At 42.5% G+C, this 57,671-nt stretch carries 57 protein-coding genes, 2 tRNA genes and 1 other RNA gene (2 of these 60 cut by a window edge); 26 read left to right on the forward strand and 34 right to left on the reverse strand.

Going from position 1 to position 57,671, the window contains the following annotated elements; genetic code table 11:
* Positions 1 to 1,223, reverse strand: partial view of an excinuclease ABC subunit UvrC gene (gene uvrC, locus NZ875_02300; protein MCS7174570.1) — the 5' portion only. It extends 454 nt beyond the left edge of the window; only the first 1,223 of its 1,677 coding nucleotides appear in the window; the start codon lies at positions 1,221 to 1,223; its stop codon lies off the left edge, out of view.
* Between the two features lie 108 nt (positions 1,224 to 1,331).
* On the opposite strand from uvrC, the gene NZ875_02305 reads away from it, so the two are divergent.
* From NZ875_02305 to NZ875_02315, 3 genes are read left to right on the forward strand one after another with little or no spacing between them, the layout of a single operon-like run.
* Positions 1,332 to 1,769, forward strand: coding sequence for a ferrous iron transport protein A (locus NZ875_02305; protein MCS7174571.1), 438 nt, complete (start codon positions 1,332 to 1,334; stop codon positions 1,767 to 1,769).
* The gene (gene feoB / locus NZ875_02310; protein MCS7174572.1) at positions 1,766 to 3,697 is read left to right on the forward strand and encodes a ferrous iron transport protein B; all 1,932 of its coding nucleotides are present in this window, start codon (positions 1,766 to 1,768) and stop codon (positions 3,695 to 3,697) included. Before NZ875_02305 ends, feoB begins: the two co-directional genes overlap by 4 nt.
* Positions 3,694 to 4,017, forward strand: a complete 324-nt coding sequence (locus tag NZ875_02315; GenBank protein MCS7174573.1) for a hypothetical protein — start codon at positions 3,694 to 3,696, stop codon at positions 4,015 to 4,017. The genes feoB and NZ875_02315 overlap by 4 nt, the downstream gene beginning before the upstream one ends.
* Here the strand turns inward: NZ875_02315 and NZ875_02320 are convergent.
* From NZ875_02320 to NZ875_02330, 3 genes are read right to left on the reverse strand one after another with little or no spacing between them, the layout of a single operon-like run.
* Positions 4,010 to 5,212, reverse strand: coding sequence for an inorganic phosphate transporter (locus tag NZ875_02320; GenBank protein MCS7174574.1), 1,203 nt, complete (start codon positions 5,210 to 5,212; stop codon positions 4,010 to 4,012). The genes NZ875_02315 and NZ875_02320 overlap by 8 nt on opposite strands.
* Before the next feature lie 13 nt (positions 5,213 to 5,225).
* Positions 5,226 to 5,903: a DUF47 family protein gene (locus tag NZ875_02325; protein MCS7174575.1), complete on the reverse strand. Its 678-nt coding sequence runs from the start codon at positions 5,901 to 5,903 to the stop codon at positions 5,226 to 5,228.
* A 16-nt stretch (positions 5,904 to 5,919) separates the two neighbouring features.
* Complete coding sequence (locus tag NZ875_02330) at positions 5,920 to 7,083, reverse strand: DUF401 family protein (protein MCS7174576.1); 1,164 nt, start codon at positions 7,081 to 7,083, stop codon at positions 5,920 to 5,922.
* 45 nt (positions 7,084 to 7,128) lie between these two features.
* Here NZ875_02330 and NZ875_02335 point away from each other — a divergent pair, with 45 nt between their 5' ends.
* The 5 genes from NZ875_02335 to NZ875_02355 all read left to right on the forward strand — a co-directional run bounded on the left by NZ875_02335 (position 7,129) and on the right by NZ875_02355 (position 12,311).
* Positions 7,129 to 8,238 (forward strand): alanyl-tRNA editing protein, encoded by a 1,110-nt coding sequence (locus tag NZ875_02335; protein MCS7174577.1) that lies wholly within the window; start codon positions 7,129 to 7,131, stop codon positions 8,236 to 8,238.
* Positions 8,238 to 9,263, forward strand: coding sequence for a D-cysteine desulfhydrase family protein (locus NZ875_02340; protein ID MCS7174578.1), 1,026 nt, complete (start codon positions 8,238 to 8,240; stop codon positions 9,261 to 9,263). Before NZ875_02335 ends, NZ875_02340 begins: the two co-directional genes overlap by 1 nt.
* Positions 9,260 to 10,570 carry a clostripain-related cysteine peptidase gene (locus NZ875_02345; GenBank protein MCS7174579.1) on the forward strand — a complete coding sequence of 437 codons (1,311 nt, stop codon included), beginning with the start codon at positions 9,260 to 9,262 and terminating at the stop codon, positions 10,568 to 10,570. The genes NZ875_02340 and NZ875_02345 overlap by 4 nt, the downstream gene beginning before the upstream one ends.
* Positions 10,571 to 10,629: 59 nt before the next feature.
* Entirely contained in the window at positions 10,630 to 11,049 is a 420-nt protein-coding gene (locus NZ875_02350) for a hypothetical protein (protein MCS7174580.1), read from the forward strand.
* Positions 11,050 to 11,135: 86 nt separating this feature from the next.
* Positions 11,136 to 12,311 carry a C13 family peptidase gene (locus NZ875_02355; GenBank protein MCS7174581.1) on the forward strand — a complete coding sequence of 392 codons (1,176 nt, stop codon included), beginning with the start codon at positions 11,136 to 11,138 and terminating at the stop codon, positions 12,309 to 12,311.
* A gap of 33 nt (positions 12,312 to 12,344) precedes the next feature.
* On the opposite strand, the gene NZ875_02360 is transcribed toward NZ875_02355, so the two are convergent.
* From NZ875_02360 to NZ875_02370, 3 genes are all read right to left on the reverse strand, one after another.
* Positions 12,345 to 12,809: a hypothetical protein gene (locus NZ875_02360; protein MCS7174582.1), complete on the reverse strand. Its 465-nt coding sequence runs from the start codon at positions 12,807 to 12,809 to the stop codon at positions 12,345 to 12,347.
* Positions 12,810 to 12,887: 78 nt separating this feature from the next.
* Positions 12,888 to 13,211, reverse strand: coding sequence for a prepilin-type N-terminal cleavage/methylation domain-containing protein (locus NZ875_02365; GenBank protein ID MCS7174583.1), 324 nt, complete (start codon positions 13,209 to 13,211; stop codon positions 12,888 to 12,890).
* Entirely contained in the window at positions 13,208 to 14,473 is a 1,266-nt protein-coding gene (locus tag NZ875_02370) for a hypothetical protein (GenBank protein ID MCS7174584.1), read from the reverse strand. The genes NZ875_02365 and NZ875_02370 overlap by 4 nt, the downstream gene beginning before the upstream one ends.
* A 220-nt stretch (positions 14,474 to 14,693) precedes the next feature.
* Between NZ875_02370 and NZ875_02375 the strand changes: the two genes are divergently transcribed.
* Positions 14,694 to 15,788, forward strand: a complete 1,095-nt coding sequence (locus NZ875_02375) for an iron-containing alcohol dehydrogenase (GenBank protein MCS7174585.1) — start codon at positions 14,694 to 14,696, stop codon at positions 15,786 to 15,788.
* Positions 15,789 to 15,999: 211 nt separating this feature from the next.
* Positions 16,000 to 16,920: a DUF1177 domain-containing protein gene (locus tag NZ875_02380; protein MCS7174586.1), complete on the forward strand. Its 921-nt coding sequence runs from the start codon at positions 16,000 to 16,002 to the stop codon at positions 16,918 to 16,920.
* 127 nt (positions 16,921 to 17,047) lie between these two features.
* Here the strand turns inward: NZ875_02380 and NZ875_02385 are convergent, their stop codons facing one another.
* Positions 17,048 to 18,070, reverse strand: coding sequence for a glycoside hydrolase family 130 protein (locus tag NZ875_02385; protein ID MCS7174587.1), 1,023 nt, complete (start codon positions 18,068 to 18,070; stop codon positions 17,048 to 17,050).
* 271 nt (positions 18,071 to 18,341) lie between these two features.
* Here NZ875_02385 and NZ875_02390 point away from each other — a divergent pair, with 271 nt between their 5' ends.
* From NZ875_02390 to NZ875_02415, 6 genes are read left to right on the forward strand one after another with little or no spacing between them, the layout of a single operon-like run.
* Positions 18,342 to 19,466 (forward strand): ROK family transcriptional regulator, encoded by a 1,125-nt coding sequence (locus NZ875_02390; GenBank protein ID MCS7174588.1) that lies wholly within the window; start codon positions 18,342 to 18,344, stop codon positions 19,464 to 19,466.
* A 33-nt stretch (positions 19,467 to 19,499) separates the two neighbouring features.
* Positions 19,500 to 20,735 carry a sugar ABC transporter substrate-binding protein gene (locus tag NZ875_02395; protein MCS7174589.1) on the forward strand — a complete coding sequence of 412 codons (1,236 nt, stop codon included), beginning with the start codon at positions 19,500 to 19,502 and terminating at the stop codon, positions 20,733 to 20,735.
* A gap of 52 nt (positions 20,736 to 20,787) precedes the next feature.
* Positions 20,788 to 21,651 (forward strand): sugar ABC transporter permease, encoded by an 864-nt coding sequence (locus tag NZ875_02400; GenBank protein ID MCS7174590.1) that lies wholly within the window; start codon positions 20,788 to 20,790, stop codon positions 21,649 to 21,651.
* The gene (locus NZ875_02405) at positions 21,648 to 22,466 is read left to right on the forward strand and encodes a carbohydrate ABC transporter permease (GenBank protein MCS7174591.1); all 819 of its coding nucleotides are present in this window, start codon (positions 21,648 to 21,650) and stop codon (positions 22,464 to 22,466) included. Before NZ875_02400 ends, NZ875_02405 begins: the two co-directional genes overlap by 4 nt.
* Before the next feature lie 12 nt (positions 22,467 to 22,478).
* Complete coding sequence (locus tag NZ875_02410; protein MCS7174592.1) at positions 22,479 to 24,269, forward strand: hypothetical protein; 1,791 nt, start codon at positions 22,479 to 22,481, stop codon at positions 24,267 to 24,269.
* Positions 24,270 to 24,290: 21 nt separating this feature from the next.
* The gene (locus tag NZ875_02415; protein MCS7174593.1) at positions 24,291 to 26,111 is read left to right on the forward strand and encodes a hypothetical protein; all 1,821 of its coding nucleotides are present in this window, start codon (positions 24,291 to 24,293) and stop codon (positions 26,109 to 26,111) included.
* Positions 26,112 to 26,194: 83 nt separating this feature from the next.
* On the opposite strand, the gene NZ875_02420 is transcribed toward NZ875_02415, so the two are convergent.
* From NZ875_02420 to NZ875_02435, 4 genes are all read right to left on the reverse strand, one after another.
* Positions 26,195 to 26,809, reverse strand: coding sequence for a hypothetical protein (locus NZ875_02420; GenBank protein ID MCS7174594.1), 615 nt, complete (start codon positions 26,807 to 26,809; stop codon positions 26,195 to 26,197).
* Between the two features lie 217 nt (positions 26,810 to 27,026).
* Positions 27,027 to 27,560, reverse strand: a complete 534-nt coding sequence (locus NZ875_02425; GenBank protein MCS7174595.1) for a hypothetical protein — start codon at positions 27,558 to 27,560, stop codon at positions 27,027 to 27,029.
* 54 nt (positions 27,561 to 27,614) lie between these two features.
* A tRNA-Asp gene (locus NZ875_02430) sits at positions 27,615 to 27,693 on the reverse strand.
* A gap of 66 nt (positions 27,694 to 27,759) precedes the next feature.
* Positions 27,760 to 27,957, reverse strand: a complete 198-nt coding sequence (locus NZ875_02435) for a DUF6485 family protein (protein MCS7174596.1) — start codon at positions 27,955 to 27,957, stop codon at positions 27,760 to 27,762.
* 215 nt (positions 27,958 to 28,172) lie between these two features.
* Between NZ875_02435 and NZ875_02440 the strand changes: the two genes are divergently transcribed.
* On the forward strand, positions 28,173 to 28,634 hold the full coding sequence (locus NZ875_02440) for a flavin reductase family protein (protein MCS7174597.1): 462 nt from the start codon (positions 28,173 to 28,175) through the stop codon (positions 28,632 to 28,634).
* A gap of 14 nt (positions 28,635 to 28,648) precedes the next feature.
* The gene (locus NZ875_02445) at positions 28,649 to 28,906 is read left to right on the forward strand and encodes a DUF370 domain-containing protein (GenBank protein MCS7174598.1); all 258 of its coding nucleotides are present in this window, start codon (positions 28,649 to 28,651) and stop codon (positions 28,904 to 28,906) included.
* Here the strand turns inward: NZ875_02445 and tsaD are convergent.
* From tsaD to NZ875_02500, 11 genes are all read right to left on the reverse strand, one after another.
* Positions 28,872 to 29,861: a tRNA (adenosine(37)-N6)-threonylcarbamoyltransferase complex transferase subunit TsaD gene (gene tsaD, locus NZ875_02450; protein MCS7174599.1), complete on the reverse strand. Its 990-nt coding sequence runs from the start codon at positions 29,859 to 29,861 to the stop codon at positions 28,872 to 28,874. The two genes, NZ875_02445 and tsaD, sit on opposite strands and share 35 nt — an antisense overlap.
* The gene (clpX, locus tag NZ875_02455) at positions 29,861 to 31,075 is read right to left on the reverse strand and encodes an ATP-dependent Clp protease ATP-binding subunit ClpX (protein ID MCS7174600.1); all 1,215 of its coding nucleotides are present in this window, start codon (positions 31,073 to 31,075) and stop codon (positions 29,861 to 29,863) included. The genes tsaD and clpX overlap by 1 nt, the downstream gene beginning before the upstream one ends.
* 88 nt (positions 31,076 to 31,163) lie before the next feature.
* On the reverse strand, positions 31,164 to 32,336 hold the full coding sequence (locus NZ875_02460) for a TIGR04013 family B12-binding domain/radical SAM domain-containing protein (protein ID MCS7174601.1): 1,173 nt from the start codon (positions 32,334 to 32,336) through the stop codon (positions 31,164 to 31,166).
* Positions 32,333 to 33,280 carry a hypothetical protein gene (locus NZ875_02465; protein MCS7174602.1) on the reverse strand — a complete coding sequence of 316 codons (948 nt, stop codon included), beginning with the start codon at positions 33,278 to 33,280 and terminating at the stop codon, positions 32,333 to 32,335. The genes NZ875_02460 and NZ875_02465 overlap by 4 nt, the downstream gene beginning before the upstream one ends.
* The gene (locus NZ875_02470; protein MCS7174603.1) at positions 33,255 to 37,418 is read right to left on the reverse strand and encodes an acyl-CoA dehydratase activase; all 4,164 of its coding nucleotides are present in this window, start codon (positions 37,416 to 37,418) and stop codon (positions 33,255 to 33,257) included. The genes NZ875_02465 and NZ875_02470 overlap by 26 nt, the downstream gene beginning before the upstream one ends.
* Positions 37,419 to 37,427: 9 nt before the next feature.
* Positions 37,428 to 38,720 (reverse strand): phosphoglucosamine mutase, encoded by a 1,293-nt coding sequence (glmM, locus tag NZ875_02475; GenBank protein MCS7174604.1) that lies wholly within the window; start codon positions 38,718 to 38,720, stop codon positions 37,428 to 37,430.
* A complete protein-coding gene (locus tag NZ875_02480) occupies positions 38,720 to 39,247 on the reverse strand; it encodes a hypothetical protein (protein ID MCS7174605.1) in 528 nt (175 codons plus the stop codon). Before NZ875_02480 ends, glmM begins: the two co-directional genes overlap by 1 nt.
* A 36-nt stretch (positions 39,248 to 39,283) precedes the next feature.
* Positions 39,284 to 40,126, reverse strand: a complete 843-nt coding sequence (murB, locus tag NZ875_02485; GenBank protein MCS7174606.1) for a UDP-N-acetylmuramate dehydrogenase — start codon at positions 40,124 to 40,126, stop codon at positions 39,284 to 39,286.
* Between the two features lie 20 nt (positions 40,127 to 40,146).
* The gene (locus tag NZ875_02490; protein ID MCS7174607.1) at positions 40,147 to 40,851 is read right to left on the reverse strand and encodes a glycerophosphodiester phosphodiesterase; all 705 of its coding nucleotides are present in this window, start codon (positions 40,849 to 40,851) and stop codon (positions 40,147 to 40,149) included.
* Positions 40,848 to 41,327, reverse strand: coding sequence for a DUF3242 domain-containing protein (locus tag NZ875_02495; protein MCS7174608.1), 480 nt, complete (start codon positions 41,325 to 41,327; stop codon positions 40,848 to 40,850). Before NZ875_02495 ends, NZ875_02490 begins: the two co-directional genes overlap by 4 nt.
* Positions 41,324 to 41,944: an MBL fold metallo-hydrolase gene (locus NZ875_02500; GenBank protein MCS7174609.1), complete on the reverse strand. Its 621-nt coding sequence runs from the start codon at positions 41,942 to 41,944 to the stop codon at positions 41,324 to 41,326. Before NZ875_02500 ends, NZ875_02495 begins: the two co-directional genes overlap by 4 nt.
* Positions 41,945 to 42,006: 62 nt before the next feature.
* On the opposite strand from NZ875_02500, the gene NZ875_02505 reads away from it, so the two are divergent.
* From NZ875_02505 to NZ875_02515, 3 genes are all read left to right on the forward strand, one after another.
* Entirely contained in the window at positions 42,007 to 42,849 is an 843-nt protein-coding gene (locus tag NZ875_02505) for a phospholipase D-like domain-containing protein (GenBank protein ID MCS7174610.1), read from the forward strand.
* Entirely contained in the window at positions 42,846 to 43,649 is an 804-nt protein-coding gene (locus NZ875_02510) for an HAD family hydrolase (GenBank protein MCS7174611.1), read from the forward strand. Before NZ875_02505 ends, NZ875_02510 begins: the two co-directional genes overlap by 4 nt.
* A gap of 106 nt (positions 43,650 to 43,755) precedes the next feature.
* On the forward strand, positions 43,756 to 44,352 hold the full coding sequence (locus tag NZ875_02515; protein ID MCS7174612.1) for a hypothetical protein: 597 nt from the start codon (positions 43,756 to 43,758) through the stop codon (positions 44,350 to 44,352).
* Here NZ875_02515 and ispF read toward each other — a convergent pair.
* The 3 genes from ispF to NZ875_02530 form a co-directional block, all read right to left on the reverse strand.
* Entirely contained in the window at positions 44,332 to 44,814 is a 483-nt protein-coding gene (gene ispF, locus NZ875_02520; protein MCS7174613.1) for a 2-C-methyl-D-erythritol 2,4-cyclodiphosphate synthase, read from the reverse strand. The two genes, NZ875_02515 and ispF, sit on opposite strands and share 21 nt — an antisense overlap.
* The gene (dnaB, locus tag NZ875_02525; GenBank protein ID MCS7174614.1) at positions 44,811 to 46,163 is read right to left on the reverse strand and encodes a replicative DNA helicase; all 1,353 of its coding nucleotides are present in this window, start codon (positions 46,161 to 46,163) and stop codon (positions 44,811 to 44,813) included. Before dnaB ends, ispF begins: the two co-directional genes overlap by 4 nt.
* A 53-nt stretch (positions 46,164 to 46,216) precedes the next feature.
* Positions 46,217 to 46,292: transfer RNA gene (locus tag NZ875_02530), tRNA-Ala, on the reverse strand.
* Between the two features lie 115 nt (positions 46,293 to 46,407).
* Between NZ875_02530 and NZ875_02535 the strand changes: the two genes are divergently transcribed.
* From NZ875_02535 to ssrA, 5 genes are all read left to right on the forward strand, one after another.
* A complete protein-coding gene (locus NZ875_02535; GenBank protein MCS7174615.1) occupies positions 46,408 to 46,893 on the forward strand; it encodes an adenosine-specific kinase in 486 nt (161 codons plus the stop codon).
* A 142-nt stretch (positions 46,894 to 47,035) separates the two neighbouring features.
* On the forward strand, positions 47,036 to 47,257 hold the full coding sequence (locus NZ875_02540) for a hypothetical protein (GenBank protein MCS7174616.1): 222 nt from the start codon (positions 47,036 to 47,038) through the stop codon (positions 47,255 to 47,257).
* Between the two features lie 52 nt (positions 47,258 to 47,309).
* Complete coding sequence (locus NZ875_02545; GenBank protein ID MCS7174617.1) at positions 47,310 to 48,434, forward strand: MFS transporter; 1,125 nt, start codon at positions 47,310 to 47,312, stop codon at positions 48,432 to 48,434.
* 2 nt (positions 48,435 to 48,436) lie between these two features.
* Complete coding sequence (locus NZ875_02550) at positions 48,437 to 49,192, forward strand: PIG-L family deacetylase (GenBank protein MCS7174618.1); 756 nt, start codon at positions 48,437 to 48,439, stop codon at positions 49,190 to 49,192.
* Between the two features lie 57 nt (positions 49,193 to 49,249).
* Positions 49,250 to 49,607: a transfer-messenger RNA gene (gene ssrA / locus NZ875_02555) on the forward strand.
* A gap of 3 nt (positions 49,608 to 49,610) precedes the next feature.
* Here the strand turns inward: ssrA and NZ875_02560 are convergent.
* The 8 genes from NZ875_02560 to NZ875_02595 all read right to left on the reverse strand — a co-directional run.
* Entirely contained in the window at positions 49,611 to 50,264 is a 654-nt protein-coding gene (locus tag NZ875_02560; GenBank protein MCS7174619.1) for a class I SAM-dependent methyltransferase, read from the reverse strand.
* Positions 50,261 to 51,460, reverse strand: coding sequence for an ABC transporter permease (locus tag NZ875_02565; GenBank protein ID MCS7174620.1), 1,200 nt, complete (start codon positions 51,458 to 51,460; stop codon positions 50,261 to 50,263). Before NZ875_02565 ends, NZ875_02560 begins: the two co-directional genes overlap by 4 nt.
* Before the next feature lies 1 nt (position 51,461).
* The gene (locus NZ875_02570) at positions 51,462 to 52,145 is read right to left on the reverse strand and encodes an ABC transporter ATP-binding protein (GenBank protein MCS7174621.1); all 684 of its coding nucleotides are present in this window, start codon (positions 52,143 to 52,145) and stop codon (positions 51,462 to 51,464) included.
* A gap of 14 nt (positions 52,146 to 52,159) precedes the next feature.
* The gene (locus NZ875_02575; protein MCS7174622.1) at positions 52,160 to 53,341 is read right to left on the reverse strand and encodes an efflux RND transporter periplasmic adaptor subunit; all 1,182 of its coding nucleotides are present in this window, start codon (positions 53,339 to 53,341) and stop codon (positions 52,160 to 52,162) included.
* Positions 53,342 to 53,343: 2 nt separating this feature from the next.
* Positions 53,344 to 54,654 (reverse strand): TolC family protein, encoded by a 1,311-nt coding sequence (locus tag NZ875_02580; GenBank protein MCS7174623.1) that lies wholly within the window; start codon positions 54,652 to 54,654, stop codon positions 53,344 to 53,346.
* A 6-nt stretch (positions 54,655 to 54,660) separates the two neighbouring features.
* Positions 54,661 to 55,671: a TolC family protein gene (locus NZ875_02585; GenBank protein ID MCS7174624.1), complete on the reverse strand. Its 1,011-nt coding sequence runs from the start codon at positions 55,669 to 55,671 to the stop codon at positions 54,661 to 54,663.
* Between the two features lie 92 nt (positions 55,672 to 55,763).
* Entirely contained in the window at positions 55,764 to 57,461 is a 1,698-nt protein-coding gene (locus tag NZ875_02590; protein MCS7174625.1) for a DUF2207 domain-containing protein, read from the reverse strand.
* Between the two features lie 52 nt (positions 57,462 to 57,513).
* Positions 57,514 to 57,671, reverse strand: the final stretch of a protein-coding gene (locus NZ875_02595) for a DUF4097 domain-containing protein (GenBank protein MCS7174626.1). Its footprint extends 646 nt past the window's final position; 158 of the gene's 804 nt are visible here — the last part of the coding sequence; its start codon lies off the right edge, out of view; the stop codon is at positions 57,514 to 57,516.

Here is a 57,671-nt window from a genome sequence, read left to right on the forward strand (position 1 = left end):
GCAAAATCGTTGTTTGCAATGTCAGTCAGTCTGTAATGTCTGTATGCCGATTTGAGTGGAAAGCCATCTTTAAAAACAACAACCGATGCCACCGTGAGTTGACCATGAAGGTGCGCAACATCGAATCCTTCGATGATACTTGGTGATTTTTCAAGCCCAACTAAATCCTTAAGTTGATTCATGGCGTCAAGGTTGAGTTCGAATCTTTGTGAATTGATATTTGCATTCTCAATAGCTTTTCGAAGCAGCTCAGTTTCTACATCATCCATGGGAGGGCGAACCTGTGTACCCAAATCTAGTTTTATGCTCCTTTTCACCAACACTAGTTCTGGAAGTTCGTTCTGATTCACAATATAATAGTGAAACAGGAAATCTTCAAGTTTAGAAGAATCGAGCGTATAGTTCAGTTTTGCAACGATGTTTCCTCTCCTAACACGAAGTACGACGTAACACTTTCCACTGTTTCCAATGACATCCAAATTTCGCCAAGGTTCCAGTACCACTCCTTGACTTTCTAAAAATTGTTGCAAATTCAAAAGAAGGTCTCTGTATTTTGCGGCGTTTTCGAAGTCAAGAACAGCTGCATGCTTTTTCATCTTCTCCTTGAGTAAATTGAACGTTTCTTCCATCTCACCTTTCAAAAATCTTCTCAAAGGTTCAATAGCCAATTGAACATATGTGTTGGCATCAATTTGATTTGAACAAGGAGCTAAGCATCTATGTAAATGATGCTCAACACATGGCTTTTTCACCCTCTTGAGATCTCGTGCGCAAGTTCGAAATTGGTAAACTTGTTGTAAATAGTCTAGTAAATTCCTCAAGGTTGTGATATTCGTGTAGGGACCATAATATTCTCCATCAAGACTTCTTTTTCTTACGATTCTCACCAACGGAAATTCTTCTTTCGTGATTTCAATGTAAGGGTAGTATTCACTCTCCTTGAGCATGATGTTATATTTAGGCTTGTGCTGGTATATCAAACTTGCCTCCAACAATAAAGCTTCTTTTTCGCTAAAAACTATGACATAGTCTAAATCGGCAGCTTCTTCGATCAAAGATGCTATCTTGGGATTCCTTGTGTGAGTAGATTTGCTGAAATAACTCATTAACCTGCGGTACAAATTCTTCGCCTTGCCTATGTAGAGATATTGATGCTCTTTTCCATAAAAAATGTACACACCAGGCTTTTTTGGAGCGAGTTCTGCCTTTTTTCGGAGTTCCACATCTCATCCTCCGTCTTTTTATTTTACCTTAAGCGGTTGCTTGACTGAATCAGGAAGGGCGTGGTATTATCTTATTGAGAATAAATCTCAATAAAAAGGGGGACTGGTATGTCTTTATCAGAAGTACCCGTTGGACTGGAAGCGAAGATACTCTCTGTCCCAGAAGATGTCAAAGGGAACAAGTTGTTGTCCATTGGTTTTGTACCTGGAAACAAAGTGAAGGTCGTCGGTTGTGCACCTCTGGGAGATCCCCGTGTTTACATGATCATGGGGAAACTGATCACTCTGAGGAACGATGAAGCAAAGCAGATCTTGGTTTCATTGGAGAATGATGTGGAATCTTTGATGAACGCTAGAGAGGGAACATGGAGAGTTGTGTCTTTGATCGGAGGACGTCGACTTCGAGAGAAGCTTGAATCTATGGGTATTTTCGTGGGAAGTATAGTGAAAGTTATATCCAATGGGATCGTGGAAACTGAAAAGGGAGTTTTTAAAATAGGCATCAACATGGCTAAACTTATCCTCGTCAGGAGGGATAATGTTTGACGATTCGCGTCGCACTCTGTGGAAATCCTAATGTTGGTAAAACAAGTTTGTTCAACGCTTTGACTGGTATGAGACAGTATGTCGCAAATTGGCCAGGTGTGACAGTCGAGGTAAAAGAGGGTGTGAGAAGCTGGAAAGATCATCACCTGATCATCACGGATCTTCCAGGAATGTATGGCATGCTCGCCACATCGATGGATGAAAAGATAGCCCGAGATTTTTTACTTTACAATAATCCTGATGTGGTTGTTGTCGTCGCCGATGCGCTATCCCTAGAACAAGGATTGTATTTGTTACTGGAAGTTTTAGAACTTGAAACTAAAGCGATTTTGGTCATTAATGCCATAGACGAAGCTAAGAAAAAAGGGTTGATCGTGGATAAAAGGGAACTTTCGAAACACCTCAAAGTACCTGTTGTTCTCACCAGTGCGATCACAGGAGAAGGTGTGGAAGAACTACTTGACACAATAATCTCGACCGCTTCGAGTACGCAGACAAAAGTAATCTTCAACTTCAGTGACGAAGTTGAGAGAGCAATATTTCAAATGCAAAGGTTCATTGAAGATTTTTCCAGAATCTCAACTTCAAGATGGTTCGCAATAAAGTATCTAGAAGGAGATCCAGAGATTGTTGAGAAATTCTCTCAGCGAACTTCAAATTTGCCTATTAAAGCAGGTAGTTTGAAAAGTGAGATTGCGCGTGAGAGATACGATCACATACAATTGATCATTAAAGAATCGATCGCATCGGCTTCAAAAGAGCTATCTTTGAGTGAGGCAATAGACCATGTTTTAACTCACAAATTCATTGGCATCCCTGTCTTTCTTGCTCTCATGTACTTAGCACTCAACTTCGCTTTTGAAACGGTTCAACCATTGAGTGATTTACTCGAATCGCTTTTCAGCCACGTTGTCAATTCCATCAGGACAAACCTTGGAGAAAATCTCATCAGTTCGATGCTCGCTGACGGAGTTGTCACTGGAGTAGGAGCTGTTTTGACTTTTGTTCCGAACATATTCGCTCTTTTTCTTCTGCTCGGTATCATGGAAGACTCAGGTTACCTACCTAGAGCTGCTTTCGTTATGGACAGGATCATGTACACTTTGAAACTTTCCGGTAGATCCTTCATGTCCTTTTTGCTCGGTTTTGGATGTTCCGTGCCCGCTGTACTCTCGACGAGAGGTGTATCTGACCCTAGAGAAAGGATCATATCGGTACTCTCAGTTCCGTTCGTAAGCTGTAGTGCGCGATTACCTGTATATTTGTTGATCGCCTCGATCTTTTTTCCTGAGAACCGCGGTTTTGTAGTCTTCTCAGTTTATTTGTTCAGCATGATTGCGGCGATGGTCAGTTCTCTGATACTTAACAGGTTGATCTTCAAAGGTCAGCGTGGTTTTTTCATCCTCGAGCTTCCAAGGTACAGATTACCAACGATTAAGAATTTGGCCATCTATACATGGCTGAGAGGTAAACATTTCTTAGTAAAAGCTGGTACCATCATTTTCGTAGCCTCACTGGTTCTCTGGGCGTTGATGTACTTTCCAAACCCGAATGATGTTTCGCAGTCGTTTGCAGCTCAAATAGGTAGGTCCATGTCTCTCATCCTGAAACCATTGAATTTCGACTGGCGTGCTTCAACTGCGTTATTTTTCGGCATAACGGCAAAAGAGATCATAGTATCAACTTTCGGCATGCTGTTTAAAACGCAGGAAGAAACGCTAGCCAAGCATCTATCTCAACTTTTCGATCCTCTCACAGCGTACAGTTTCATCATATTCGTCATGGCTTATATTCCATGTTTAGCTACTCTCGCTTCGATCCGTAGCGAGATAGGTACAAAATACGTTTTGATCACTATATTTTATAGTTTTTTCTTCGCTTATGCTGCAGCTCTCCTCGTTAAGCTCATCGGAGGTGTTCTCTTGTGAGATTTCTACTTTTACTGGAGTGGATAGCTTCACTTTTGTTTTTCTTTTCGTCTGTCAAGCAAGAAACACTGCTCAGTATTTGTGTTTTGATTTTTTCTTTCATCTATTTGCTTGGACTTTTGGAGTCGAAGAATGATCCACAACGAATTCGCGCACATATTATGGTTGGAGGTTTGTTGTTCTTCATAACGGCAGTCCTGACTTTCTTGAACGATCTGTCCAAACTCAATTTGCAGTTCAACCTCCCAAGGAATCTTTTAATTTTTCTCGGCTTAATTGGTTTGATCCAAGCTAATGTGGTGAGAAAGAGCTTCAAATGAAACGATAAACAAGCAAATAGATCCCAGCAGAAGCAAACGCCGCAACGGGAACCGTGGCGAACCATGAGATCAGTATGTTTTTCAAAACACCAACGTTTACAAGCTCTACCCCACGGGCCATTCCGACACCCACCACAGAGCCTACGACAACGTGGGTTGTAGAGATGGGAAAACCAAGAACAGATGCGATCAATACCGTGGAAGCGGTGCTAAAATCAATACAAAAACCTCGCGAGTTGTTCAACTGTGTGATTTCCTCTCCCACCGTCTTCATCACCTTATAACCGAGGAACAAAACTCCTACGGATATACCAAGACCCCCCAGCGCTAAAAGCCAAGTTGGAACAAGGATTTTCTGAACCACACTTCCATAAGAAACGATCCAGTAAATCAAAGCAAGGGGTCCAACCGCGTTCGCGACATCATTCGCACCGTGAGAAAAGCTTACATAACAACTTGTCATAACCTGGAGTCTTTTGAACACAGCCTCGACGAATTCATAGTTATCTGAACTGTTCGTATCGAGTCTTCTAAGTAAGAGAGTTCCAGCCAAACTGGCTACAATGGATACGATCAAAGAGATCAAAAAGCTTTTTGTAGCTTTCATTTTCAAAGTTTTTAACATGAACAGGAAACATATGATAAAAAAAGTTGTGAATATGATCACCGGTATGGCTTTCTTCATTGCGCTGACTGGATCGGGTTTTCTCAGGATTGCATATGAAATGAGCTTGAACATCACGTAAGCCAGCAGCCATCCTGCAAGCGGAGAAAGGATCCAACTTGCAAATATGCTGATCATTTTACTCCAGTTGATGGCGTTCAAGCCCGCACTGGCTATACCGAATCCAGCCATACCACCGACGATCGAGTGTGTAGTTGACACTGGCATGCCCCAAATCGTGGCCAACAAGATCCAGATAGATGAGCCAAGTAGAGCTGCTAGTGCTCCAGCAAGAACCGCTTTTGCATCGTTCATCACCTCAGGTTTAACGATCCCCTTCGTTATCGTCGTGACCACGTGCGATCCAAACATGATTGCTCCGAGGAATTCCAGAATGGCTGCGATGATCACTGCTTGTCTTACGGTAATAGCTCGAGCTCCAACTGCTGTAGACATCGAATTTGCAACATCGTTTGCTCCGATCGAAAACGCCATGATGAAACCTACTGTAAACGCAATCATCAGGAACAAGTTGATCACTCCTTCAACTCCTGGTTATCATCCTCACTTTTTCAGCCACATTTTCCGCGTGATCAGCCGATCGCGTCAGTAAGCGTGTCAATTTCTCGATGAAAAGTATGTCAACGGGATGGAGCACATTTTTCAGTGAAAAGACCTTTTTACCCAACGCGAGGGATAATCGATCCGTACCACTCTCATCGGCTTCAACCCTTCGTGTTAGTGAGTCTTCCTGTTGAACGAATGTTGGAGAAAAAGAAGATTCGACCAAATTAAGCAACTCATGAACAGATTCTGTCATGTACTTGATGGCGTCTCGCACTTTTTCAGCCAACTCGAGGAGCATGTCCGTCAGTTCTTTTGGTAAAGGTTTTTCAAAACGATAAATCGTGAGTAATTTCAAAAAATCATCAACGGCGTCGATCACCGCGTCTTGATCATGCAATATCAACAACAAATCCATTTTGTCGAAGTAGACGAATTTCAACTTTGAATAAACTTCTCTGATACGAACTTTCACTTCATCGGCTTTGTCCTCAAGTTCATCCACCAATTGTGCCAAATCTTCTACCGGTTCACCTGATAAGAACTTCCTGAATGCTGGTAAGATTTGTCCCGAAGCTTGCTCAACCAATTTAGCGTGTTCATAGAGCAATTTCAAAGGTGATTCTTGTGGAAAAAGTTTCCCAATGAACCTCGACACAACTCAGCACCTCACTTCAAGCGTACAGCAGATAACCTATGAAACCAACCATAGTAATCAATGGGATCATTTTCAAGAAAGCTTTCATCAGATCCACCTTAAAGTAGTCCAACGTCAGAACTAGACATAAATGAACCGGTGAAAGTAAAACACCGAGCACAGAAAAAACGTACGTCAAGAGACCAAGTTGTTGCCCTCCCATACCTGCCACGACAGGGTATGAAATTCCCAAAGCTGCATGTGTTATCCCTGTAGACATACCTATGAGTAGCGGTAAAAACACAGCCACGATTTTCATTCCAAAACCTAAGTTTCCAAGCTCTTGACTCATGCGTTCTCCTAAATTAAAATCCATCATCGCATGCTTGAACATGAAAACCAAGAGCAAGATTGGTACCACATCCAGTTTCTTCATCGTTTTTTTGAGCGAAATTAAAACGTATCTAATTCTGACGAGAGCATATAAGACACTAACCAATAACAACGCAAAGTAACCTTCCATTTTGAAAAGAAGTATCAAAAACCCTACAGATAGGATGGGTAACAGAGGCCATAGGTGCTTAGCTTCATCTTTGCTCAACCTATTCAATTTTACGAATCTCAAGCCATTAAGGTAAAACCAGCCAACCAAAAAAGCCATAACGAACAATGGCAATAACTTCAGAGAAATGGTACCAACTTTTGTAGAGGTGAGGCCCGAAAGGAGGTACATGGCTGGATACACAGGCCAAAAAAATTCCAAGCAGTGTCTAAACCAATAGTTGATGGTCATTTTGTCCAGACTGGGTATGCCTTTTCCTATTTGATCGACCATAGGTGCTGTGAACATCGCACCAGCGGGCATAGGCATAAGGCCGATCGCAGAAGGTATGAACACCACGGCACCACGCGAACCATCGAAGAGTTTTTGAACAGATTCAGTCAATTTTTCTGCATCCTTGGAAATCTCCATGATTTCACCCAGGAAATATATGAAGAAAACGGCAGGGATTAGAGTTACGAAAGACTTGTCTTGTACAGAAGCTAGAATCAATTTTACAAGAGACCATCTCAAAGTAGGATTCATCGCTACAAAGAGAGTAAAACCTGATATCATAGATAAGAGTAGAGTTCTAGCAAACCTTTGAACGATCACAACCAAAGCCAAAGAGAGTATGACCGAGATTGTAACCAATAACATTTCCTCCTGAACAAGATTCTAATATTCGCTTGAGGTGAGTATGTCATGATCAGAATTAAAAAACTGTATGAAGAAAGCAAAGAATTCTTTGCCGTGAGTGATGAGAGCCCTTTCTACCCGGATGGAAAGGGAGGGCAATTGGGGGATCGAGGTAGCATAGGTCCGGCAAAGGTATTGTATGTGAAAGAAGTGAACGGTGAGATTCATCACAAATTGGATAGAGCACTGGAGCTAGGAGAATACAGTTTCGAAATAGATCAAATCAGGCGTAACGATATTGCGGTACAGCATACAGCTCAACACATTTTATCTGCAGCTTTCTTAAAATTAACTCAAGCACAAACGCTGAGTTTTCACATGGGTGAGGAAACCTCGACCATTGATCTCAACCTACCCATCCTTACAGAAAGAGCAATAAGCGATGCCGAACAACTCGCCAATCAAATAGTTAGAAGTTGTACACCTGTGGAAATCCTATATCTTGATAGAGAACAAGCAGAAAAGCTGAGTCTGAGAAAAGCCATAAGTGAAAAAGTTGGTCAAACAGTTAGGGTCGTGAAGGTGGATGATTTCGACTTGTCTGCGTGTGGAGGATTTCACGTTGAAAACACTGGACAAATCGGTATTGTGAAAATCATTGACTGGGAGAAAACGAAAGGAAATCTAACACGTGTTTATTTCGTTGCTGGTGAAAGAGCCCTTCAATATTTCCAAAAATCGGTATTTGTTTTCAAGAATCTAAGAAAGCTATTGACATGCTCTATGGAGGACCTATCAATTAGGATCGAAACGCTGTTGGAAAAAATCAAGACACTTTCCTCACATCTGGAACACCTCTCTGAAGAACATGCAGAAGCGATCAAGGATGATCTACCAAGAAAGAAGATGAAAGAGCTTGAAGTGTCATTCTATGAAGGATTCCCTTCTGTGGCTAAAGCACTGTTGAAGAGCCCCACGACAGATCTTTTTGTTTGCAGACTTGAAGGGGAATTCGTCCTCAGCTCAGAAAAGGTAGATTGTGCTCAAATAGTTGAAAGATTAAAGATCATGTTGAACGCACCTGGCGGTGGCGGAAAAAAGCGTGGTTCGATCAAAACGAATATAAGTATGGAAAAATTCCTTGAAATTCTTGAAAAAATCATGGAGGTGATGTGATGAAAATTTCTCTCGCTAGGCTTCCGACACCTGTCGAAAAGCTATCTAGACTCAGCAAAAGATACGAACGCGAAATTTTTGTCAAGAGGGATGATATGACAGATTTCATCTCATCGGGAAATAAAATAAGAAAACTCGAATTTCTCTTGGCTGATGCGCTTCGTCAAAAATGTGACACGGTCTTCACTTGCGGAGGAGAACAATCCAACCATGCACGAGCAACCGCACACTTGTGTGTTAAACTCGGTTTAAAACCTGTTCTTTTCTTAAGAGAAAGCCAGCCTGAGCAGAATGGTAACTCACTCAAGAAACTGAGGAATTTCTTTGCAAGCGATGAAGCTGAACAAAGTTATCTCAAAAAAGCCATCAATGGTAATCTTCTCCTCGACAAATTGCTCGGAGCAGAGATCATCTTTGTTACCCAACAACAGTACGCAAAAATCGATCAACTGTTTGAAGAATACAGAGAAAAGTACGAGTCACATGGTCACAAAGTTTACACGATACCAGAGGGTGGTTCGAACGCACTCGGCGCCCTAGGCTACGCTTGGACAGTCGTTGAAATGACGAGCCAGCTTGATTTATCGGAGTTCGATGCCATTTATTGTGCGGTAGGTAGCGGTGGTACTTACGCAGGGTTACTGGCAGGTTTGAGGTTCCTCGGTTATGAGACGGATGTTGTGGGCATTAACGTGACCAAGAAGGAAGCCAATTTCTTCACTGAAAAAGTGATGAAAATCATTGCTGAATTGTCCAATTACGGAATAAGGGTGAACATAGAGCCAGAAGAAATCAAGATTCTCGACGATTTCAGTGGACCAGCTTATGCCGTACCGAGTGAGGCCGATCTTGAATGCATAAAAATGGTCGCAACTATGGAGGGTTTGATCCTCGATCCTGTTTACACATCCAAAGCCTTCAGAGGCATGCTCCAATCAAGCAGGAGAGGACAAAAAATTCTGTTCATACACACTGGAGGTACTTTTGGCCTTTTTGCGCAAGCACATAGATTCTTAGAAATATGAAGAAACTAGTTCTACTATTATCAATCTTGTTCGCACTTTTTCTCGTATCATGCACAAATTTGAGTTTAACACGCATCAAAGTTTTGCTCCCAGGCAATATGTACGCTGGAAAACCTTTCATTGTGAAAGTGGGAGTGATGGGACCATTCAATTTTCTTCTGTCCAACGTCGATGTAGAGATCAACGGTCAGACTTACAGAACTGACAGCTCTGGCTATGCACACGTTCAATTCCTTTTTTTGAAAGCAGGTTCGTACAAAATCGGTGTGAAATACGAAGAAATTACTCAAGAGATCGTTTTGAACGTTAAACCAGCGTCATGGTTAGTTATCGGTTGGATTGGAGCCGACAACAACCTTTCTAGCTATGTCGATCAAGACATTCAAGAGATGAAAAAAGCCGCTAAAGATGTTGCTGTGATCCTTCTTGTTGATCATCTAAAATCAGAAAAATCAGATGGGATCTATGCACTCTCAAATGAAGGTGAATTTTTACAAATAGAAACTTTGAACGAGTTGAACAGTGGTTGTCGTGATACTTTTTCCTGGTTTATCAAGAAATATCAAAACTGTGATGCGGTCAGGAAATCTTTGATCATCTGGAACCATGGTACGGCATGGAACGATGTTGATCCATACAAAACTAAGGGAATTTCCTATGATGACACGGATAAAGATTTTTTAACCATCGATGAATTGAAAGGAGTTCTGGAAGGTACACATTGGGATGTTCTGGGATTTGATGCCTGTTTGATGGCATCTGTGGAAGTCCTGTATGAATTAAAGAACTCAGCAGATTTTTTCTTGGCAGCTCCCGGTGAGATACCATCAACTGGTTGGGATTATTCTTTTCTTGGAGAGATCTCGAACAGTGATTCAAAGTCATTCTGCCAGAAAGCTGTACAATTTTGGAGAGCCCATTATAACAACAGTAAGTTCAGATATTCTCTAAATGCTTGGGAGAAGGAAAAATTTACCGAGGCAGTGAAACAATTCGCTGATAGACTGAAATCAATTCCACCAGAGGTTCAACCAGAGGTTTTACCGATCTGTGCCATTTATTCTCTGAATCCTAGACTTTGCGACTTTGGAGAAGTTCTCGCAAGTTTTGAGTGGTCAGACGTACTGAAAGAATTTCAAAGAGCTTGCTTGTCGGAAATAACTACCCAGTTGCACTTGAATGTGTTTTTTCCTCAAAGCAAAGATCAACTCGACAATTACCGTGAAATGTACTCAAAGTTGTCTTTCGCCTCACAAACCGGCTGGCTCAATTGGCTCGACAAGTACTTCAGTACAATCTTGCCATGAAGTAAAATTAATCATTCGAGCGAGTGTATAATAGATTTAAGCTCAAGGAGGCGGTAACTTTGCAAGGTAAGGCAAAAAGACTTTTTGTAGTCATCCTTGGAATTGTGCTAATCATAGCATTTGCAGGATGTTCCAAAATGGATCAAAATGAGCAACCTCCTGCCAACAATCCACCAAATAAGCCTTCTAATCCAAATCCAGCTCATGAAGCCACAGGAGTGTCTCGAGCAACATTTCTCAGTTGGCAATGCTCAGATCCAGATGGGGATCCACTGACCTACGATGTTTACCTCAGCAAAGGTCCGAATCAGTTCACCCTCGTTGCCTCAAATTGTACGATCACAACTTACGATCCTCCGACAGTTCTCGATCCCATGACCACTTACTACTGGAAAGTACTCGTAAGGGATAGCAAAGGTGCGACAAACGTGAGTGATGTATGGTTTTTCACAACTTCTTGTTGTCCACCTAGTAAATAAGATTATGTAGTGATCAACAAAAACTGTCCTTGGATTATGAATTATAAAGTCTAGGGGGGATTATTGTGCTAAGGGGCAAATTTTTGTTGCGCATTTTTTTGCTCTTTTGTGCCACAATCCTACTCACAGTGGCTTCATGTGCATTCAAAACTGGTATTGCTCCAACTGATATCGCCCAAAAGATAGCCAATCAACTTGATCTTCGACAGCTTGCAGAAAATTTGGAAGAAAGGCGCATTATCTTCCTTGCTGCAAAGTTGGAACAAGGCGATGTTGTGGCAGAATTGGACCCAACATTGGATAAGTCATCCACGGGTTTCACAGTATCTACAGACGGTTTTCTGTTTGTAGTTGATCTAGAACCACTGTCACGCTTTGCCCATCGTGTTATTTATGTTGTCACAGACAAAATTGGTAACATCGTTGAGCTGAAGCTTTTTGAATGGCCGCCCACTGTGAACGGTGTTGCAACACTGACAGGCAGCATTTACGAGCCAACTTATAGCAAAATTGTCTGGACAAACTTTCATTTGACTGCGATGGGAGGCATCAGTTTCGGTGAGATAGTGAATCGAATGGAAGTACCATATGGAGCAATCGTGGTTAATGGAAATGATCCAACAAGGCTTCCAGACTGTGACATGAGCGTTGACTTCACAAACATGGGACAGTTTTTCACCATGTTTTACGATGAATTTCGAACTCGAAAGCTCAATTATCCAACAAATACTCATCAGCACTTGGTGGATGCGATCCACGATCTAACTCAACGGTCACTGAATTTTATAACGATCTACATCGTGACGCATGGCAGTATTGATAGGCTTGTGATGGGATCAGAATGGATTAACCCTACGCAACTGAGGGACTTGATGCTGAGCCATCCCGAAGTCACATTTGCCATTATCATTGATGCGTGCCATTCAGGTAGCTTCATCAACGATTTGTGGGTGACCGTACCCAACTTAGTATTGATAACTACCGCAACAGACCTTGCACATTCTTCATACGGTGATTTGGATGAGCCTAACGATCCAAATCCTGAAGATGTAGGAGGAGAGTGGTCAAGTGGATTTCTCAAAGGGCTTCTCCAGAACACCGTTTTAGGATCCTGGTTGAACATCGAAGTGGAAGCAAATACAGCCGGTGTAGTACCTGAACAGATACTCTATCACAGAGCATTTCAAGTTGCCTGGGAAAATGATTGTTCACGTATAAACGGCTTAAGCATACCACAATACTATGGTCAATACGCTCCCTAAAAAAGGATATAGATATGTTCGGCTAAGAGGTTGTTATTTCTGAACTATCAAAACTGTTCCGCTACTTTCTGATGTTACCGAGAGATTCATAGAGTTCAGTAAACCAATAGTTGCTTCAAGAGTGATAGCTGGATTGTCATGTTTCAAAGATACTTTCACTCTTTGTTTAGGTTTCGGTGGAGGTGAGGACAAGTTAGCATTAACTTCGAATCTACATTGAAGCTTTAGGGAACTGATCGTTGATTCAGTGGTTTTCGTTTTGATATGAAAACCTTTATCACTCGCATAGAAAATCAATTGCTTATCATTGATATTCAACGGCACAACATTTGTTGCAGTTGCACTTTCTGCAAGCGTTAATTCCCTTCTCATGATCTCAACGATTTTTCTCATCTCCTCGAATGTCACGTACTGCTTTTGAGTAAAATCAGTATTCCTGATGGGTAAGTAGACCAACAACGAAAGAATAGCGAACACGACGCCAATGAGTATTAACATAATCAAAAGCTCTACGATTGTGAAACCATTCCTCGTCTGAAAGCATGATTTACACACAGAATAAGCCTCCACTTCAATTCATTGTTGAGCTTGCGTAGGTTCGAACAAGAATAGGGGAATATTTCTATACTCTGAGCCTGAAGGTCTAATGATCTGCACCTGCAACTGCGTGGCCAGTTCCGTTACCCTCAGATAAGAGATCTCAGATGGAACCGCTTCGCTGGTAGCACCTGTCAAATAACTTTCCAACTTTGAATTCGCTTCGAAATTTTTTACAGATTCACGATAAACTCTCCCCATGCCACTCAAAACATTGCTCAAAATCGAAAAGAGTACGATAGCAGCAATAGCGATTATTGCCAAAGCCATGATGATCTCAAGAAGGGTGTAGGCGCTTTTCACTTGCTCCAGCCTCCGTATGTATATACAGGGTTTAGAAAATCGATAGGAAAATCGCTACCTGGATCGGCGAATGTCAAATTCAAGTTGTTGAGTTTATTTTTCAACCCGATGAAACTCTTCGTGATTATTGCTCCAAATAAGGTGAAGTTGTTCTGAACTTCAAATGTTGCATTCGGTGCATATATAAAAACAGCTCCTTTCGTGTTTGGCGGTTGGACTTCTACTTGAAAACCATTTTTGAACGTCATACTCCCATTACTAGCAGAGTAGAAAAGGATTTGGGAACCATCTTCAACTCTTACCGTAACTTGATTATTCACGTTATCCTGAGGACCTATGTTGTTCGCAAAGTACACTTTTACTCTACGTCCACCTTTTACAACAATTTCAGCTCTCGTACTCGTATAGATGTTGCTAACATAAATGGAAAGTTCACCAGCTGAAGTATCGAATGTGAGCCTTTTGTTGTTTTCAATTGTGATGTTTCCATAGTTACCGCTCCTTGAAATCACAATACCACTACTCGTTGGATCAGGACTGATGACTGCTGAGCTTGCTTCTGGGGGTGGCGAAGGTAGAGGAAAACCACCGTATGCATATTGAGAAGGGAATGGCACAGGGTTTTGGTTCGGATAAGCCCTTCCTTTAATAACTACACCGCTTGTATCTATAGACCCACCTGCATATGCATCTTCCTCAATTACCGGCTTAGATCTTCCTCCACCACCTATAGAGACTATGTTTCCTTTCACATAAGCAGTACCCTTGACGGCCGTGTTGTTTTCAAGGCGAAGATCACCTTGTAATATTTCTACATCACCATTAATGATCCCATTATTTGTGATTTCAACGGTTGTGTTCGATACTAGAGCAGCTCCAAACGATAGACCACCCATTTTTTTCAACCTCAGCGAGTAGTTATCTGAAACGTTTTGATCGTTCAACGTAGCTATACACGTTATTGTAATGTAATTTCCATCACTGCGCACTTTGTACTCTATTCGTCCTGGAAATTCTTTCAACGAAGCCGTTAAATCCACATTTAGATTATTTGCTAGGCTGGGATTTTGCCGAAGAAGCTTAACATAATGATCTGCCAATACGTATGCTCCACTTTTGGCTACATTTGAAACCATCAAGCGCTTTTGTTGCATAGAATAATTATTGATAAGCTGACTATAAAGAGCCAACATCATTATGATCGTCAGCGACAGAAAAATTACTATTGTGAGAGTCACGATCAGAACTGAACCTTTTTTCATGTTCTCACCTACTTTTATTATACTAAAACCAGTTGGTTTATTCTAAGTAAAATCAAAAGTTCAGTGTATACTCTGCACAGGTGATCGTGTGCTCAAACGAATGGGTCAAAAATTTGAATGCACCTGTGGCAAGGTTCACCAAGTACCGGACGTTGAGTTTGTGATTGAAAGATGGTCTTCAAAACACCTTAGTGGTTTCTTCACTGACGCTACCTATCTTGTGGACGAAAACACGATAAAGCTCGTGGATGTACCTGATTCCAGAACGTTGAAACTCGAAGGTAAACCGAGAGTTCTGGCCACAATGGAAAACGTTGAAAGAGTGCTCTCGCAATTCAACGGAAAACATATCGTTTCCATCGGTTCTGGTAGTCTTACAGACATCGCAAAATGTGCCGCTCATCTGAAAGGTGCGAAATTTTCGTCCTTTCCCACGGCTCCATCTGTGGATGGTTACACTTCATCTATAGCTGCTATTTCGATAAATGGCGAAAAAACAACCTTACAAGCGACTACACCTAATAAAGTGGTGATAGATCCAAAAATCCTCATAAAAGCCCCTTCAGAACTAGTTAAAGCTGGAATCGGAGATATCTGTGCCAAGTTCACGGCAAGATTGGATTGGAAATTGAGCAATCTCGTGACTGGTGAATCTATCTGTGATCTTGTGTGGGAAGAACTGAAAGTAACTTTCGAGAAAGTTTTAATGAAAGTAGAATCGATTTTAAAAAAGGATGAGAAAACTATTCTGGAGCTGATGAGAGCGCTCTTGATTTCAGGTTTGAACATAACCGTCGTTGGAAATTCGCGACCCGCATCGGGTGCAGAACATCTAATTTCCCACTCATTCGAGATGTACCATGAACTCAGAGGAGAAACCCCAATGTACCATGGTTTACAAGTCGCCATTGGCACCTTCATCACGATGAAGGCCTATAAGATGATCTTTGAAAATATCGAGCTTCGTAAAATGAACATCAAAGATGAGGAAAGATTCTCAATTCTCAAACGGCTCTTCAAAGAAAGAATAGCAACAAAGTTCATGAGAACTTATGAAAGGAAAACAAGGGTCGATCAAATTGAACTTGAGCGTGTGAAAGAAGTCCTCTATCCCACTTACGTACAGTTTCACAAAAAGATCGAGTCCGTACTTGAACAAATAGGTGTGAAAGAATTGCTCAAAAGCTATGATCCTGAGTTGATTCAAAAAATAACGCTTGTGGCAAACACAATAAGAGATAGATACACCATTTTGGACTTGCTCGATGAACTTTCTTTATTGAAAGATTTTTCTAGCAAAATTTTTGAATTGTGAATTTTCTCTGCCAAAGTTTAAACCATAAGTAAGGGAAAAATCACTTAAATATCCCTAACGTCTCAGAACGAATCATTTATAGCATCAACTTCGTGAAGACACAATTCAAATGCGAAATTCTTTTACCAGGGACAAATTTTCAATCATTCATCTGTGTGCCTTCACCTCGAGCGAATCATGGGAGTTTGATGTTATACGAGGAGGTATGAAAATGCTTACGCAAGTGATGACAGCTATGGAAGTACTGGATGATCCGACGACAAATGGAGAGAAAGTTTGTAATCTTTTCAAGGACTACGATGGAGTACACGCAGAGTACGAGACGATCAAAACAAAACGTGGCAAAACAGATGTGGTGAGGATAACTATATATGGAAGTGATTCCTCCGCACCTGTGTTGGGCATAATCGGTCAACTTGGAGGAGTGGGTGCAAGACCACAAATGATAGGGTTGGTGAGTGATGCGGATGGCGCAATCGCTGCGATTGCTTGTGCTTTGAAACTGGCACAGATGAAGCGAAAGGGTGAAGAAACTACAGGCACAATCTTTGTAACAACACACATCTGTCCAAATGCACCCACTAAGGAACATAAACCAGTACCTTTCATGGATTCTCCAATCGGCGTGGAGGAAGTACTGAAATCGATGCTCAACAGAGATGTTGATGCCATACTTTCTATAGACACAACGAAAGGCAACCGAGTGATAAAGAAGAGGGGTTTCGCCATATCGCCAACTGTTTTGAGAGGATACATACTCAAAGTGTCAGAAGATTTACTTGATATCTATGAGAGAGTTTGTGGAACTGCACCGTTCGTGCTACCAATAACGACGCAGGATATAACCCCGTATGATAATGGGGTTTATCACATAAACAGCATCATGCAACCTTGTACCGTTGTTCCACATGTGCCTGTAGTGGGTGTCGCGATAACGACGGAAGTACCTGTGGCGGGGTGTGCAACTGGAGCTTCGCACGAAGTTGATATAGAACTCGCGGCGAGATTCTGCGTCGAGGTTGCAAAATATTTCGGTAAAGGACAAGTTAAGTTTTATGACAAAGCTGAATTTGAGAAACTCGTCGAAATGTACGGTGATCTCACTCATTTGGTGACGACAAGGATGATTTAGAATCGCGGTGTAGTATGAAGATGACTAACTCATTCTTTCGTGCTGCACTGTTGGAGAAACACTGAAAGATCACAGCTGTAGGTATCTAAGTGGTCAGTCTTCCGAATTTTTGAGATTCTTCATACATTCAACCGTTCAGACACAGATCGATCAGATCTTGGATCTTAGCAGTCGCAAGGCAAATGCTGGTGTCTGCTGCTCCGTAATAGATTTTCACCTCTTCTCCTTCGAGTATTGCTGCGGTTGGAAACACAACGTTGTTTCTGTAACCATTCTTGGTTTCGTATTCTTCCTCTGGAACGATCAAAGGATGTTTGTGGATGCCTAGGATCTTGCTCGGATTTTTCAAATCTAAGAGCATGATTCCTGCAGTATAACGCTTAGTCCATCTTTCTTCCCAGCCATTTTTACCTCTCGATGGATCTGTATCAACAGCATGAAAGATCACAAGCCAACCGACATCGGTCTTGATTGGCGGTGCGCCAGGTCCAATTTTGAGGTTGGCGAACGGAACATTCTCAACCCCCAACAACAATTGACTTTCTCCCCAGTACTTAAGATCAGGAGAGAAGCTGATCCAAATATCGAACCTCTCCAGTCCCAATCTCCCATAAACTGGAAAAGGTCTTTCGAGTCTGGCATACATACCCGCTATCTTCTCTGGAAAAAGTACAACGTTTCGATTGTCAGGAGTAGAAAGATGAATCAATTCAAAATGCTCAAAATCTTCCGTAGTCGCAATACCCGCTCTGATTCCGTGCCATGTATCAACAGCGAAAGTGATGTACAGTTTGTCCTCAATCAAATTCAATCGAGGATCGTAGATCCTTATAAAATCTTCGCCTTCAAGTTTTAGAGAAATTGGTCGTGGTTCCACCTTCCATTTCACACCATCTTCACTGTAAGCGAGTCCAAGGTTGGTACCTTCTAACCTTTGCTCTTCAAATGAACCATAATCGTTTCTAAAGACCATGACGTATTTGCCCTTCCATTTACACACCCCTGGGTTGAAAACCAACGCCGAAGGGTAAGGAACATCCCGATGAGTGAGTAATGGATTGTCATGGTGCCTCTTTATGATAGAAGAAGACTTCAGATGCCCAACGGGTTTTGGTTCGAACAGAGCTCTGATTCGTTGAAAATCAATCATACCATCACTCCCAATATCGTACTGTTCTTTTCCTCTTCACGATATATGAATACCACAGCTTGCATTGGTATGTTCTCAAAAAATCACAGATTCTTGAACGAATAACTTGCGTTTTTGATGAAAAATGAACCAAATAGTAGAATACACTTCTAAAACTTTCACAAATGTTTGTTTTCATGGCAAAGCATGTTAATTCTAAACTTGACAAGATAAATACATCTGCTTTACAATTTCATTAGTTAGCTTTAGATAACTAAATGGAGGTAGTCTTTTGCTGACGGGATTGGAAAGTAGTATTCTGAAGATCATTGTGGAGAACGAAGGAATATCTAGACAGCAAATTGCCCAAAAGCTTGGGATAACTAAGCCTGTTGTGAGCAACGTGGTAGCACAGCTCATGGATAAAGGTTTGGTCGTTGAGTCTGGAAAAACAAAGATTCAGAACGGACGACCACGCGTAAGGTTGAGTTTTGTGAAGAACGCTTGGTACTGTGTTGGGCTCGAGCTGGACGAAAACTTTTTCGAAGTAGTGGTCTCGGATCTTTTGGGAAACGTTGTGGATTCGATGGAGGAAAGAATACCTTCTTATAGAAACTTCGATCAACTCGTAGATTGGTGTTGTAAGAAAGCCAATGAAGTGCTCTCGAGAAACTTCATTTTTAAAGATAAGCTACTCGGAGTTGGTATAGGTATCGCTGGAATGGTGGATCCAAAAACTGGAATGGTCAGGACAGCCCCGGCATTCGGGATCAAAAACGTGGATGTTGCATCGATGTTTGCACAAAGGTTGAATGCGAACGTGATCGTCATGAACAGAGTGAGAGCCGCGGCCTTCACAGAGTGTAGGATCGGAATCGCCAAGGGTCTCGAAAAGGCTGTCTTCGTGTTTTTCGACAGCGGACTAGGTTCTGCTCTTTTGATCGATGGTAAGTTCTACGAGGGCTTTTTCGGTAAGGCTGGGGAGTTCGGTTGGTTGATCACTGATCCTTTCAAAAAATCAGAAGAAATTTTCCATGAACCAAACTTTGGATATCTTGCAAGGAAAATCTCTGGACACGGCTTCAAGGAGCTTTCAAAGAAACTCGGAACGAACATCGAAGAGATATTCTCTCAGGATCGAGGAATGTTGAAAGAAATTCTAGATAAAGGGTTGAAACATCTTGCTATCGCACTGGCCAACGTCTTACTGATTTTCGATCCTCAAGCTGTGATAATCAAAGGTAGACTTGGACAGAAATACTTCGACCGTATCACGAAAGTGATAGTGCCAACGCTCAAAGATTTTTTACCTGAACAGTTCTACGAAAATCTGGACATTCGATGCGGAATTGTGGAAAAGTTCGACGTTGCGCTCGGAGCAGCCTTCATGGTTAGACAAAAAGTGATGAACATATGATTCAACCCCATTTGGGGAGAAGGAGGTGCTTGTATGGGAAAGGTTGCTGGTCTATTGGTACTGTTGGTTTCCGTGGTGTTGTTTGCAGACACAGTTTTAATGTGGTTCACCGACGGTCCAGATTTTGACCTCATCACTGCTCAGACCAATAAATTCACCAAACAAACAGGAGAAAAAGTCGTCATATTGAACTTACCGTACTACTTGGAGTACAAGCCTAAACTCGCTGCGATGGCGAAAGCAGGTTCTCCACCAGACGTTGCGAGAGAAACTGATCTACTACCATGGGTTGAGTATGCGATCGATTTGAAACCACTCGTTGAAAAGTACACAGGAATGAAATTTGAAGACTGGCTCGAGAATGTGTCATTTTACAAAGCCGGGTTCAAAAAGCTCTATGAGAAATACGGTAAGGTGGTAGGTATCCCGTACACATCGGATGCACATGCGATCTTCTACAACAAAGAGATCTTCAAAAAAGCAGGTATTGAACCTCCAAAAGACAGACCTTGGACTATCGATGAGTGGTACGCTGCAATGAAGAAGATCAAGCAAAGTGGGGCGGCAAGATACGCGCTTGTGTATGACTTCAGTCCATACAGATTCGCTAATCTGTTGTATGTGTTCGGTGGAGGCATCTGGGATAGACAAGGTAAAAACATCATAATCGATTCTCGTGAATCGATTGAAGCGTTAGAGTTCTTCGTCAAACTGCACGATGAAGATCTCATACCCAAAGCTGTGTGGCTCACCGGTGACGCTCCAGCAAAATATTTCCAAAATGGTCTTGCCGCCATGTATGTATCTGGTACCTGGATGCTCGCGCAGTTCAGAGAACAATTGAAGTTCGACTGGGGCGTTATCATGTGGCCTTACAAACGCGAGCGTGCTGTCATGACTGGAGGAAAATACATAGTACCATTCACGGAAAGAGGTGCCGCTCTCGCGTTCTTCCTGACAAACCCAGAGAACCTTACAGAATTTGCAGGCAAGTTATACTTGATTCCTGATAGAAAAGATCTTGCAGATAAAGTCAAGATAGAAGATCCAATCATCAATGAAGTATACGCCGTTGTTATGAAGGATCTAGCAGAATCAACACGCGGTAGCATGGTGCCTGATTGGTACGATCCGGACACCGCAGGCATTGTTCAAACGAACAGAACAGTCATAAACGATCACATCAAAGCAGCAATAGCGAAAGAAAAAACTCCAGAACAAGCTTTCAAGGATTTAGCAACGATACTAAGGAAGGCCGCTGGAAGATGAAAGTAACGACCCGGGGTTCTATCCCCGGGTCTTCAAAGGAGAGTAGGAAGAATTGAAAAGATATCATTATGCATGGCTGTTTCTGCTTCCTAATCTTTTGATATTCACGATCTTCGTTGTCACACCAGCTTTGAGTAGCTTCTACTTTTCATTGACAGACTACGATATGCTGAGATTTTCAGGAAGGTTCGTTGGACTGACCAATTTTCAGTATTTGTTCAGCAACAGGAGCGATTTTGGAAAAGTGCTGCTGAGAACTTTTTACTATTCAGCCATGGTCGTGCCACTCGCGTTTTTTGCTTCACTCTTTCTGGCCTTGGTCACGAGCTCCGACTTGATCAAGGGTAAAGCTTTCCTCAGAGCTCTTTTTTACTGGCCTTGGCTATTATCACCATCTATCATAGGCATTTCTTGGAAGTGGTTTCTCGACTACGATGCCGGATTGATCAATATACTGCTGTTAAAATTTGGATCGTCACCCATTCCATGGTTACTCGATCGAAAACTCGCTTTTTTGAGTGTCGTTATAGTGACGGTTTGGAACGTTGCGGGTTATTTCATGGTCATGTTCAACTCCGCTTTAACTGCCATACCCATCGAGGTTTACGAAGCTGCCGCTTTGGATGGAGCGAACCGCTGGGTGAGATTCTGGAAGATCATATTCCCTCTATTAAAGCCCACAGCGATACTAGTGATAGTGCTAAGCACGATCATGTCCATGAGAAGTTTTGAAATCATCTACGTTTTCACGGCTGGCGGACCTGGAACAGCAACCACGGTTTTAGCACAAAAAATTTATTATACCGCCTTCCTCGAACGCAAGTTGGGTATGGCCTCAGCTATGTCTATAGTTTTGTTCGGAATCCTGATCACACTTTCCCTATTGCAATTCAAGATTTTGGAGGAAGAACAATGAGAAAGAAGATCTTCTTGATCACCCTCAATTGTTTGGCATATTTGTTCGCATTCATTTACGTGTTGCCAATCGTTTGGACGATCTTTTCGAGCTTCAAAGATGAAGCCGATCTTTTCTCTTGGCCACCACGTCTCATAACTGAGCCAACACTCATCAATTTTGTCAAAGCCCTCCGAAGAACTCAGTTCGGATTGTTCTTTAGAAACTCTCTCACAGTTTCACTCTCTGCTACAGCCATCACCGTCATCATAAGTGTGATGGGAGGATACGCACTCGCAAAGTATCAGTTCAGATTTAAGGGTGCGATTTCAACATTCATTCTTTCAATGCTCATGATACCTTTGCAGGTCATCATGGTGCCGATTTATTTGGTCCTTTCAAAATTGAACATGATCAACAGCATTTGGGGACTCATCATACCACCAGCCGCGACTCCAACTGGAATTTTTTTGGCCCAAAAGTACATCATCTCAGCAATACCAGATTCTGTAATAGAGAGTGCTAGAATCGATGGTGCCAATGAATCCGTCATATTTTGGAAAATCGTTCTACCACTTTGCCAACCTCTAATCGCGGCTCTAGCTGTTCTGTCGTTCACATGGCGTTGGAATGACTTTCTCTGGCCCATGATAGTGGTCGGTTCTCCAAAGCTCTACACTATACAACTCGCACTCGGTCTGTATGCAGGTGAACACATAGTTCAATGGGGTCCTTTGTTGGCCATGACTGTACTTTCAATGATACCAGTTTTGATAGTTTTCATCACTCTACAAAAGTATTTTGTCAAGGGAATCACCACTGGCGCGATCAAGTGAGGAAAAAAGATCATGGATTACAAAATCATAGGTGACTGCATTTTGTACGAAAAGAATGTGCCGGAGAAATATATTTTGTCTAACATCGAGCTCACTTTAGAGCTGAGAAAAGGTTTACCCTATAGATTGTTCTCTTCAAAGAACGGCCTTCTCCTTAGTTTCGCAGAAATCGATCTTACAACACCTGAATCATCCAAGTTCTGGCCCAACGGATGCGAGTTCAGATTTAAAAACAAATCTTGGTCTTTCTTCACATCAACATTTTCGCGCTCCATTCTTTGGTGTTTGAAAGATGTGGAATGGATGAGTTTATCGTTCAAGGTACCATTAGAAAAACAATTCAAGGTACCTTTCGGTGATACATTCAGTTTCGCTCAACCTCTGAACGTAGTGGCGAGAAATTCAACAGTGAACTTTTCTGAAATGATATCAATAGAAGTGATCGAAGGGAAAATAGAAAAGTTCCACTGTGAAAAAGACAGATACTTTTCCTTGAAGCTGCGAAGTAGTGACGAGAAACAATTGAAGATCAGATTCTTCAGCAAAAGAGAACCAATTGATGAACAGAAAGATAATCTCACTTACAGAGAATTTCTGAAGGAATACACTCCAAAGAGCATCGATGAGATGAAAAGAACTCTAGCGATCTTTGCTTTACACACAGCGATGAGCAATTGGAAAGATCTTGGTCCAGTACATGCTTTCACGGCAGGTGTCAATTATTCTTTTCCACCGAGGACCTACTTCAGAGATTCTTTCTGGACATGCTTGAGCTTACTTTCACTTCGTACGAAATCTGAGCTTGTGAGAGAGCAAATTTTGGTATTGGCGAGCGGGGTACACGATGACGGTTGCCCAAGCGGCGTGATGTTCTTGTCAGAGGAAGAAAAAGCGCTTCTGAGACAACTCAGAGACAAAAATCCTACGATAAAGGAAAGCGTCAGATATGAGAACGATTGGTGGAGCGATCATCATGATTCTGGCTTTTTGTTCGTCTTGTTGCTATCTCAGTACATTGAGAATACGGAAGATACTTCTATTCTTCGTGAACAGTTGGGTGGAGAAACTATCCTTGATAAATCAGTGAAGATAATGCTGCATGCTAGTAAATTCGTTGAAAATGGTGTATTCAAAAAACCATACGACTGTAGGGATTGGGCAGATAACGTTTTCAGAAACGGTTTTGTCAGTTACGATGCGGCGCTTTATGTTGCAGCGTCTCGAGAATTGTCAAAACTTCTGCTCATATCAAATAAACATAAAGAGTCGAAACTTTGGGAAGATCACTATTTTCAGTCTAAAAAAAGATTCAACGAAGTTCTCTTCGATGAAGGAAAAGGTTACTTCATAGATTTCCTTGGTAGTTACTCAGAAGATCATTTAAGTATAGATACCGTGGTAGCGATGATCTTCAACGTTGCAGAAGATCAAAAAGCAATTTCTTCTCTTGTGAAGATGGAAAAACTTCTTGAAACGAGGAACAATTCGAAGCAGCCTTATGGAGATTGGGGTGTAATGAACGTTTGGCCGAATTACAAGAGAAGGTCTCACTTGTTTGGAAAAAGTGCCTTCGCTTATAGATACCATAACGGTAGTTGTTGGCCATACTTGAGTTGCGCTTACGCCCTCGCTAAGTACAGATATGGTCTTGATCCAAACTATCCACTGCTGAGCTGGTGGAAATACTGCTTGGAAAGGGGATGGGTGAATCTTTTGGAATATTACTCTCCATGTTATGACCATGGTTCATTGCATCAAGCTTGGAGTTCCTACGCAGCGGCTGTGATAAAGCAAATTCGATAGAGCGAGAGGAGGGTCAGAACAATGGTAGAAAAATGGAATCATTTCCCGGTCTACATGTGGGCTGGTCCTGGAACGATCAGGATAAACAGGGTGAAATTTCCCACAACGCTCATCGATGAAAAAGTACACATGGAAGGAGGGTTGAGAATCGGGGCGAAAAAACTGAGAGAAATGGGTTACAATTGGGCCTACTGTACCTACAATTGGGGTTTCCCACCGGAAATAGAGGAGGAAGATCATAGGTATTTTAAACGTACAGTACAAGAATACCATGAAGAAGGATTGAAGGTGTTCGGCTATGTTCAATTTTCGAACGTTGTTTTTGATGGTTCCTATACAACTAAGCGATGGTACGCAATGGATCAATATGGTAACAAAATCAATTATTATTCTGGAAGGTACTTGACGTGTCCTACGGATGAGGAATGGAAAAAGCATCTTGCAAACGTGGTGAAAGGTATCGTGGAAAGCGGAGCAGATGGTGTCTTTTTTGACAACGTTTTTGGTTCTTGGTTTGGCTTCAGACCATGCTATTGTGAAAGATGCCAAGGTTTGTTCAAAGAATTCGCTCGCTCGATGGGTACTCAAGTGAAAGGAATTCCAGAATATCTTTCTGAAAATGAGGATTCGAAAGTCTACTTGCTCTGGAGAAAAAAGATTCTCTGGGAAACCATAGAACAACTCTCAAAGTTTGCAAGAACGATGAATCCGAATATCCTCATTTCATCGAACTCCTTCGAAGTTGGTATAAGTAAGTTGTCGATCATGGCAGGTATAGATTTGAGAGAAGCTTTCAGAGTTCAAGACCTCGTGATGATAGAAAATCATCAACTCCCAAGAAAATTTAAGGGTTTACAGATATTCAACACTATGACCTACAGGATCGCACACGCACACTGTAGAGGGAAACCTGTCACATCCGTTCCGTACATGTTCGGTATAGGTGCTGATGGTGTTTATCCAACGAGGATCTATCTTCAAGCGATGGCTGAAGCTTACGCGAACGATTCGGTGATGGTTCTGAAAGGTACTGAGTATTTTCATAATGGCCGCTGGACACTTTTAACAGATGATCAGTTTGAAGAAGTGAGGAAAAGCATTGCTGATTATCACCTATGGTTCAAAAGTGTTTGGAAGAATTGCTACGGAAAACGAGCCACTAAAATCGCGATCTTCCATCCCTACGATTCGTTGACGTTCTATTGGGAAAGAACTTACTTGCCATTCTTCGCAGCACAACATGAACTCGTTAAGAACAACATAGATTACAAAGTCGTGTGGGATGATTTCAACGATGTAGATGTGCTACTCGTCCCACCAATCTTCGAAAAAAGTGAAATAGAGAAGATTAGCCGATTCAAAGGTGAAAAGATATTCTTGGGATATTCACCTTTCAACGAAGGAAAAATTATCTGGAAAGACGTCTACGAAAAATTGTCTTCGAACATCAAGACTGAAGAGCAACTTCAACTTGAGCAAATTTTATCGTTGCTGAACTTCTGGGCTTATTTCAACGATCCAAACTGGAGAAGAAGGATGGAGAAGGCGAATTTCTTGTTCTTCAATTATTTGAATTATTGCTACAATTTTATACATCCATTTGATACAAGGGAGTTGATCGAGCTCGTCAAAACACACCAACCTTGGACCGTTGAGTCGGACGGTTTTCTCATCACAAGCAGCTTTGAAGAATTTGACACTCTGAAGATCCATATAGTGAACCTAGAGGAGAAAGATATAAATGTTGATCTTGTATTACCAAAAACTTGGTCTATCGAGAGAATCGAAAATTACAAATACGAGGGGGCATTCGTACACAGAATTTACACCTTGAGAACTTAGGGATAAGTCGATTTCGATTGTTCTGGTAAGATATCTCAAACTTGTGAAAATTTACTGGGTACTTGCCACATCGAATGAGGTGTTTAACGAGCAAGAGCCCCAAAGATTTGATTTTGCTCTGCTAAAAATTTTTCGAGTTTTTCCATATCGAGTTCCGCCAAAAGGACAGCACTTCCTTCGATCGATTCATTCCTCACGATGTACCCATCTTGACTCTGAGTGATTGGAATTGGAGCACAAACGCACGCTTTATCCTTGAGTTGATTCCGAAGAATCCTCCCAACGAGTGTTGCTTTAAGACAGTAATAACCTATCATCTGAGCGTGCGACCAAAAGTAGTATTTATCATCCCACTCACTGTAATCGTTCATGCCACAAGTCGGAGTTGCTATGATCCTCACACCATTGCTAACCATTTTTGATAACGCTTCACTGTTGACCAACCATCTCTTCGACAACAATGCTAGTTTGTAACCATTCACCAAAGTCTGTTTCTCCTTAATGAACGAACCTGCCGTGTAAAGCCTTAATCCACGCCGCGTGCCGAAGGCGACAGTACAATTCATTCTCTTGGAAAGTTCTGCCATGAATCGTTCACATTGCTCGCTCACGCTTTCAGATACAGTGAAATCCTTCCTCATTAATTTTCCAAGTAGAGGTATCGACCAAATTCCACCAACAAAAAACAAATCTGTCAAGGCTGGAAAAACTACTACTTGAGGGGAGAAAGAAGATAACTTAGAAAAAAGCGAGATAAAAAAATCTGTGAAAATCCTATGATTACTGAAGCTACTGTCGTATTCAAGCTGCAATACTGCGACACGGACAACACTGTCCCTTTCGAAAGCACATTTCATTAATGGTAGATCCTTCAACAGCTTCCAGAGTCTTGGGGTTAAGAAACTCATGAGTGAATCAACTAACGAAAGTCTTCACGGTGAAAGATCTCCCAGAGTCTGTTCGAGACACATCAAGCTCCACGATGCAAGAAGAAGTTGCGTCAAAGAGAATACCGGATTTTTCCCGACCTTGTCCCGGCACACAGAAAAAAAGATGAATTACAGACGCGTGTTGAACGAAAAGCACAATGGGAATGTTGAACTCACGACTTGATCCCCAGCAAACAGCTTTCGCCATCAACAGATCCTCGAGCTTACTTACAGACTGAAAAACAAATAGAGCATTTGCACCCTTTTCAGAAGCCTGTTTTGCAAATTTCCAGCTCATGAAACCCGTCGTGATTGCAAAAATCCCTTGGGGTAACTCCACACAATGAAAGCCTGCACCATAGTTTACTTCCTCAGAAAAGCTTGAGATCAAGATATAACCTTTGTCGCTACCAAGCAGGTAAAAACTCGCACCATTAACTGGTTGATCCACCCAAGAAACTGCGAGGTCGACCTGGAGAAATTCCTTCAACGCGATTTGCCTTCCGACAAGGAGTTTCACTCGTCCACCTCGATCGAATTATAACACAAAAGGAGGGTTTTGGAAACCCTCCTTTGGCGGGGACGACGGGATTTGAACCCGCGACCACCGGTGTGACAGACCGGCATGCTAAACCAGGCTGCACCACGTCCCCGACTTTCGACACAATTTAGTATAACACAAACCCTTCGCTCAATCAAGTAGCAATTGACTTAAAAGTTCATTCTTTTCTGCATCTCAAGAAGTTCTCAATCGATCTGTCCCAAGTGCGCTCAGCTTCATTAGAAAAATAGCATGCTGGAAGCTCTCCGTTGAGCCTGTGGTACGATAGACACTCGCAGCAGATACCTTTTCTAGGACAGGAGGGATAAGAACAGTTACACTTTTTCAAGTTTTTCTCTTTATTGATGCAGTTCATTGATCCCACCTCCCAATTGGTTTTTCAAAAAAGAGTTTATCAAAGTATCCAGAAACTTTTAGTAATTTTTGATTCAAACTCAGCACTCGATCTCACATTCAATTGAGCATACTTTTCACTTCACCTCGCGAAGATCATTCAATGCACATCGAAAATACACAGATTGAATTTGGGGTATAATACTTAGAGAACCTTAATGTGATGAGGTGAAGGATGTGTATAAAAACGCTTTCGATTGTCTGGTTCAAGGGGTTTACATAGTTTCGAGCTCGATCGGTGACGAAAAGGCTGGGTTGACTGCAGCATGGGTCATGCAATCTTCTTTCAAGCCAGTCATGCTTGCCGTTGCACTCGGTCCAACGAGGAGAACTGCAGAGGTTATAGAAAAAAGCAGAAAGTTTTCCGTCCAGGTTCTTGACAAAAAACAGAAAGAAATCGCTGAGCTCTTCGGTTATTATTCGAGCAGACAAATCGATAAGTTTGCCAAAGTTCGTTGGTTCGAGAGCGAGAAACTAAAGCTTCCCATCGTGGAAGACGTTATCGCTTACTTTGAGTGTGAGCTGGTTGGAAAATTTGAAAGTGGGGATCACATGATATACAATGGCCTTGTGGTGAATCACAAACTGTTGAACCCCAAGGGTGAACCCATTCTGTTTTCCATGAGAGATTGGTTCTGATTGGATGGGAGATCATGTTGATTCAGATAGTTAAAGGTGTTTTTGTCAACAGTGATAGAATCAAAGCAGTCGTTCCCGTAAGTAGTGCTATGGCAAAGCAGTTGAGAGAAACGGCGAATTTTTCGAACAAGATGGTGAACCTCACCTATGGTGCTCAAGCAAGAAGTGTGATTTACATAGACAGTGGACACGTCTTGATCTTGGCCGAAAAAGCTACCAAAGTCAGACAGAAACTTCTCAAAAAGAAAGGTCAGGTACGGCATTCAAGCTGAGATCCGAAAATTTCCCGATCTTCGCCAAATCGATGGCTGCCCTCGCGATCATCGCGGCATTGTCTACGCATAGACTTGCGGGGGGAATATAGATTTCAAAAGATTTTCTTGAACATTCTTCCTTAAGTTTTTGTCTCAATCTCTCGTTGGCCGCCACACCACCAACGAGTAAAAGTTTCTTCACATGTGTCAACTCAGCAGCGTGGATTAGTTTCCAAACGAGGATATCAATTACTGCTTCTTGGAAAGAAGCAGCAATGTCGAAACTGTTAAATTTCTCTTCGTTCCTGAGAAGATACAAAACGGCAGTTTTCAACCCCGAGAAGCTGAAATTCAAATTTCCTTTTTCGATCATCGCTCTTGGAAAGCGGAATCTGTTTGGATCACCAAACTTTGACGCTCTCTCTATGGCTGGCCCACCAGGATAGCCTAATTGAAGCAACCTTGCGACTTTGTCGAAAGCTTCTCCAGCGGCATCATCAACAGTTCTTCCAAGCACCTCAGCTTCAATTGGATCATTTTTGAACAAAAGTAATTCAGTATGACCACCACTCACCAACAAAGCTAGATAAGGTGGATTAAGGTGAGGAAAACTCAACTTGGCTGCGTAAGTGTGACCGAGAAGGTGATTCACTCCAACGATAGGTTTTCCTAAAGCAAGGCATAGTCCTTTCGCAAATGATATACCAACCATCAGAGCTCCAATGAGGCCCGGGCCATGTGTGACTGCAACGATATCGATTTCTTTCAACTCAACTTTGGCTTCCTCCAGAGCCATGTTGAAAATCTGCGGAAGATTTTTCAAATGATGCCTTGCGGCGATCTCCGGGACCACTCCGCCAAAAGGCTCGTGAATTTGAACTTGAGACATCACTACATTGGACAAAATTTCCTCATCTTGAAGAACAGCAACGGATGTTTCGTCACAAGAAGTTTCGATCGCTAGAACTTTCATCAAGCTATCTCCCGTATCACGAGTTTTGGTTTTTCTCTACCTTCCACGGCTGCAGCTGTAATTATGACTTTTTCCACATTTTTGGATGATGGCAATTCAAACATGGCATCCATCATGACTTCCTCAAAGACACTCCGTAGGGCACGCGCACCAGTTCCACGTGCTAACGCCTTTCGAGCAATGGCAATCAATGCTTCTGGCTCTATCTCGAGTTGTACGTTGTCAAGTTCAAACAACTTTTTGTACTGCTTTATCAAAGCATTCTTTGGCTCACTGAGTATTTTCACCAAGTCTTCCTCGGTGAGATCATCGAGTGTCGCTATTACAGGGAATCGACCCACGAACTCTGGTATCATACCGTACTGTACCAAATCATCTGGAGTCACATGAGAAAGGATCTCTCCAAGTCTCATTTGTTTCTTACTCCTTATTTGAGCCCCAAAACCCATAGAAGAACTTTGTATTCTCCTTTTGATTATTTCTTCCAGACCGTCAAAAGCTCCACCAACTATGAAGAGTATGTTCGTTGTGTCCACCTTGATGAATTCCTGATATGGATGTTTCCTTCCACCTTGTGGTGGTACGTTCGCAATGGTACCTTCGACGATCTTTAACAAGGCTTGTTGTACACCCTCTCCTGAAACATCTCTCGTGATGGATGGATTTGGAGATTTTCTCGCTATTTTGTCGATCTCATCTATGTAAATGATTCCGTACTGGGTTCTCTCGATATCGAAATTCGCAACCTCAAGCAAGCGCAGTATCACATTTTCTACATCCTCACCCACATAACCAGCTTCAGTGAGGGGTGTGGCGTCCGCTATAGCGAATGGTACGTCCAATATCTTTGCTAATACGCGAGCTATGAGAGTTTTTCCACTACCAGTCGGACCAATCATCATGATGTTCGATTTCTCCATCTCAACATCATCGAAACTACCCCCGTAGAAAACTCTCTTGTAATGGTTGTACACAGCCACAGATATGATTCTCTTGGCTTTCTCCTGCCCAATCACGTACTTATCCAGTTCAGCTTTTATCTCAGCAGGTTTCGGCAGAGGTCTTCTTCGTTCCCTCCTGACTCTCCTGTCGGTCGTTAAAAGATCATGAAACAGTTCAACACACTCGTCGCATATGTATGCGTTCGGACCAGCTATCAACTTTCCCACTTGACTGGACGATCTACCGCAAAAGGAGCAAAATTTCTCTGGCAAAGTTAATCCCTCCGTGCGAACATTTTAACACACACCTTCCAAATCTGTTTTAACAACAATTCACAAAAACTATAAACACAAGCAATCGTTACGATGGATTGTGCGACATTTCAGAGAAAAGCGAGCGAGACATATATTCTTGTTTCTGCCAGTAACCGTTCAATTTACCCTCGGAAGCAAATTTTGACAACTTCTTTTTCAACCAGTCAGGTAAATGAGCACTCCCTACTGATTCCAGAGATGTTCCTGGCAATGGCAAAAAGCTGTGCGCATGTATTTTGCAACCCATTTGCACAAGTTTCTCCATGAATTGAACTGTTTCTTCCCTGTCTTCATCCGTTTCGAACGGAAAGCCGAAAATGAGGTCTATGTGTGGCACGAAACCGTGATTCAATATCGTTTCTGCAGCGTTCAAAACATCATCTTTTGTGTGCCCTCTATTCAGTAACCTGAGGATCCTATCACTTCCACTTTGTGCTCCAACGATTATACTTCTATTGTCTACATACTTTTTGACTACGTTCATTATCTCATCGTTGACAGACTCTGGTCGGACATCCGAAGGGAACGTGCCGAAGTATACCTCTCTCATACCTATCTTCCTGAGGTTGAACAACAAAGATTCTATCGTTTCCACGTTTGGCGTGACACCATCCTTTGATCCATATCCAAATGCGTTTGGTGTTATGAATCGAGCCACATATCTTCCTTTCTTCATTCCAAGCTGACAGTAATAGACGATTTGCTCAACACTTCTGTGTCGAACGGTTCTGCCAGCCACCAGAGATGTCTCACAATAACCACAATTAAAAGGACAGCCTCTGGTGATTTCTATAGGCATGAATCTTGCTAACTCAACCGAAAATGGGGGATACTCGTTCAGATCGACTCGGTTGTTTATTCCATCGAATATGGGACGTCTTTCTCCCATCAAAAATTTGATCAAATTTTCTTCGCCATCACCGGTGAAGACATGATCGAAACCCAGCTTGAGACATTCGTTAGGACGAGCGGTCGCATGCGGACCTCCAGCCAGAAGTGTGTAACCTTTAGACTTGAGCAACTTTATCTCCTGACTGACCCAGGGCAAATCAAAACTCATGAAAGAATAAGCGACAAAACCTTCATCAGTTGCATTGAGGATTTCTTCAATTTTTTCAGCAACGACAATTTCGACAAAATCGATCTTGCTAGCAACAGCACTGAGAAGAGCAGTGATACTGTATCGATTGAACTTAGTTTGCCTGAATATTAGTTTCATTTTCCCTCATCACCGAGAATCTGTTTGAGATCAAACAAAAAGTTGTGTAAAAGTAAATTGGGCGTTGGTGAGCTTTTCACGGTAAGATCAAGCCAGTAAAGCCTTTCAAGAATCTTTTCTAACTTCTCCACATCGTAAGCAACCACATGATTCAAAGTTTTTTCTTCCCCTTTGAAAGAAAAACCAAGAAATTTTGCGGTTTTCCCAAGCCCCAAGCCTAAACTCTCAGCCAATTGTTTTACCACAGGCCATGAGTAACTGCTTCTTCTATCCGCAAAAAGGACAAGTTTATAAAGATCGAGAAAATGCCTGATGATTGTCGAAACCACCACGACAGCTTCTGTATGACTCAATATCGATTTAAGAATTGCATGGGCTTCCTTGAAGCGTTTCGTCGAAACGACGAAGCAGAATTCCTCAAGGTCCGCTTTAGCATGGGATACGATCAACTCTCGAACGAGTTTTTCATCTGGCCGATTTGAAACACAAGCTAATTTTTCGATTTCCTTTTCGAGGAGTTCATCGTTCGGTCCCACTCGCTCAAAAATCATTTCCACAATACTTCGTGAAGCAGAAATACCATGCTTCCTTAGACGTTCAGCTATGTAGGTTAACCATTTTTCCTGCTCCCATGGTTTCGGTACAAAAAAAGTGGCAACGTTTTTCGCTTTTATCGCCTCTTGGGTTCTAACGACCGCAGTGATGTTTGAAGATTCAGCGAGTTGTAGTAGCTTTCTCTGCTCATCTTTTTTCCAGTCATCAAAGTCAACGATGTCGAGCAACACGTTGTCGAGGAAAAAACTACTCTGAGTGAGCAGATTGAAAGCCATCTCTTTTTCTTCAATTTCAATCCTCATCCTCTTGGCTTTCACTTTCATGCAGAGTTCTTTTACATATTCTTGTTTCAAAACTTCGGCATCACCGGTGAGAAACAGCACCGGCAAGAGTTTCACTCCTCTTCTTGAATTGCTTTAATTGAGCAATGAATGCATCTATTCTTGCTTCAATGGACGGTGTGAATGGGTTTCCATCCAGCTCGATAGAAATGAATGGCAAGGGCTTGCCAAGCTTCCGCTTTTTATCTTCTATGGCTTTCTTGAGTATCGATTCGGCTATTCTAGTAGGCATACAAGCGAAAGGACCAACAGCCAGAACCCCATCATAGTATTCTCCGATCTCAGCTAGAGCACTACCAACAGTCAAAATAGCTTCTCCAGTCAACATTGGAGAAAGGTACGGACGAGCGGTTTCAACCACATGTGTGATATCCAGCATGCGTATGTCACAGAGACCTGTACGGGCAAACAGATTTTTCATTCTTCGCTCGAAATATCTCAAAACCCGCATTTCCATACGTTTTTTGATCCTTTGAAATTTTGTTGAATCCTTGTTTACAAGTCTTTGTATGAAGATGTAGTAGATGTAGTAAATCCACTCATGTATGGGTGATATGTGTAGGATGATACCTTCTTGTGCAAACAAATCTTCTATCCTCTTTCTACTGAACTCATCCCAACGAACATATATTTCACCCGTCATCATCGCTTTGGGACTTCTCTCGTACGCTTCCTTCAAGTTGAGTCTCTCAAGCTCAGAACAAATTTTTTCTACTGTTTTAAAGAAACCAGCTATGGTATCCTTGCGCAGGCTCTCAAGGACCATTTTTTGATGCCTCTCAACCAACGAATCAATGTAATTTTCATCTCTAACGAGGGTTTTCAAAGAATTCTCCAAATTTGAATACAAATCGGAAATGAGTATAGCGAGCCAGGCTCTAATCGTGAAGTCTATCCCTAATCCACCGTAAGCGTTCTCTGAGTTCAATGAGACCAACCCGACGTTTTGAACTCCATTCTGCTCTAACCAAAGCTTCATATAAACGCTGTACTGTCCAAATCTACAGGGACCAGACGTTGTTGGCATGAAAAAGAGAGTGATCTCATCTTTGGGCCTTTCTTCAAGATACCTTATCAATGAACCTAATGTCAAGTGTAGAGGTAAACATTCCTTAGACAGTGAATTACCTTTACCAATCCTGAATTCAATTTCTCCTGGGGGAGGACAAACATGCGTTTTCACTCCAAACCTTGAAATAGCAGAAGCCAAACAACGAGCTCCAAAAGCCCCCATCGTTGGAAAAACCAACTTCACATTTGGATCGGTCCAAGGGATCTTCACACCGTCCTTCAGAACGAAGACACCAGATTTGTCTATCTGAACTTGGAGTGATCCTGAAATTGTTCGTTCTTTTTTAACACCTTTTCTACACTTGATGATATCTAAAAATGCCTCTATGCGTGTTTCTATCCCAGCGTCTGCGGTGTGACTGTCAAGCTCGAGTATGAGCGCAGGTTTTTCACCCATGATGGTCTTGAAATAAGATAGAATAAAAGAATCTGGACCACAGCTGAAATTCGTTATGAAAACAGGATAAAGCTTTGGATGATTTTTCACGTATCTAGCGGCTTTGATCATCATTTCTCCCCACGTCCAATACATGTTTTCATAACCTTGGTTCGATTCGAACGGAAGCGCATCGAAACTTGCCACGGGATAACCGTAACTTGCGATCTTTCTTGGCACACCTAGATTTGCATATCCTAGAAAAGCGTTATAAGCTCTCCCAAAGATGACAATACCCATATCACTCTCTTCAACTTTTCGAATGAACAACTCTCCCAACCGTTTCAGATTGTTTTCAAAATCTTTCTGACTCTTTCTTGCTTTCTCGAAAGCTATCTCAACTTCTTCTTTTCTGAAACCAAGATTTTCGAACATTTCGAAGATAGCTTTAAATACCTTTTCCTCTGGATCATTGAAATCAAGTTCACATGAGAGAATCTGAACATTTTCTAGTTCTTTTATGTCCGCTTTTAACCAATCCGCTTCACTTTGAACGAAGGGACAATATACACCTTTCACATTTGAACCAGCCGGCTTTGCCCCCCTTATCCTCGGAAGAAAGATGAAATCAATGTTCTTCTTCAAGAGCGAAAGTATAAAACCGTGTGACTGTTCAACAGGGAAACAGAATTCTGAACCCATCCTATCTTTTCCAGATTCCTCTGGTTCATCAGGTAGAACTATTTCAAATCCGAGTGTTGCAAACAATGTAGAAAAAAATGGGAAGAACACGTTCATTACGAACGATTTACTAATGCCAACACGTTTTCCGTGACCGTTTTCTTTCAATTCAAAAACCATCTTTTCTCTCTTAGCAACAAAGTCAAGATCGTTCACATCGAATTTGTGCTCCCTGAAAGATTCATATAGATTACACGCTCCACCGTACGGTATCCTCTTTCCGTTGACTTCGATGACACTGATGGTGCATTTTCTGTCGCAGCCAATTCTTCCACCAGTGCAAGTGAATGGTTTTAAATATTTCACTTCCCGATCTGCTAGCTCACGTATATCGTAATGTTTCCTCTCCAAAATACCTTTTTCGATGTTCTCAATCGTCATGAGTGCTACACCATATGCACCCATGAGTCCTGGTTCAGGGGGAACTATCACTTTCTTTCCAGTCAGTGCAGCCATCGCAAGTGGTACTGCTTTATTGTAACAGGTACCACCCTGGACGAAAACTTTGTTCCCAATGGGTCTGTTGCCTTTCACTCTATTTAGATAGTTCATACAAACCGAATAGACCAAACCTGCACATATGTCTTCGGCAGAGATGCCTTCTTGTATAGCGGTTTTTACGTCACTGTTTATAAAGGCCGCACATTGGTCGCTGAAGTTCGGGGGGTTTTGAGCCTTCAACGCATAGTCTGCAATTTGCCTATAATCTATGTTCAAAGACTCGCGAGCAGCTTCTTCCAGGAAGGAACCGGTTCCAGCAGAACAGGCCTCGTTCATGGCGTAATCGTACGGCACACCTTCATTCAAGTAGGTATACTTGGCATCTTGCCCACCGATTTCAAAGATCGTGTCAACTTCAGGGTCGAAATGTGCGGCAGCTTTTGCATGAGCCATGATTTCATTGTAGACAGCTTTTGTTTGAACGTGAAGACCAACGATCTTCCTACCAGAACCGGTAACGCCAACTCCAATTATTTTCACAGGAACATTCAGTTGAGACAGAATTTCTTTGTAACATTTTCTTGAAGCACCAATCGGGTCTCCAAGCGTTCTGAGATAGCTTTTCGCCAGAATCTTCTTGTCACTCAATCTTACAAGCACTGCTTTAGTGGTCGTAGAGCCAACATCAACACCAAGAACACATTCATCGTTCAACTCGGCTTTTCCGTTCTCGATAGTTTTGAACTCCACCATGGATACATATTTCGATAATGGAGCCAATCTGAGGAAGGCTGAGGGTATCTGTTTTGGAATGATATGGTATTTCTTTACAATTTCTGGATTGTTTTCAACAAGCCAAAGATATGCTCCGAAAGATTCGAAATAAGTTGCTTCATCTGGGATGACGTAATCAATACGACCATTGAGATATTTCAACATGAGTTTATTCCTCGTGGAACCACCAACGATCAGAATTCTTTTCACACCCGCATTGTTCGCAAGTTGAAGTATTTTGTCAGCCATAACTTTGCCTAAACCATTGAGCACTAAATCTTTCGGAACACCTTTGTTCAAAGCGTGAGTACAATCGCTCTTGCAGAATACCGTGCAACGTGAGGACAACCTGTAGAAACCATCTGAATTCACCGAATCTATAACTGAAAGATCCAATCCCATTCTTTTCAACTGTTGCAGAAAGAACTCACCTGTACCGGATGCGCACTTACTTCCCACTTGAATTGAACTTACCTCACCGGCTCGATCGAGTTGGTACAACACAAAATTTTCGCCACCAGCACTCACAATTCCATCACATTCGCCATACTTATATCTCAAACTCTTGTAAGCGAATTCAACCGCAAGTGATTCGGGGATATTCGGGGCTCTAAAAATTTTTCTCAACTTTCTACCTGTGAAAACGAGTTGGAGGTTCTCTGGCAAATCCTTCAGGATTTTTTCAACTGCCCCAATTGGATCACCGTTGTGTGAAAGCCATAACACTCCTCTGTCTCCAAAAGCTGAAACGCTCGATGAGCCAACGCAAATAGCGAGACGCATCTATCAACATCACCTCCTGTCCAGATCACGAATGAGAGCACACAGTTCTTCAGCGAGTTGCTTTACTCGAACTTCTTCCTTTCCCTCCACCATCACGCGAATCAACTTTTCTGTACCGGATGGTCTCACAACGACCCGAAATGGTCCTTTCATATGTTTCTCCAGTTCCATTTTCAGCAGCGGATGTTCCACAACTGATTTGTCCTGTACCGGAACGTTGAGTAGAATTTGAGGATAATCCTGAACTTCTGCTCCCAACTCAGACGAACTTTTGTTTGTCGTAACCATCAATCTCAGGAACTCAAGGGCAGTTATCAAACCATCGCCGGTAGTTGATCTGTCCAGAAAGATGATGTGACCAGACCTCTCTCCACCGAAGCTCGCACCTGCCTTCAGCATACCCTCCAGCACATACTTGTCCCCTACTTTCACCCTTAAAAGCTTTATACCTCGATTTTGTAAATAATCCTCTAAACCTTTATTACTCATGATTGTTGCCACGATCGTGTCCTTCCGCAGACGATTCTCCTCTCTGAGTCTCGTTGCAATTACACCCATGATCTTGTCGCCGTGGATTTCTTCACCCTTTTCACTGAGTAATACGCATCTATCGGCATCACCGTCATGCAAAACACCGAGGTCAAAACCAGCGATATGCCTAGCAAGGAATTCCGGATGCTGTGATCCACAATTTTCATTTATATTCCGACCGTTGGGAGTGTTAGAAAAACAAACCACACTCGCACCTAGTGCGTTTAGAACCTCTGGCACAGTTGTGATTGCCGCTCCATTGGCAAGATCGATTGCGATCTTAATACCAGACAAATTGATTTCGCTGAACAATTTTAAGACAGTTCTCAGATAAATTTCCCGTAACTGCGGATCGATTTCCAAAAAGCCCCTTTGTACACCGCCCGAAACATTCTCCATGATCGATTCGATCATTTCTTCCTCACTATCTGGAAGTTTGAAGCCTGATCTGAATATCTTTATTCCATTGTATTGATAAGGATTGTGCGAAGCCGATATCACTATGCCAAAACAGTCCAGCAACTTTGTGATCATTGCTACTGCTGGAGTAGGCAGTATGCCAGCAATTCTCACTTTTGCTCCTTTCTCCAACAATCCTTTCACGATAGCTTTTTGAATAGGTTCAGATGATTCTCTCGTATCGCAAGCAATTATGAACTGTGCGGATTCATAAAGCTCGCCGAGTGCTAAACCTAACTTGTAGGCAAGCTCATCGGTTAAATCTTCTCCGTAGATACCCCTCACCCCGTCTGTACCAAAAAGATTTCTCATCACTTCATTACCTCCCCATAAACCTTTGCAACTTGCTCAGCTTTCTCCTTCTCTCCAGTTTGTTTGTAAAGATCTATAAGTAAATTGATCGCCTGTGTTTTATAGAAAGAGTTCGGCATATCGAGTACTGCGCTCAATTGAAGTTTAGCTTCGCTGGTTCGGCCAGCCTTCGCCAGGCTTTGACCTATGAGATAAATCAACTCCACCTGCCTTTGATCGTTTTGATGGAGTTGTTGAAGAGCCTTCTTGAAGTTTTCAGCCGCAGACGAGAAGTCTCCCACTTGGAACTTCACAACTCCAAACGCGTAGTATTTCTCGAAAAGACGATGCTTCAGCTCGTCTTTGAATCCTTTGAATTCCTTTAAATCGTTTTTGTCCACATATTTTTCGAACTCTTCGTATTGTTCATTTGCATAGAGTTTGTACGCTTCCAAGATCATCTCGTATCTTTTCAGCTGAGATCTTTTGGAATTGTAAGCTTGAAAACAGAGCAAGAAAAGCAAAGAAAAAATAGTTAGCAAGATCAAGAAGACACCCTCAGGGCGAGATTTCACGTTCAACACCTACCACACATCAACCTCTGGTTCTAGGGTAACGTTGAACTTCTCCTGCACGAGTCTCTTCACAACCTCAGCGAGAGTCAACACGTCTTTTGCTGTCGCAGATCCCAAATTCACTATGAAGCCTGCGTGCTTAGTAGAAATTTGCGCATCCCCGATCCTGTATCCTTTCAAACCAAGTTCTTCAATGGCTTTCCCTACGTAAAAGTTTGGCTTTGGACGTTTAAAAAAACTTCCTGCGCTCGGTAGATCGAGTGGTTGTGTTTCGATACGCTTTCTCATTATTTGTTCCATCCTCGAACGAATCAGTTTGCTGTCAGATTTGACCATTCTGAGGCACACCCTGAGAACCACCCAACCGTTTCTTTTGAAGACGCTATCGCGATAAGAAAAGTAGAGCTGATCGCGGCTTGCAAGCATCACACGTTCCCCATCAAAAAACTCAACCCAATCTATCACATCACAAATTTGACCGCCATAAGCACCAGCGTTCATGTAAACAGCTCCACCGATCGTACCAGGTATACCGTAAGCGAATTCCAAGCCCGAAAGCCCGCGTTCCGCCGCTTCTATGCAAAGTTTGCTGAGCTGAGCGCCAGCCTCACTCACCAACGAATCATTATCAAAGTAGAACCTATCCAGACCCAAAGTATTGATCACTACATCTACACCTTCATCTGGTGGTAAAACGTTCGTACCCTTCCCCAGCAATTTCGCACCCGGAAAGAGAGTTAAAGCACAGACAAGTTGCTGGATCGACTGCGGTACCAGAAACAATCTTGCTGGACCTCCTATCCTGAAGCTGGTATGGAGACTTAAAGGTTCATCGATCAAACGTTGGCACATTTGATTTACCTTCATAAGAGTCACGACTTCCTCAGCTCATTCACAAAGAGCTCGACTTCGTTGGTTATCACTGCGTCTATGTGGTACTTTATACGATGATATTTGTTGATATCATCCAATGTCCAGACATAGACCTTTACGCCTAGATCCTTGACAAGTTTGATTATCCTGTTCGACAAGATTGGATAATCGAAGAGCTGGTGTGGTAAATGCATTGAATATGGTCTGTATTGCAAGAGTTTTTCTATCAATTCAATTGGATCATACCTCAACTCTTCACCAACGAGGAAACCAAACTTCATATCTGGCCTTTGTTTTATCAATCGAACTATCAGTTCGTGATCGAACGAAGAGACAACCACACTCTTTGTAAGATGAAACTCATCGATGAGCTGTAAAGCTTTCTGGGCAACCCTTGCTTCTTTGATCTCTGCGTTCAAGATGTGTTTCTGATCGAACATGGTAAGTACTTCTTCAAAAGATGGAATTCTTTCACCACTCACCGCATAACCTTTGAGCTCTTCCAGCGTTAAATCCGAGACCTTCACATCCACACCACACAATCTTTTTAGATCTTCGTCATGAATCACCACGACTTTGTCATCTTTTGTGCTCCTCAAATCCAACTCGACGCCGTTTGCTCCAAGCTCGAGGGCTTTTTTGAATGCGATGAGGGTGTTCTCTGGATAACGCGCTGAGTAACCTCTATGAGCTAACAAAATCATCTCAACACACCCCCCACCTCTGCAAAGGCGTTCATGACGTCCCTCACGAAACCTTTTGAATTTTCACTCGACTCAACGACGAACAGCCAAACGTCCTTCCACCAAGCAGTAATGGTCTTACCTCCCTTTTTGGTGCTGTAATAACCGAAAGATGGAAGATCTATATAAATTCCGAAATTCCATACACCATACTTCTTCACTATAGACTTCCACAGATTCTTTGAAGAACCATCAAACCTCTTGAGACCGTAAAACAAAAACATCTGCCCTTTATTATCACGATAAATCGCCACAGTTCCTCTCGCATCGATCCCTTCATAGTTGTCAAAAATATCGGTATGAACCAGGACGTATTTGCCCTGAACAATTTTCACCGCAGATTCGAGCGAATAGGCACGCGGCGGAACTTCTACGATCCTGATCGTACAACCGTTAAGAACTGAGAGAATGAAGAAAACTAAAAAGATTTTCTTCACTCTTTTTCCTCCTTCAAAAAATCGTTGTATTTCAAGATGTACTCGATCGTTCCAAACTCCCCATGACCTGGTAGAATCATTGAATCTGGTCTAAAACTTTTGAAGATCTGCCTTAATCGTTTCAAGGTTCTCACCATCGTCGCTTCATCACCACTGGGAAGGTCGGTTCTACCAATACTGTCCAAAAAGATTGTATCACCACTGAAGATCACATCGCTGACTTTTAGTAGAATCGAACCTGGTGTGTGTCCAGGAGCATGGATAATTTGAAATTCTAATCCACCCTCATTCAACACATTTTCTGTGAGGATTTCAATTGTTCCATCGAAAACGAACCGTTCCCCAAAGTATGAAGACAGATTCAAAAGGGGATCTCTCAAATGTTTTGAATCCTTCCTGGAAATGTAAACTTTCTTGGCATTCAATTCTTTCAAACCGCAGACATGATCGAAATGACCATGTGTGAGAAGCACCACGCAGGGTTCTCTCACGATCGTTCCAATACCGTATCCTGGATCGACAACGATTTTAGGATCAGTTTCTAACAGATAAGTGTTCGTCCCTATAGGACCTGTCACAATGCGGAACACCAAACCTTTGATCTGAAAAAGTTGCAATTTTCTCACCCCCGGTATAATACTAAAATGTGAAAACATTTCTTCTGTGCCTATCGACATGTTTGTCGTTTGCTTTTCAACTCGTGTTCACACCGCTCCAGTCCACGGACTGGCTGTGCGAATTGGTAGATAAGGCTTCGTGGCGTGTGTATGTGTGCACTTATTCTCTGAACGAAGAGAACTTGCTGTCAGCACTGTTCAAAGCTTCTCAACGTGGTGTAGAAGTAAAGATAATGTTCGAAACAGGTGTGGCGCCACCTGGTGCACGTATAAAAGTAGATGTCGAAAACTCCCTGTTGCATTTGAAATTCATTGTCATAGATGAAAGAGTCTTGTTCGGCTCTGCGAATTTCACTCAAAACGGTCTGAAAAATTCTCTGAACGATCTTTTGCTCGTTGAGGATTCACTAGTAGCTTCACAGTTTGCTGACTTGTTCGAATCCATCTGGAACGGAGAGGTGAAACGAATCACAATAGAGCAGGATGGTCTGATGGTGAAAAATTTTCATCTTGAAGAACTTTTGCTTGAAGAGCTTTCCAAAGCTAGAAAAACTGTGGATATAGCCATGTACGCTCTGACACATCCGAAAGTCTGGGCTTTATTGAAGATCCTTGCAAGTAGGAAAGTCAAAGTCAGGTTGCTCGTCGATCGATGGTTTCTAGATTCCTCCACATTGAAGGACCTGCCAAAATCTTGCATAGAATTGAGGGTTTTCAAAGATCTCACATTGCATACGAAATTTTTTATAATCGACGGGCGAACAGTTATAAGCGGTTCAGCCAATGCTACGAAAAGTGGTTATGCAAAGAACGCTGAGTTGATGATGATACTTAAACGTAAAGATCTGGTCAAAGAGTACGTGGAATTCTTCGAGAAAATATGGCGGGAGGGAGTTGAACCTTGAAGGTTTTCGTGTTCGATTTGGACGGAACAATCCTCGTTGATTCGCACAATATTCATCCTTCAAACTTGAGAGCTATAAACATTTTGTTGAATAAAAACAAAAAGATCGTTTTTGCCAGTGGGAGAATGCTCCCATCCGTTCGGAAGTTATTGAAACGCCATTTCGACCTAGAATTTCCAGTGATAGCGTACAATGGTTCTGTGGTATGGACACCTCAGTTGGGAAAGATAATGGAACTCAGAATCGATCCAATGCGGGCAGTGGAAATAGTTGAGGCTCTCAGAGAGTTGAAAATACACAGGCAAGCCTATGTGAACGATGAACTCGTCGTCGAGGAAAACAATAAAGAAGCAAGAGCTTACAGTGAGCACGCCGATGTAGAACTCACATTCACAGATGATCTAGCAAAACTAGTGGCAAAGTGCGGTGCAACAAAGTTACTCGCTATTGCTGAGCCAGAGAGATTAGACATGATAATTCCTGTACTGAGGAGAACTTTTCCAGATGTTCTCATCTTCAAATCTTTTAGCAATTATCTTGACTTTGTTCCGTCTCAAACAGACAAAGGGCGCGCACTGAAACTACTTGCCGAGAGATTGGGATTCGATCTTTCAGAAACAATGGCGTTCGGAGATAACGATAATGATGTACCCTTGTTCAAGTGTGCTGGGCTCAGCGTGGCTGTGCGAAACGGAACTAAAGCTTTAAAGGAGGTGGCAGACGTCATTGTGGATGAAAATTTTCTTGGTGGTCCTGGTAACTTCGTGCTTGATTTGCTCGAACTCGGTCTACTCGATTGAACTTCGTACTGATCTCTCGACTTGCCAAAGTGAGTGTGTTTTGTTCATACCTCTACAAACGCTTTTGAAGGACGTTTCTCTTCTCTCTCTAGGTTGCAATCAAAACTTGGAGATTGCGAGAGACGCTTCTTACGCTGCTGGTATGCTAGCACGTTCCCACGGATTTGAGTATGTGGTTTTTGGGACATTGGATGTTCTCACAGATAATGATCCGATGCCTTTGCACAAGATCTCACGCTCGCCCTTCATCACAGCACAAGTACTTTCCTACATGATCGAGGGATTCCTTTCAGCAGGTGTGGTACCCATACTGAATGCGACCACCAAGATCAATGTGGACCTGATCAAAGCATTACTGAACAGAAAAATTTCTTGTCCTGCCCTCGTCGACAATGAAGAAAAAGTAAGATATCTGCGTGATCAAGGTTTCAACGTCACATTCGTGACAGTCCAAGGCCACGTACTTGGAAGGTTACCGACTTTGAATGTGAAACCTCCTGTGGATGTTAGCGAAGTGGAACGAATCAGGAAAAAAGTCCTGGAAGGCGCGATTGTTTTGCTGAACCGTTCTGTGAACAAAATCTCGGTGAACAATCCTTTTGAAAGGGCCGGAGTTCTGGTTTTCGCCGATGAAGAATGGTTGATCAAACTGGCAGAGCAAGTTCTCAGAGGCGAAAGACCTTCAACTGGTAGACTTCCTTGATACTAAACAGATCGCTATTGCTGAAACGCCTTCGTTCACTTCGAAACCCAAATTGTTGGCACTTTTGAACTTAATGTTGATGACTTCTACCGAGGTCTTCAAAGCTCTTGACAATGTTTCCACCATTTTATTTCTGTAAGACGACAGTTTCAACAATCCACAAATCACAGTCACATCTACGTTCACGATCGACCAACCATCTTCTTTCAGCAGATCATACACTCGCTCGAGCATGAGCAAACTCGAAGCACCGCGCCAGTTTTCACTCTGGTCGAAATATTCACCTATATCTCCCATACCAGTAGCTCCAAGGAGTGCATCTATTAAAGCATGACAAACAACATCTGCATCGGAATGACCTTCGAGCCCAATATCTTCACTCACAACTACCCCGCCTAGAACCATCCGTCCAGATTTCTTGACAGGATGTCTGTCAGTACCAATACCCACTCTGAAATTCATTCACCTTCGACCCTTTCCATCTCATAGAATGATGCTGTCTGGGGCTCAAACATAAGTTTCACAGTTCCTATGGGGCCATTTCTTTGCTTACCTATGATTATTTCCGCTTCGTGAGGTTCCTGAAGTTTCTCGGTTTTTTTGTAGTACTCTTCACGATAAATGAACAACACCGTGTCGGCATCTTGTTCTATCGCACCTGATTCTCTCAAATCACTCAATCTCGGTTTTTTTTCTTCCCGAGTCTCTACAGCCCGTGACAATTGCGATAATGCGATGACAGCTATGTTAAGTTCCCTTGCAAGCAATTTCAAAGATCTCGAAATCTCGGATATCTCCTGTTGTCTACTTTCGTGACTACCACCTCGAGTGTGCATCAACTGAAGATAGTCAACAAAAATCGCATCAACATTGTATTCTCTTTTCATTCGCCTTGTTTTCGCGCGAAGCGTCCTCGGATCCAGTGAAGGTTCATCATCGACTATGATGTTGGCCTTGTACAATCTCGAAGCGCCCACCGTGAGTCTTTCCCATTCCTGATCGCTCAGATACCCTGTTCTTATTTTGTGCAAGTCGACTCTCGATTCACTGCATAAAAGCCTTTGTGCGAGTTGTTCTTTTGACATTTCTAAGCTGAATATACCCACGGAAAGGTTAAACTTGACAGCCATGTTCCTTGCGATGGTGAGCGCGAATGCCGTTTTGCCAACTGAAGGTCTTGCAGCGATGATGATGAGATCTGATTTGTGAAATCCGGAAGTTTGTCGGTCCAAATTTCTAAAACCAGTCGGTAACCCGCTGACAACAGCACCTGGTTCAACGAGTGAAGAACTCTTTAACCTCAACTCTTCAAGGTTCTCGAACACAGCGTGCATTATCGTGCCTATATGATCGTATGTTTTCGTGGCCCTCGATTCTGCTATATCGAAGACTACCCTTTCAGCTTCATCCAGGATTTCGTCAACCTCACGCTCTTCATAAGCTGATTCAACGATGTTCCTTCCAGCCACAATCAAACTTCGAAGAATCGACTTGTCACGCACTATCTTAGCGTAGTGCATCGCATGCGCCGAGGTTGGAACCGCCTCAGCAAGCCTTGCGACATCAAGCTCGCTTCCAACAAACTTCATTTGACCGTTTTTCTTCAATTCCTCACAAACTGAGAGTACATCGATGGGTTCACCTCTTTCATACAGTTTCTCCATGACAGAGAATATCGCCTGATGCTTCTTCGAGTAGAAATCGGTACTCCTGAGAATCTCCATCACATCGTTCACCACGCTCGGATCGATCAATATACTACCGAGTACAGCTTCCTCAGCTTCCAAGTTGTGTGGAGGTACGAGCGGCACAGAAGATCACCCCAATGTAATGATACAGAAAAACGGGGCAACTTCGCCCCGCTTGGTGGAGCCGATGGGATTCGAACCCACGACTTCTACCTTGCGAAGGTAGCGCTCTCCCAGCTGAGCTACGGCCCCGGCGATTGTAATTATAGAACAACAGTTCAAACAATGCAAGTGGCCCATCGCAGATCAACACTCGCCAATCCTATGCGATAATTTTGTTGATAAAACTTCATCGCGAGGTGATTTTATGAACATTGAAGTGGTACAAGTCAACATACCTGAGGGTGCAAACGTTATCATAGGTCATTCACATTTTATCAAAACTGTCGAAGACATCTACGAGGTGGTTATGACAACCAATCCCAACATGAAATTTGGTCTCGCTTTCAACGAAGCAAGTGGGCCTTGTTTGGTGAGGTTCGAGGGTAATGATCAAGCACTCATCGACGCGGCAATCGATAATGCAAAAAGGATCGGCGCTGGACACCTCTTTGTCTTGATAATCAGAAATGGTTACCCGATCAGCATACTCAACCAAATCAAGAACGTTCAAGAAGTTTGTAGGATCTTCGCCGCAACTGCCAATCCTTTACAAGTTTTGGTTGTACAGACTGATCAAGGAAGAGCTGTGATAGGTGTCGTGGATGGATTTGCCGTTAAAGGTGTTGAGAGCGATAAGGACAGAGAATGGAGGCATAACTTTCTCAGACAGGTCACTAAATACAAAAAGTAAAAAGACGAGTCTCCAAATGAGCTTACCCGCCCTTAGGCGGGTTTTTCTGTGCATTGAAAAAATCCAAGGTTGTAGTTCATATAATTTCATATTATTCTTTGTTATTCACTATTAATTGATACTTGATATCCATATTTTTTATATGGACTTGACAAATTTTGAAGGTAGTGGTAAGATTTTTATCGGAGGTGAGAGTATGATGATGGAATATCTGTTGGCAAAGATCAGATGGGAAGAACTCATCAAAGAAGCAGAGAGAGAAAGACTGCTAAAGACAACAAAAAATCAGTTCAAAGTCCTATTTGGCTCAAACACCCAAGATGAAAAAGCAAAACAAGATGAAAAATCGAAGATCAATGTCTGAGCCTCAAAGTTGGAACTTGCACACGTTGCACCCGTAGTTCTATAATCATTACATGACACGATCGAAGCTTGTACCTCTACTGGTCGAGTTTTTAGTTTATGCACTTCTCGCATGCATGACTCTGTTGAGTCAATATTTTGTACACATTGATCTTCCACCATCTTTCGTGGGCATTTTGATGGCTTTACCATCTATCAACGCACTTTGGGCGAATCAGCTTTATTTTCTGATGACGTACAAGACTAATCTCAAACGAGTTGTTTTTCTCTCAACAGTAGCTGGTATTGTTTCACTTTGGCTACTTTTTATTTCGAGAAATCCCTTGCCAATATTCGTTTTTTGCTTTTTGTTGATGCTCTCTCAAGGTGGTTTGGTTCCGTTGTTGGAATCTTCGTTGATCGAGCTGGCTAGTCGTTCCAATTTTCCCTATGGAAAGATCAGACTTTTCGGCACTCTAGGTTATGCAATAACAGCCTTTTTCGCCGGTAGTTTCATGTCCAAGAACTTCATTGTGTTGTTCGTGGTTTATTCGATCTTGTTCTTTTTGACCGAATTTACTGTGCAAAAGAGTGAGCTCAGTATAGAATTCCATCGGAGACCGTCAGTACATACGATCGACAAAAGGTTTTTCGTTCTCTTTCTGATCGTGACATTGTCAGTTGGTTTTAACCTTTTCAACACAGTTTTCTTGCCGGTTCTCGTTAGATCCAAGCGATTCCACCCAACGAGCGTCGGTTTGAGCTTATCACTCATGGCGTTGAGTGAGCTTCCTTTTCTTTTGCTCGCCGATCGCGTAGTGAAGAAAGTGGGGGAACTCAAGTTGCTGTTCAGTGCCATTTTCGTTGTGGGTTTGAGGTTAGCGTTGGCTTCGATGGTGAAGAACGAATCTCAGTTGATCTTGATACAACTGCTTCATGGTTGGACATACATAGTGATCTATTACACAACGTTGTTTTTGATGAGAAAAAATCTTTCAGTACAAACACTCCAGAGCATGCAGATAGTTTTTTGGACATCGTTACAAGGTATAGGACCTCTGATGGGCTCGAGCATCGGAGGTTTAGTGATAGAGAATCTAGGAGCAGAAACTACTTACTTGATCTTTGGCGTATTTGCCATGTCACTGACTAGTTTTGGCTGGTATTTCAAAAAAACGCTTTCTGAAACGGGGGGTTAAAAGTGGAGCAGTTCGTAAGAAAGTTGAGGAGTTGGATGAAGTCTCCTGATCTGGACACACTTCAGAAACTGATATGCGTCCAACCACATCCAGACGATGCAGATATATCCATGGGTGCGACCGTGGCAAAGCTTTCAGAAAAGGGTGTCAAGATTTACTACATCAGTGTGACAGATGGTAGTGCGGGAACACGTGACGAATCCCTTTTGGGTCAGAGGCTCGCAGAGATCAGGAAAAAAGAACAAGAGAAAGCTGGGGAAATTCTGGGAGTACACGAACTGATCTGGTTAGATTTCGAAGATCTCGGTGATTATTCTTTAGAACAAGTACGCAGCAAAATAGTTGGTATCATTAGAAAGATCGAACCCGACGCGGTATTCACAGTTGATCCGTTCGCACCTTACGAAGTGCACCCAGATCATATAAAATGCGGTATGTCTGTTGCTCAAGCCGTGAGCCTGTATAAACTACCTAAGTTGCTTCCAGGAACTTCGAGCCATGATGTGGCGATCGTGGGATTCTTCAATACTCCTTTTCCAAACACGTTTTACCCTGTCGAGAGAAAACATTTGGATAAGAAATTCCAAGCAATATCACAGCACAAAAGTCAATTCGATGAGAAAACGCTTCAAATGCTATTTTTCTATCTCACAGAGAAAAGCAAAGGATACGCTCTTGAAGAGAATAAATTTGTAGAGGTTTTTAAACTGCTCCCACCGACAGCACTCCATGTAATGAGTGAAGCATACTTGCTTTGAACTTTTTTCATCTGGGGTGAGTCACCAAAATTGGAGTATAATTAAAATTGGTATTGTGGGGGCGAACGGGTTCGACGGGTGTGAGATCCCCCGAGAAGCGAGCCGAGGTCTCCACTACCTCGTTAAAAAAGTGGAAGTAAAAAGAAGTGCCAACTACGAAATGGCTCTCGCTGCCTAATAGAGGATAGGCAGCCGTCCCCCGTGAGGTCTGACCGGCGCCCACGGAAGGGGCGTGAGAAAGCCGGTTAACCACCGAAAGTACCGCCCTGGACTTTCGGTTGGTATGAAAGGGGCTATGGTTCGAGAGGGCCTGCCTGTGGGCACTTTCGAACCGAAAAACAAACACAGGCTGCGCTCGGAGACGCTCGGGGGTACTCACATTCGGACGGGGGTTCGATTCCCCCCGCCTCCACCAATATTAGTATTTTCTCCAGCTACCCACATAAATGGCTCCGTGGTTTCCAGCTCTTCTTCCTGCAACATCGGCCTCTTCAAAGGGAGGTATTGCGTTTGGGGAGAGAAAGATAGCTTCCCTTTCGGCCTCGCACATTCCTAGTAGTTCAATCAGATCTTCCTTCGTATAAAAACGTGCTCGATTCCATGGTTCTGTACCCTTATCACCAAGCCTTCGGTAGAGAGCAACCCATGAGGATAAAGCGTTGAGGATACCAACTATGAGAATTCCGTTCTTTTTTAAAACCCTCATCGACTCGCTCAGAGTTTTTCGAACGTCTTGAACAAATTCCAGCACTGTGAACAGAAGAACCACATCAAAGCTTTCATTCTCTAAAGGTAATTCTTCTCCCCTGGCACAGATCCATCTCGCCCAAGGCGCATTCTTTTTCCCAATTTCTAACATCCGTATCGACGGTTCGATCGCGACGACTTCTGAGTATCTGAACCTTCTCAACCACCAGCCAGTGCCAGCTCCAACTTCGAGAAATTTCTCACCTGCAGGTAAAAGGTCTCTAAGTATTTTCTCCTCTTCTTTGATGATGAAAGAGCCAAGAGGAGTCTCGTACCAACTATCATAGCTTTCCGCTAGATTTGCAAAAGGATCATTGAGATTCATTCGTATCTGAGGGCTTCCACAGGATTGAGTTTCGAAGCCCTCACAGCTGGCCATACGCCAAAAAACAATCCTACGAGCACCGAAACAGAAACCGCTATGAAGACTACCGTTGGGGTCACAACGGTTCGAATGGAACCCACACTCGCGATCAGCTTGGAAAGGCCAAAACCCGCCGCAATGCCGAGCAAGCCTGCAACAAAGGTTAATACGATCGATTCGAGCAAGAACTGAATTAATATGTGCCTTCTGCTAGCACCTATTGCTTTTCTCACACCTATTTCTCTCGTTCTCTCGGTAACGGTGACCAACATTATGTTCATGATACCGATCCCGCCAACGAGTAAAGAGATGCCTGCAATACTACCGAGCATAAAACTCAACATCGTCATAGTTTGATTCACAGTCTCGAGCAATGCATCTTGACTGATTATGCGGTATCTCTCTTCATTCTGGAATTTCTCAAAGAGAATTGAATCTATCTCTGAAACTGCTTGTGCCGCCAAGGTTTCCGAAACTGCCTGTGCGACTATCATGGAAACGTTTTTCCGTCTGAATAGCCTATTTTCAGCGGATGAAAAAGGAACCAAAATGGATCTGTCTGGATTCAGGAACAGAAGATTTCCACTCTTTTCGAGCACACCAACAACAACGTAAGACTGTCTCATTGAACCACTTGTAATTCTTATCGTTTGACCCAGCGCATTTCCATCTGGGAACAATTGGTCAGCCACTTCTTTGCCTATCACCGCGACGCGACGTCTGCCCCTTTCATCCGATTCATCGAAGAAACTTCCTTGAGCAAGTTTTATATTCAACATGTTGAACAGAACTGACCTTGAAGCCAATACTGTTGCCATAGCGTTTTGCCTCTCGTACTGTACAACAAAGTTTCCTTGTTGAACGGGAGTAACGTGTAGCACCGAAGGGCATGCTTGAGCTATTTTATCAGCATCTTCCTTTTCCAAAACCTCAGTCAATGCGATCGCAGTCCTTCCACCGCCACCTCTGGTGAAACCAGGTGAGATCAGTATCAAATTCGAACCTATAGCAGTCAAGGTTTGCCTGATACTTCTGCTCGTACCCTCGGCGACGGAGACAACACCTATAACCGCTGCAACGCCTATGATTATCCCAATCATAGAAAGAGCCGCACGAAGCTTGTTGTGGGAAATCGAGCGAAAGGCTTCTTTCAGCATGTCAAGCACGCACGTTCACCTCTTCGGAGACGATCTTCCCATCGCGCATTCGAACAATGCGATCGCCACGTTTGGCCACATCGGGATCGTGCGTGACCACAATTATAGTCTGACCTTCGCTGTTCAAATCTGAGAATATCTTGAGTATCTCTTCTCCACTCTTAGAATCTAGATTTCCAGTAGGTTCATCTGCGAGCAGTACGGCTGGTTTGTTTGCCAATGCTCTGGCTATGGCAACTCTTTGCATTTGTCCACCGGAAAGTTGCGTGGGTTTATGGTGCATTCTGTCACCCAAACCTACCAACTCTAGCAGCTCTTTTGCCCTATTCCTTCTCAGTTGTCTTGGAACACCAGCGTATATCATTGGAAGCTCAACGTTCTCAAGAGCAGTGAGACGAGGAAGAAGATTGAATTGTTGGAAAACGAAACCTATCATCTTGTTTCTGATCCTGGCGAGTTGGTTATCGTTCAGTTTCGATACGGGTGTTGAATCGATGTATATTTCACCATCGTCTGGTTTGTCCAAACATCCCATGACGTGTAGCAATGTTGATTTACCACTTCCCGATGGTCCCATAACTATCAAGAACTCACCCTCTTCAACTGTAAGGCTCACTCCATCGAGTGCTCTCACCTCATTGTCACCCATTCTGTAGATTTTCCTAACGTTCTCAACCCTTATGATTTCCGCCACACCGTTCACCTCGTTGGTCCAGGACCAAAACCAGGTATGGGCCCAAATGTTTGAGAAGTGCGGTTTGCACTCGTCGTTCTTCCAGTGACTAGTACAACTTCTCCCTCCGCCAAGCCACTCAAAACCTCGTAAAAATTGCTTGTTCTTACTCCTACACTGATCTCTCTATCTTCTGTGGTACCATCTTTCTTTTTCACCGTCACGTAAGACTTCCCCGACACGAACTTAACAGCGTTCACTGGTACAGCGATCACATTCTCTTTACTCAAAGTGACGATATTGACCTCACAGGAGAGACCAGGTATAACCCTGCTGGTTTGAGCCTGTATACTTGCGCGTCCCAGCGATGGTCTCTGCCCCGTAGAGAGTTGATTTCTCAATTGTTGCAACCTCTGCTGCACCTGAGCTTGGTCCATTCCTTGGAACTGATTCCTGAACTGTTGAAACACTTGTTGAATTTGTGATCGCTCCGCACTGGAGAGTTGTGAGATATCCAGATTAAGCACATCAAGTTCTATGGGTACAACAACTATGCCACCCGAAGTTTCGGCAACGCTTGAAACATAACTGACCCTCGCTCCCAACCTCAAACCTTCGATTGCGTCGAAACTAACCGTGGCAACTTGTCCAACGGCGATTTTTGAATAATCCACCTCATCCACTGAAGCTGAAATATAAAGCTTCTCAAGATTAACAACTCGAGCGAGGGTTTTTCCAGTGTTCACCAAATCACCTTGTTTCACATCCAAAGAGGTAACTACTCCGCTTATTGGACTGACTATCTTGCAATTCTCAAGGTCTCTTTTTGCAAGCTCAAGTTCTATTTCGCGTTGCTGTATTAAAAGTTTGGAACCAGAATTCTTTGCCGTCTCATAATTTTGAAGCGCTTTGATGTAAGCTAATTTATACTCAGTGTCATCGATTTCAACGAGTACATCACCCGCTTTGACTTGATCACCTTTATTCACTAACACTTTCTTCACTATACCGGACACCAACGTCCTTATGTCGGCATACTCTCTCGCTTGAACAGTTCCAGACAATGTAACGGTGTCTATCAGATTCATCTTGGAAACTGTGTATTCACTGACTTGTACCGTGGTGGTTTGAACCGTGTTTCTGTTGCTACAAGCTGTTAAAATAAAAATGAAAGAAAGAAAAACCAACATCAATCGCAACTTGTGCACTCTCATGCACCTCCTGAAGCTTCAACCAAATCTATTCCTAAGACCATTAATAAGTTGAGCTTACTCGCCAAAAGATCCAGTTCAGCTTTGAAAAGCTCAAGCTCCGCCTCTTCCACATCGAGTGCGGCTGTTTCGAGATCTCGCGACGAGACAAACTCTTTCTTCTTATTCAAACGATCCAAATTCATCCTTTTGAGTTCTAGGTCCAGTTCTACGACCGCTTTGGAAATTTCAGCAATTTTTATCGATGCGTAGGAATCTCTCACCGCTTTCTCTAAGTTTTGCAACTTCTCTTCGTATACTGCTCGCTGCAAGTTAAATTTCTGCTGCGTCAATTTGTAACTGTGCAACTTTTCTCCGCGATCTAACAAATTGTAGCTGAGCGCGAAACCGAGTGAGATGGAAAAATTCTTCTCCTCTTTCAGAGTAACCCCAGCTGTAACAGTTGGATTTGGTAACCATGTTTGATAGGATCTTTCATTCTGTTTTTTTGCGATCTCTAGGTCGATGAATGAAGCTTGTACATCGTATCTCGCCTTAATCGTTTCGAGTGCTTCTTGTTCACTGGGTAATTTTGAAGTCATCTGGCGCAATCGAGCCATCATGGTATCCAAAACGGTTTGTGGGTAATTCTTAGAAACACTGAACTTAGCCTGACTGAGCTTTTCTAGCTGTAAAGTGAAGTTTTGCAACTGCTTTTGAGCGCTCACGATATCTTCGAAGGCAACACTTCCAACTTCGTATGCTTTACGTAACTCTTCAACCTGTTCATTCAAAAGTTGAAGTCTTCTAGATGTGATGTTCAACTTTTTCGCGTAGTAGAAGCTGTTGAAAACGTCGTTCACCACGTTCAAAAAAATGCTGTTCTTCACAGACAAAAGTTTCCACGCAGCTTCAAAAAGATTCTTTTGCTTTTCAAGTTGTTGCAGATCAAAATTGGAGAATAAGTCTCTCGAGACGAAAAAAGTCCAACCACTGTCTTTCCATTCTTCAAGGGAAGAATGATAACTCCAACTGTTTTTGATCGAAAAGTTGAAACCAGCCACGTTTGGGAAAGTTATGGACACAGGTATACTGGTAGAGTAAGTAACATCGGTACCTGAAATCGACGCTGAAATACTGAGTCTATCCAAACCGATGTATGGTACTAGCATCGTTTTATCCTTTTTGACCTGAAATTCAATTTCTTCATAACTCAGCTTGGCAGACAGATAATTCACATCGGATTGCAAGCTCTTCTGAACCTCATCCATGAAAGCTGCCAGGACAAATCCTGACAGTAACAAAACTAAAAGCAACATTACTTTTTTCATGTTACATCACTCTCCAAGGGTTGCTGCAAGCATCTTTGAAAAGTCTTGTTCTACATCCACGTGAATATTGCATATACTCTTCAGAAGGGATTTGAGTTGTGTTAGAAACGTTCTCCTCGCATTTGCGTAGGACAGCTTGGCGCTCAGAACATCCTTCTCGGATGCGACCCCAGCACTGTAGTTCTTCTGCACTGTGTCGAGCTGTAGTCTTGCGACATCTACCTTTTCAATTTGCGCTTGAATAGATTTTATATTGTTTTTAATTGACTGAATTTGGCTTTCGTAGGACTTTCTCAAAGTTTGTAAGTACAACTGAACATCGGCTTGAGCTTTTTTCAAATTCCTTTCGTAATAATTCTTCATATATTGGGATGGATTCACCAATCCGTCCAAATCCATCTGTGCAAGTTGAACATTCAATCTGGCTATAGCGAGCGTTAAAGATTTGTCCATCAGCTGCTCAACAGTTGGCAATGAAAAATTCAGATTCAACTTAGTTGGCATTTCAACTTTGATGTTGGCACCTATGAGACTTTCGAAATCTCGTTTCGCTTGTTCTAACGAAAGCTTTGCAGCTTCAAGGTCTCTTTGAGCTTCAATCAGTGTGGCGCTAGCACTCTTAAGTTCTTGAATCGTTCCAACACCTTTTTCATACAAACCTTTCTTTTCCCTGTTATCGATCTCTGCTATTTGAAGATTCAGTTGTGCTATTTCGAGAGCAATTTGACTCTCGATTGTTCCGAAATAAACATCGAGAAAGTCACTGAGAAAATTTTTCAGAGATTCTCTGTAACTGTTTTCGGATCTCAGCTTGGAAAGTTCTGCAGAGAGTTCCTGCCTTTTATTTTTCGCTTCAAGCAAAGCTTTTTGATAATCGTCCTCAGCTTGCTGACGATCCAGTACAAGCTTTAAATACGCTGGGCTGTTATTTTTAGCACTCTCTAGAGCATCTATAACTCCACCAAAGAGCATACAACCGATCAGAACCAAAAACATTAAAAACATTCTACGCCTCATTTTTCAACCCTCCTGCTTTTTCGCCTTCTATCATCATTTTAGATCCTCGAATGATCAACATTTTTATTCTTAATGGTTTTCTAATGTTAGAGTTAACCAGCACCGATCTTGCTTCCCCCAGCCCCAGAACCAACAGTTCCACCTCTGAAATTGCTAGAAGAAGATGTCTGTGCGATCGTTTGTGAAGCCGTTTGAACCATGGATGGAATCACATCCAACATCTTCGGTTGAGCAAGGATAAGATTTGTGACGGATGTCTCAGCGGGTGGGTTGAGCTTCTTGAAATTTTCTGCAACCGTTTTTGCGATACCCAAAGCTGTTGCATAAACTATGTACTCGTCCCACATAGCGATAGACTGCGGAGGATACATCGAAAGAGCGGAAAAATCCAACAAGAATCTTTCAAAGTTTTTCCATCTCAAGTAGTAAAGTAGACCTTCCTTCGTCCATCTTGAGAAGACATCTTTCCTCATAAGAAAGATAGCTATGCCCACTGAAATACACAAAAACATCATGGTTCTTATATAAACAATCATCGGACGATGTTCTGCACCAAAATTAGTCAGAACAATCAATATGGTCAAAGGTACGAACACACAAAAGATCGCTGCAAAGCTTTTCACAGTCTTATTGCCTTTCTCATCCATGAATTCCTTTTCCCTAATTTTATGTAGAACCTCCATTTGCCATTTTCTGAAATTTTGTAAGAATTTTCTTGCGCTGGATTCTTTCTGAACAGATTTTTTGAAAGAGTTGAAGTCCAATCTATTCTCTGAAATGAAACCATCGAACACCCTTATGAAGCTGTCTTTGGAGACATCGGTCAGAAATTCTATTGCTTCGATTTCTCCCGTTTGCCCTGTGACGATCCTTGCTTTCTTTTCTCTCACTGCATTGAGCAATACACTGTTTAAACCATGTTCATCAGGAGTGGAGCATAGTCTTCTCACCACACCATTGACTATGTCCGGCGAATCTTTGTAAGGGATTTCCCTTTCATATTCAGCATCATAAACGACAGAAAACTCTTTACCAAACTTTCTGTAAATGAATACGGGGACCAACAACACAAATGAACCATAGGTTAAAGCGAAGATCGTACCAAAGTAATTTTTCTGCAGATACCTTTTCTCATGAATCAAAATCTCGCTCAAAGAAACATTTTCACTGCGCTTGAATCGAATGGGCAAAATTTTTGCGAAAACATACCTTCCCTCAACAAACGTTTCAGGTGGAACGTTTTTGAAGATGAATCGTAACATGTTACCATTCTTCTGCGAACTCACCATCAATCCCCAGGGATGCTGATAAACAATTGGTTGGCCGAATTCGCTTGGAAAAACAATTCTAACGTCCAGTTTTTTGGTAACCACTGGAGCTTCTGCTGCGTATTTGATGAACAACTGTGTGAAATCTTTCCCCTGGATGAGAAGGTTTTTAACTTTGTAACTGAATTTCAACTCGATGATCAAACCATCCTTTGGTACCTGGACATATTCTTCCATCGAACGGCTGAACTGGAGAAAGACATCTATGTTTCTTGGCCCAAACCTCTTGAATTGAACCCCTCCGAGTAGCGGTGGTCCTTGCAAAATATCGTAATGAAAATCTTCTATCAGTGTTCCTTCTGGCATCTCAAGGCTCCATGTAACGTAACGGAAAGGCTTGATGAACCTCATAGTGAATGTCTCCGTAATGTTTGCTGTTCCATCACCTTCCATGAGTAACGTGTAAGTCCTAGTTGGAAGCTCGAAAAGTCCATTTGAGGGCCGATTTGTGACAAACAACAAGATAAGAAACACGATTGACGCCACTAAAAATGGTACGGTTCGTTTGAACATCTTAGCTCAACTCCTCGAGCATTCGTTTTGCTTCCTCATAGCTCAACTTCCCCTCAGCAACGAGTCTGAGTATCCTTCTCTCGATTTCTTCCACCCGTTCTCTCTTACTCATAACTTTGACTCTCACGTCTCCAGAAACAGTTGAAACTATTATCCTCA

Origin of the sequence: Pseudothermotoga sp., assembly GCA_025060105.1 — a bacterium.
GTDB lineage: Bacteria > Thermotogota > Thermotogae > Thermotogales > DSM-5069 > Pseudothermotoga_A.

Excerpts from the sequence above, each read along its gene's own strand:
- NZ875_02305 (MCS7174571.1), top strand. The coding sequence starts at position 1,332 with ATGTCTTTATCAGAAGTACCCGTTGGACTGGAAGCGAAGATACTCTCT.
- NZ875_02330 (MCS7174576.1), bottom strand. The coding sequence starts at position 7,083 with ATGTTATTGGTTACAATCTCGGTCATACTCTCTTTGGCTTTGGTTGTG.
- NZ875_02335 (MCS7174577.1), top strand. The coding sequence starts at position 7,129 with ATGATCAGAATTAAAAAACTGTATGAAGAAAGCAAAGAATTCTTTGCC.
- NZ875_02340 (MCS7174578.1), top strand. The coding sequence starts at position 8,238 with ATGAAAATTTCTCTCGCTAGGCTTCCGACACCTGTCGAAAAGCTATCT.
- NZ875_02345 (MCS7174579.1), top strand. The coding sequence starts at position 9,260 with ATGAAGAAACTAGTTCTACTATTATCAATCTTGTTCGCACTTTTTCTC.
- NZ875_02360 (MCS7174582.1), bottom strand. The coding sequence starts at position 12,809 with ATGTTAATACTCATTGGCGTCGTGTTCGCTATTCTTTCGTTGTTGGTC.
- NZ875_02370 (MCS7174584.1), bottom strand. The coding sequence starts at position 14,473 with ATGAAAAAAGGTTCAGTTCTGATCGTGACTCTCACAATAGTAATTTTT.
- NZ875_02380 (MCS7174586.1), top strand. The coding sequence starts at position 16,000 with ATGCTTACGCAAGTGATGACAGCTATGGAAGTACTGGATGATCCGACG.
- NZ875_02385 (MCS7174587.1), bottom strand. The coding sequence starts at position 18,070 with ATGATTGATTTTCAACGAATCAGAGCTCTGTTCGAACCAAAACCCGTT.
- NZ875_02395 (MCS7174589.1), top strand. The coding sequence starts at position 19,500 with ATGGGAAAGGTTGCTGGTCTATTGGTACTGTTGGTTTCCGTGGTGTTG.
- NZ875_02405 (MCS7174591.1), top strand. The coding sequence starts at position 21,648 with ATGAGAAAGAAGATCTTCTTGATCACCCTCAATTGTTTGGCATATTTG.
- NZ875_02410 (MCS7174592.1), top strand. The coding sequence starts at position 22,479 with ATGGATTACAAAATCATAGGTGACTGCATTTTGTACGAAAAGAATGTG.
- NZ875_02415 (MCS7174593.1), top strand. The coding sequence starts at position 24,291 with ATGGTAGAAAAATGGAATCATTTCCCGGTCTACATGTGGGCTGGTCCT.
- NZ875_02435 (MCS7174596.1), bottom strand. The coding sequence starts at position 27,957 with ATGAACTGCATCAATAAAGAGAAAAACTTGAAAAAGTGTAACTGTTCT.
- NZ875_02445 (MCS7174598.1), top strand. The coding sequence starts at position 28,649 with ATGTTGATTCAGATAGTTAAAGGTGTTTTTGTCAACAGTGATAGAATC.
- tsaD (MCS7174599.1), bottom strand. The coding sequence starts at position 29,861 with ATGAAAGTTCTAGCGATCGAAACTTCTTGTGACGAAACATCCGTTGCT.
- NZ875_02460 (MCS7174601.1), bottom strand. The coding sequence starts at position 32,336 with ATGAAACTAATATTCAGGCAAACTAAGTTCAATCGATACAGTATCACT.
- NZ875_02470 (MCS7174603.1), bottom strand. The coding sequence starts at position 37,418 with ATGCGTCTCGCTATTTGCGTTGGCTCATCGAGCGTTTCAGCTTTTGGA.
- glmM (MCS7174604.1), bottom strand. The coding sequence starts at position 38,720 with ATGAGAAATCTTTTTGGTACAGACGGGGTGAGGGGTATCTACGGAGAA.
- murB (MCS7174606.1), bottom strand. The coding sequence starts at position 40,126 with ATGTGCCAACGTTTGATCGATGAACCTTTAAGTCTCCATACCAGCTTC.
- NZ875_02490 (MCS7174607.1), bottom strand. The coding sequence starts at position 40,851 with ATGATTTTGTTAGCTCATAGAGGTTACTCAGCGCGTTATCCAGAGAAC.
- ispF (MCS7174613.1), bottom strand. The coding sequence starts at position 44,814 with ATGAATTTCAGAGTGGGTATTGGTACTGACAGACATCCTGTCAAGAAA.
- NZ875_02535 (MCS7174615.1), top strand. The coding sequence starts at position 46,408 with ATGAACATTGAAGTGGTACAAGTCAACATACCTGAGGGTGCAAACGTT.
- NZ875_02540 (MCS7174616.1), top strand. The coding sequence starts at position 47,036 with ATGGACTTGACAAATTTTGAAGGTAGTGGTAAGATTTTTATCGGAGGT.
- NZ875_02545 (MCS7174617.1), top strand. The coding sequence starts at position 47,310 with ATGACACGATCGAAGCTTGTACCTCTACTGGTCGAGTTTTTAGTTTAT.
- NZ875_02560 (MCS7174619.1), bottom strand. The coding sequence starts at position 50,264 with ATGAATCTCAATGATCCTTTTGCAAATCTAGCGGAAAGCTATGATAGT.
- NZ875_02565 (MCS7174620.1), bottom strand. The coding sequence starts at position 51,460 with ATGCTGAAAGAAGCCTTTCGCTCGATTTCCCACAACAAGCTTCGTGCG.
- NZ875_02580 (MCS7174623.1), bottom strand. The coding sequence starts at position 54,654 with ATGAAAAAAGTAATGTTGCTTTTAGTTTTGTTACTGTCAGGATTTGTC.
- NZ875_02585 (MCS7174624.1), bottom strand. The coding sequence starts at position 55,671 with ATGAGGCGTAGAATGTTTTTAATGTTTTTGGTTCTGATCGGTTGTATG.